Origin of the sequence: Paracoccus sp. FO-3, assembly GCF_006386455.1 — a bacterium.
In the GTDB taxonomy this organism is placed as follows: Bacteria; Pseudomonadota; Alphaproteobacteria; order Rhodobacterales; family Rhodobacteraceae; genus Paracoccus; species Paracoccus versutus.
The window spans coordinates 1-55166 of sequence record NZ_VCBQ01000014.1 but is presented as its reverse complement, the minus strand read 5'-3'; the positions used below and the strand labels follow the sequence as shown (position 1 = coordinate 55166).

Sequence of the window (55166 nt, the reverse complement as noted above, 5' to 3'; positions counted from 1 at the left end):
TGACCGGGCGTGACGCCTGACGATACGCTCTCGGTTGCCATCGCAACCTGCGCGGCCTGGCCCGATCCCGGGCCGGGCCTTCTGCCGTTGATCGAGGCCCTGACCGCAAGGGGTTTCGACGTGACCTGCCTGCCCTGGCAGAGCGTCGATGAGCAGGCCTTCCTGACCGCGCGGGTCATCCTGCCGCTTTGTGCCTGGGACTATGCCGCCGCCCCGCGGGCGTTCCGCGACTGGATCGCCCGGATCGCGGCAGGGGGTGGCCGCTTTGCCAACGCGCCGGACCTGATGTTGTGGAATATGGAGAAGTCCTACCTGCTGGACCTTGCCGCGCGCGGCGTTCCTGTGCCCCGGACCCATGTGATCGCCGATCCCTCTGCCGGGACGGTCGCGGCGCGGATGCGGGAAGAGGGCTGGGGCAGGGCGGTCCTGAAACCCGCCATCGGGCAGAGCGGGAACGGCGTCACGCTGCTTGAACTGGCCCGGATCGGGAACTGGCCGCAGATGCCGCCGGGCGCGCATGTCCTTCAGGAGTTTCAGGCCGATATCGGTGAGACGGGCGAGACCACGCTAACCTTTTTCGGCGGCGCATTCTCACATGCCGTTCTGCGCCGTCCCGCTGCAGGAGAGTGGCGGGCGAACTCGCAATATGGCGTTGCGCTGGAACGGATCCGGCCCGACAAGGCCGTCATCGAGGTGGCCCGCCGCGCGCTTGCGGCGCTGCCCACGCCCCCGGCCTATGTGCGGGTGGATGGCATCGCCCGGCCAGGGCGTGAATTTCTGGTGACCGAGATCGAGCTGATCGAACCCGCGCTGTTCCTGCATCTCTGCCCCGGAAAGGCGGAAAGGATCGTGGATCTCCTCTGCTGCGCCGCCTGACGTCGCGGATCGCGCTGATCCTGGTCGCTACTTGCCGCCATTCTTGTCGTCTCTCGGCCTGACGTAGATCTCCAGCCGGTGGCCAACGATTTCGAAACCGTGTTCGCGGGCGATCCTGTCCTGCAACTGCTCGATCTCGTCGCAGCGGAATTCGATCACCTCGTCCGTCTCGACATTGATGAAATGGTCGTGGTGTTCCGAGCCGCTGGTTTCGTAGCGCGCGCGCCCGTCGGCGAAGCTGTGGCGTTCGATCAGCCCGCAGCTTTCGAGCGTGCTGACCGTGCGATAGACCGTGGCGATCGATATCCCCGGCGCGATCTTGCTTACCCGCCGATGAAGTTCCTCGGCGTCGGGATGGTCGGCTGAATCGCTCAGAACCTGCAGGATCACCCGGCGCTGGCCGGTCAGGCGCATGCCCTTTTCCTTGCAGAGCTCGGCCAGCTTCTTTTCGAGATTCACGGTCATTCGCTCGATTTCGCCCTGTTGGTCCCCCGGCGGGTGAGCAGGCACGATAGCAGTTCGGCCTGCGGGGGTCATCACCCTATCCCGCCCGGCATCCGGGACCGTTTCGGCCGGCTTGGGTTGGGGGTGTTCGCACCTACCGCCGCTGGGCCGGATTACGAAGCACGACGCGGCATAGGGCGACTGCCGCCGCGAATCCGTCGCTGGCGGTAAAGGTTAGCCCGGCGCCTGCCTTCAGCCCTTGGAGGCGCCGATCCCATCTCGGCCGCGATCAGGCCGTCAGGTCATCCATCCGCCTGCCCGCGTCGGGTGAGCAAATCGTCTCTATGGACCAGAACGGCGCATTTCGGCGCCTTCATCCCGTTTCCGGCGAATGCCACGGCATTGTCGAAGGGGGCGTCCGCGCCGACGATCTGGGGCGTGCCGAGAAAGCGATAGTCGTCCAGCTTTTCGTGGTCGATCACCGCCACGGCGATCTTCGATCCGCTTTGCGTCGTCTTCGGCGTCTGGCCGCCGGTTTTTCGTCGAAGATCGGCGTGTCGTCATGGACCCACAGGCTGCGCTTGGGTCGATGGTCGGGATGCCGGTTTTCGTCACCGTCGCCTGGATCGGCGTCTGTTTCGCCAGCATGTCCTTCATCGCATCGGTCAGGGCCTTCATGCCCCTCGACCCTTCTGGCTTGGGTCAATGGTTCCCGGCCTGCATCCTGCGGGACGTGCCGTCCTGGTCCGGCAATCCCGATGCCGACCGGGCGGATCAGTTGAGCAGGCGGCAATGCCCGCAGGCCGATTGCGCGATGCGGCGCAGATGCTCGACGGCATGATGCACCGAAAGCGCGGCGGCTTTCGCGCGGGCGACATGGCTGTCGATTTCCGCCCCGGTCGCGCCTTGCTTGCCGATATGCGCCGCCAGTTCGGCCAGGGCATATTTCAGATGCTGCGTACAGCTGATCCGCAACGCTATCGGGGCGGAGCGCCGGCTCGCGGTCCCGGTCAGCAGGTCGAAGGCGCGGGCAAGGGGTTCCGTCGCCTCGGCGTCCTTGCCCTCATGGACCAGAAGTGCGGCCAGGTTGTGGCACGAGACATTGACGATCACCGGCAGGGGAACGGTCAGCGCCTCGGGTCGTTGCAGCGCGAAAAGCCGCTCCGCCTCGGTCAGGGCCCGCATGTAGAGCGTCCTGGCCGCAGCATGTTCTCCGGCTGAAAACGCCTTGTTGGCGATGGCTGTCAGTTCGAGCCAGAGGTGGTCGCGGCCGGCCGGCGTCGCGGCGGCGGCGTTCATGGCATCGAGGTCTGTAAAGGCATTCATCGTCTTCTCCTTGGGAATGACCATGCCGGCGGCGCGACATCGCTCGGGCGGCGGGCGCCCTTCGGATCGGAAGGGGCGTCACCGTGTCTGTGCGCCGCGGCTTGCGCCCGGTCCGGCTTCCGACGCGGTGCGGCGGATGCGGCACAGCACGTCGATACCCGCAAGCTCATAGCCCGGCGGGGCAGGGGGAAGCTCGGCGAGGTGGATTATCCCGGCCGGGATGTCGAGCAAGCGATCTTCTTCCTCGATATAGAAATGATGGTGATCTTCTCCCTTCATCTCATACCAGACCGTGTTGCCATAGGCCGGCACGCGCCGCACCAACCCGGTTTCGCAGAAGCGTTTCAGGCTGCCATAGACCCTGCTCAGGGATCCCGGTGCGCCGCGGCTCTGCAATGCGTCGAAAAGATCTTCCGCCGAGACATGGCGCGGTGGCTGCCCGGACAGGATATCCACGATGGCGAGCCGCTGGCGCGTCGCCCGCAGGCCCGCTTCGGCCAGGATGCTGCGGGCGCGGTGGGAACCGAATGGGCTGTCATCGCTGGCGGTCATTGGCGGCTCCGACATTGTTGCGAGCAAGTCGCAACAATGGATGGCGAAAGCGCCGTCATTCGTCAAGCACAGATGCAAGTGAATTGCACTTGCAATATCGTTTTGAATCGATATTCCTTACTGCGACTCGCTCGCAACTATGCTGCGGCTGGCCTTGCAGGCGGGCTTTCGACCATGGAAACAGGAAAGGAATTCCCATGTCTTCGACACTGGCGCGCCTGCTTGGTGCGGTGACGGCAACGGCGCTGATGGCGGGCGCCGCGACGGCCGAGGACAAGATGAAGGTGGTGACGACCTTCACCGTGATCGCCGACATGGCAAGGCAGGTGGCGGGGGATGCCGCCGAGGTGGTGTCGATCACCAAGCCGGGGGCCGAGATCCACGGCTATGAGCCGACGCCGCAGGACATCATTGCCGCGCAGGATGCCGACCTGATCCTCTGGAACGGCATGAACCTGGAACTCTGGTTCGAGAAGTTCCTGGTTAACCTGGGCGATGTCCCCTCGGCCACGCTGACCGAGGGCATCGACCCGATCCCGATCGCCGCCGGCGCCTATGAAGGCAAACCCAATCCCCATGCCTGGATGGGTCTCGACAACGCGCTGATCTACATCGACAACATCACCGAGGCTTTCAGCGAACATGACCCGCAGAACGCGGCAAGCTATGTCAGGAACGCCAACGCCTACAAGAAGCAGCTTCGCGCCACGCTCGAGCCGCTGAAGGCCGAGATCGCCCGCATCCCCGAGGACCGGCGCTGGCTGGTGACCTGCGAAGGCGCCTTCAGCTATCTGGCCCGCGATTTCGGGATGCAGGAACTGTATCTCTGGCCGATGAACTCGGACCAGATGGGCACGCCGCAGCAGGTGCGTGCGGTGATCGACGGAGTGAAGGAGCATCAGATCCCCACCGTCTTCTGTGAAAGCACGGTGAATACCGCGCCCGCCGAACAGGTCGCGCGCGAAACGGGGGCGCATTACGGCGGCGTTCTTTACGTGGACAGCCTGTCCGAGCCGGACGGGCCGGTGCCAACCTACCTGGACCTGTTGAAGGTCACGTCCGAGACCGTGGCGAAAGGGCTCGCGGCCGGCGCGAGCTAAGGCCTGGCTTGCAAAAAGGACTGCCCTGCCGCGGCGCCTTCCGCGCGGCGGGTTTCCCGTTCAAAGGGCGGCCGTCCCGTTCCGGCAGAAAGCGATGACCATGATGCGCGACGACAGAATGACCATGAGGGACAGCGATCCTGGGACGGACCCCGGCGGTGGCATCGTGGCGCGCGACGTGTCGGTAACCTACCGCAACGGCCTGACCGCGCTACGCAATGCCAGTTTCGCGATTCCCACGGGGACCGTCACCGCGCTGGTCGGCGTGAACGGTTCCGGGAAATCGACGCTTTTCAAGGCGATCATGGGTTTCGTGCCGGTGGCCAGGGGCGAGATCAGGCTGCTGGGCATGACGGTCCGCGAGGCGCTGCGCCGCAACCTGATCGCCTATGTGCCCCAGGCCGAGGAGGTGGACTGGTCCTTTCCGGTTCTGGTCGAGGACGTGGTGATGATGGGCCGCTACGGCCACATGGGTTTCCTGCGCCGCCCGTCGCAGGCGGATCGCGACGCGGTGGATCGGGCTCTGGCCCGCGTCAACGTGCAGGACTACCGCCATCGCCAGATCGGAGAGCTGTCCGGCGGCCAGAAGAAACGCGTCTTCCTGGCCCGCGCGCTGGCGCAGGACGGCCGCGTCATCCTGCTGGACGAGCCCTTCACCGGCGTCGACGTCAAGACCGAAGAGCAGATCGTGGCGCTGCTGCGCGAATTGAGGGACGAGGGGCGGGTGATGCTGGTCTCGACCCACAACCTGGGCTCGGTGCCGGAATTCTGCGACCGGGTGGTGCTGGTCAAGGGCACCGTGCTGGCCCATGGCCCGACCGAGACCACCTTCACCCGCGAAAACCTCGAGGCGGCCTTCGGCGGCGTGCTACGCCATTTCACCCTGGGCGGGCAGGTGCTGCATGACGACGAGGACAGCCGCCACGTCACCATCCTGACCGACGACGAACGCCCGCTGGTGCAATATGGCGACCGCACCCACACGCGCGAGGGCGTCCGATGAACCTGCTGCTTGAACCCTTCGGCTATCACTACATGACGAACGCCATGTGGGTCTCGGCGCTGGTCGGCGGGGTCTGCGCGTTCCTGTCGGCCTACCTCATGCTCAAGGGCTGGTCGCTGATCGGCGACGCGCTGTCCCATTCGGTCGTGCCGGGCGTGGCCGGCGCCTATATGCTGGGCCTGCCCTTCGCGCTTGGCGCCTTCATCTCGGGCGGGCTGGCGGCGGCGGCGATGCTGTTTCTGTCCGATCGCTCGGGGCTCAAGGTCGATGTGGTGATCGGCCTGATCTTCACCGCGTTCTTCGGGTTGGGGCTGTTCATGGTCTCGATCAACCCGATGGCGGTTTCCGTGCAGACCATCACCATGGGCAACATCCTAGCCATCACGCCCGAGGATACCTTGCAACTCGCCCTCATCGGCCTTGTTTCGCTGGCGGTGCTGGCGCTGAAATGGAAGGATCTGATGGTGGTCTTCTTCGACGAGGCCCATGCGCGTTCCATCGGATTGCGGCCGGGGCTGCTGAAGGGCGTGTTCTTCGTCCTGCTGTCGGCCTGCGTGGTGGCGGCGATGCAGACCGTGGGGGCGTTCCTGGTCATCGCCATGGTGGTGACGCCCGGCGCCACGGCCTATCTGCTCTGCGACCGCTTCCCGCGGCTGATCGCGCTTTCGGTCGCCATCGGCGCGGCCACCAGCTTCCTCGGCGCCTATCTCAGCTATTTCCTGGATGGCGCCACGGGCGGGATCATCGTCTTGCTGCAGACGCTGGTCTTTCTTAGCGCCTTCGTCTGGGCGCCCAAGCACGGGCTGCTGGCCGCCCGCGCCAAGGCCCGCGCGGAGCTTCTGGCAGAGGGAGGCGCGCAATGATCGACACGCTTCTGATGCCGTTCCAGTTCGGCTTCATGCAGAATGCCTTCCTGATCGCCGCCATCGTCTCGGTGCCGACGGCGCTGCTCTCGTGCTTCCTGGTGCTGAAGGGCTGGGCCCTGATGGGCGACGCCGTCAGCCATGCGGTGCTGCCCGGCGTGGTGCTGGCCTATATCTTCGGCTTTCCGCTGATCCTCGGGGCCTTCGGCGCCGGGATGGTGACGGCCCTGGCGACGGGCTATCTGTCGGCCAACAGCCGGGTCAAGCAGGACACGGTCATGGGCGTCGTCTTCTCGGGCATGTTCGGGCTGGGGATCGTCCTTTACACCTCGATCACCTCGGACGTGCATCTGGACCATATCCTGTTCGGCAACATGCTGGGGATCGTGCCGGCGGACCTGCGCACCGCGCTGTGGATTGCCGTGCCGGTTTCCGTCGTGCTGGCCCTGAAGTGGAAGGACCTGATGCTGCACGCTTTCGATCCGGTGCAGGCGCGGGCCTCTGGCCTGCCGGTCGGGCTGCTGCATTACGGGCTGCTGACCATCCTGTCGCTGGCCATCGTCGCCACGATGACCGCCACGGGACTGATCCTGGCGGTGGGCCTCTTGATCGCGCCGGGGGCCATCGCCTTCCTGCTGGTGCGCAGCTTCGGACGGATGCTGATCGTGGCTGTCGCGGTCTGCATGGGGGCGATGCTGGCCGGGGTCCACGCCAGCTTCTTCCTGGACAGCGCACCGGCGCCGACCATCGTCCTGATCCTGACCGCGGCCTTCGTCGCGGCCCTCGTCCGGCGGACCTGGCAGATCAGGCGCGCCACGGCATCATTTGAGCTCACTTGAGTGTATATAGGGAAACGGCGGCGCACGAGGCACCGCCGTCACGGGGGCTTTCGGCGCGAGGGGTGGGACCGCCCTGCCGCGTCAGAAGGTCGAGGTCAGCCCGATATAGAAGGCGCGCCCCGGTTCGTTGAAGGTGTTCGTTCCGTCGCTGGTATTGGTGCGCAGGATCCGTTTGTCGAAAAGGTTCGTCACCCCGGCCGACAGCCGCGCCGACTCGCTTACCGCCCAGTTAGCACCCAGGTTGACCAGCGTATAGCTGCCGCGGGTTTCGGGATCCTCGATCTCGTTGCCCATGCTGTTGCCGATCGTCGCCGGCTCGATCTTGCCGTAGTGGGTCGCACCCAGCGTCAGGGTCAGGTCAGGCGTGGCATACCAGTCGAGCGAGGCGTTGATCGTATAGTCCGGCACCAGGCTCAGCGGCTGGCCGTTCTCGTCCTCGGACTTGATCATCTTGGTGAAGTTCGTGTTGAAGGCGAAGCTTTCGCCCAGCGGGGTCGAGAAATTGCCCTCGATCCCCGAGATCACCGCGTTCTTCTGGTTTTCCCAGCGGAACAGACGGTTTGTCGTCGCATCCGGGTTGTGCTGGATCCGGCCCGAGGCGATGCGGTTGTCATAGTCGTTGTGGAACCAGGTCAGGCTGGCACTGATGTCGTTGTGACCGGCATAAGCGACGCCGATCTCCTTGTTCAGGCTGCGCTCGGCCTCCAGATCCGGGTTGCCCAGAACGTAGCAGGGACCGCTGAGGCGCACGCCGTCGACATAGGGGCAGCCATTGCCTCGGGTGACATAGACGTAGTTCGGGTTCAGCTGATACAGGTTCGGCGCCTTGAAGGCCCGCGCCACGCCCAGCTTCATCGTCCATTCGTCGTTGAAGGCATAGGTCGCGTTCAGGCTGGGCGACCATGCGCTGCCGAAATTGTCATTATAATCGAAGCGCAGGCCGGGGGTCAGGGTCAGCTTGTCGTTCCATTGGATGTTCGCCTCGGCGTAAAGGCCGATGGTCTGCTGGTCGGTCTTGGGATCGCGGTTCTCGCCGTCGGGATCGACGCCGGTATCGGGCACCAGCGACGGGTCGAGCCCGCCGCGGATCGACACGCCGTCCTCCATGAACTCGCCGCGATATTCGGCGCCGAAGGTCACGCGGCTGTCCCGGCCGGCAAGCTTCATCGGCAGGATCCATTCGCTCTTGGCGGTGATGTTGTCCAGCGTGATGGTGCTGAACGCCATCGCGTCGTTTTCCCCGTCGCCATCGGTATCGACGCAATTGGTGATGGCACCTTCGCCACCGCCGGCCGTGCCTTCGCAAAGCCGGGCATTGCGGGTGTTTTCCCATTGCAGATAGCTGAACGACTCGCCGAAATCATACTCGCCGCGATGGGTCAGGGACAGGGCGCGGCGATACATGCGGTTGGTCTCGGTGCCGATCAGGTTGACGCCGTCCTGATCCTCTTTCACGCTGCCGAACATCGTGTCGCCGGCATAGATGTTGCCCTGGCGCGAGAAATTCGCCTCGAAGTCGATGACATGACCGGGCGCGACCTGCCAGCTCAGCAAGCCGCCCAGATCCTTGTTCACCACGCCTTCGCGGCCCGCGAGGTTGAGATATTCCGGGTTGCCGTCGTCGTCCAGAACCGGACTTCCATCATCATCCAGCAAAGGAACGCGGTTGATGTCGGGGGCGTCGCCGTCGGTCTTGTTGTAGTTGCCGAACAGACGGAAGGTCAGGTTTTCACCCACGGGCCCAGCCAGCATGAAATTGCTGCGCACCGTGTCGCCTTCCTTGCGGCTTTCGGGCGAATTGTAATGCATCCCGACCTGGCCCGAGAAGGTCTCGGGGCGCTTAGTGATGATATTGACCACCCCGCCCGACGAGCCCGAGCCATAGCGCGCCGCCGCCGGACCGCGCAGCACCTCGATGCGCTCGATCATTTCGGCGGGCACCCAGTTCGAATCGCCGCGCGAGTCGCGTTCGCCATTGCGGCTCATACGGACCGAGTTGCGCGACATGACCGGCTTGCCGTCGATCAGGATCAGGGTGTTTTCCGGCCCCATGCCGCGAATGTCGATCTGGCGCTGGTTGCCGCGCTGGCCGCTGGCGGTGGCGCCGGTCAGGTTCACGCCGGGCATCTTGCGCACGACTTCGGAAATATCGTTGACCGGAGGGGCTTTCTCGATGTCCTCGGCTGTCACGGTCGAGGTGCCGAGCGCCTGCTTGGCCTGTTCCTCGGCGGTGATCACGACCGTTTCAAGGACGACCGTGTCCTCGGTGGTTGTCTCCTGTGCCAGGACGGAACCGGCGAAGACCGGCAGTGACATCAGCAGACAGAGTGCGGTGCCCGTGGTCGGGCGCGGGAAAGGCGTCGCCATCGCATGCTCCTGTTGGAAAGGGTCAGGGATGGCTGGCGTCTCGCGCGCTTGCCGGCTTCAACCATTTGTGAATTAAGTCTTCAACGCAAAGAATGCCGAGGCTGCGGCAATCGCGCCGCATCTGTGGCTGTTCTGCCACGGCCGAGCCTGCAAGAGCAGAGCTTTCGAAGTCTGGCCCCTGATTTTCGCAGCGTGGTGTCCGGCAGGAAATCGGTTTACAGGATTGGCGGCGAGGCAGGCAGCCTTGGACCGTTCGACCAAGGACAAGCCCTCCACCAGACGCAGCCCGGGCGTGCGGGCACTGCGGGTATTCTGGAAGCCTCGCCGTAACTGCGCGAATTGCGGCTTGAGGGCGATGAGGTCGCGTGGCGGAAATATGCAGGCGGCCACGACTATCTGGTCTGGCGTGGGGTGCCGGCGGATGGGCTGATCGCCCTCTTCGGCGCGGAGGGGGAGGTGGAGTTGCCCCGGCTGCCATCTGAGCAAGGCGGCCTGCGTTGTGCGAACTGCAGAGGTCAAGACCGACCGGATCGACCCGCCGTCGGCACGAATCTTTCGGCCGGCAATGCAGCCCCGCAGGGTTGCCAGGCGGGCCGCCCGCCGCCATCACGCGATTGACACAAGCGCCGAACAGTTGCAGTGCCATCGTAAGCGGGAGCGGCAGCGACAGGGGAGCACCCGTGCCGCCGATCCGGGTGCCGATGGTGGCCGTCGCCCCCGCAAGGACGCGCAATTCGCCGCCGCCCGCCTCTGTCTTCAGCATCCCGCCGCCGGCCAGGGCATAGCTGTCGGCGACGAATTGCAGGCCCTTGAAGGACAAATCGCCCTGGACCTCGACCAGCCCTCCGGTCCCGTTGAAGGCGCCGTGGCCGCCGGCCCAAGGCCATGGGGATGTCGCCGCCACGGTCCCGCCAGGCTAGGTTCGCCGCGCTCCAGACGCCGCTGCCGCCGCGCCAGATCTTCACCGCCGCATCGCCGCCGTGCCGACCACCAGGTCGACATGGCCGCCGCCGGTCACGATTTCATAGGTGCTTGTTCCCAGTGCCGGCGTCGTCGCGATCCCAAGGCCATGGTCGGTCAGCCCGCCATAGCTCAGCAGCCGGTAATAGCCCAGGCCCGCGCCGCCCGCATTGGAAAGCCTGAGCACGCCGTCCAGGGTCAGCTGCCCGCCGACGGCGACGTGATCGCTTGTGCCGCCGCCGCTGGCCGGGCCGGAGGCGCCCAGGTCAAAGCCGAGGACGGAGCCGGTGCCGAGTTCCAGGTCGTCCGCGATCATCAGGGTGCCGATGCTGCCGCTTCCCAGTTGAAGCACGCCGCCGGCCACCAGGATGTCGCCGCTGTGGGTGTTGGTGCCACTCAGGATCAAGGTGCCGCCGCCCTCTTTCACCAGCCCGCCCGTGCCCGAGATCGTGCCGCCGAAGCCCGTGTCGCTGCCGTCCCCGCCCGTGGTCAGCGTGCCCTGGCCAAGCGTGACGTCCCCGGCCCCGGAAAGCGAGCCGATGGTCTGGTCGAACCCGTCCAGGTCGAGCGAGGCCCCGGCATCGACGGCATGCGCGCCGAGGGTCGCAAAGCTGCCGGCAGCCCCCGCCCGCAGGCTGCCCCGAGAGGCATAGGCGCGGCCATGGCCGTTCGATCCGTCGCCCATGACGTTGACTCAGCCGGACTTGCCGGCCTCGCTGCCGATGACGCCGGACCCTGTGTCCAGCCGGCCGCCCGCTTGGATCGCCAGCGTTCCGCCGCCGCCGTCGATGTCGATTGCATCCTGGGCGTTCACGCCCACGCAAGGTTCCAGGCCGCAAGCGGGGGCGGCGGGATGCCGGGAAGCATGTCGCCGCTGGCGGCCACGGTCTGCGCCAAGGCGACGGGGCTGCCCATGACCCTGCCGAGGACGAGGGCCAGCGCGGTCGAATATAGCGGATCGTGGACGGCCGATGCCCTGCGCAGGCGGGCATTCGGGGCAACCCTCGCCAGCAGGGCCGTCGGAAGGGCATGTCGCGATGCCATCTGGCGGGCTTTCCCCCATCGTGTCGCCATTCATTGCGACCTTTCTGGCAAAGGAACGTTAAGAGAAGGTTAAGCGGCATGCCGAAGCCCCGAGGCATTTCCGAAGGATTTGATCGATTCCGCACCCGCAGGGGCTTGCCGGGCGAGCCTCAGCCCGGCCCGGCATGGCCGAGGGGGCGGGACAGTTCGTGGCCGCGCTCGGCCAGCCTTGCCGACAGAAAGCCGATCACCGCGCGCACCCATTGCATCACCCGCAGGTCGCGGTGGCAGGTCAGCCAATAGGTCCGGGTCAGGCGGACCCGTTCAGGCAGCACGATCTGCAATTCGGGATATTTCGCGGCGATATACCAGGGCAGCACGCCGATCCCCAGCCCGCCCCGCACCGCCGCAAGCTGGTTGAAGATGCTGGAGCTTTTCACCCCGGCCCGGATCGCGGGATGGATCTCGCCCAGGTAGTCGAGGCCGGGGGCGAAGATCATCTCCTCGATATAGCCGACGAAGCGCAGCCGGGGCAGATCCTCGGGGCTGGCGATCGGCGGCAGGCTGCGCAGATGCTCGCGCGTGGCGTAGAGGTGCAGCGTATAGTCCACCAGCCGCTCGGAGCGATAGGGGCCGCTCGTGACCGGGTCCAGCGTGATCGAGATGTCTGCCTCGCGCCGCGACAGCGACAACACCTGCGGCATGGTGATGAGTTCCAGCGAGATCAGCGGAAATTCCGCGGCAAAGGCCGGCAGCAGATGGGTCGAGAACAGGCTGCCGAAGCCCTCGGGCATGGCCAGCCGCAGCGGCCGCGCCTGGCCGGTGGCGGCGGATTGCTCCAGCGGGATCAGCCCGGCGGCCTGCTCCATCCGCTCGGCCGCCTCGATCAGGCGCTGGCCGGCGGGGGTCGGCTCGTAGCCGCGGGGATTGCGCTCGAACAGGCGGGTGTTCAGCGCCTGCTCCAGCCGGTCGATGCGGCGCGAGACGGTGACATGCGAGGTGCCCAGCTGTCGCGCCGCGCGCGAAAGCTGCCCTTCGCGCACAACCGCCAGAAAGAATTGCAGATCGTCCCAGCTGAGATTGGCCATCTGTTCGAAAACGCACACGCCCTGTAAGAAATTAAACCTCTCTGAACACTTGTGTCAAAGCCGAATTGCCTGCATCGTTCCATGCGGGAGGGGCAAGGCGAGAGTCGCCCCCTCGCGGGTAACAGGACAGTATTCCCACCCGGCAGGCAGAAGCGGCCGGTGGAAGGGATGCGCCTTTGGGAGGACATAATGCGAAAGATTCTGCTGTCGACCGCCGCGGTCGGCCTTATTGCCACGCCTGCCCTGGCCGAGGTTTCGGACGGGGTGGTCAAGATCGGCATCCTGAACGACCAGTCCGGGGTCTATGCCGATTTCGGCGGCAAGTATTCCTATGAGGCCGCGCGGATGGCGGTCGAGGATTTCGGCGGCAAGGTGCTGGACGCGCCGGTCGAGGTCGTCACCGCCGATCACCAGAACAAGCCCGACATCGCCTCGAACATCGCCCGGCAATGGTATGACACCGAGCAGGTCGATGCGATCATGGAACTGACCACCTCGTCGGTCGGCCTGGCGGTGCAGGCGCTGAGCCAGGAAAAGAAGAAGATCACCGTCAACACCGGCGCGGCCACGACCGAGCTGACCGGGCCGCAATGCACCCCCTATGGCTTCCACTGGGCCTATGACACCCATGCGCTGGCCGTGGGCACCGGCGGCGCGCTGGTGAAGGAGGGCGGCGACAGCTGGTTCTTCCTGACCGCCGACTATGCCTTCGGCTATTCGCTGGAAGAGCAGACCGGCAATTTCGTCAAGTCGCAGGGCGGCACGGTCGCGGGCGCGGTGCGCCACCCGCTGGCGACGACGGATTATTCCTCGTTCCTGCTGCAGGCCCAGGCTTCGGGGGCCAAGGTCATCGGCCTGGCCAATGCCGGCATGGACACGCAGAACGCCATCAAGCAGGCGGCCGAATTCGGCATCACCGCCGGCGGCCAGCGCCTGGCGGCGCTGCTCTTCACCCTGGCCGAGGTGCATGGCATCGGACTGGATGCCGCGCAGGGGCTGACGCTGACCGAAAGCTTCTACTGGAACCGCACGCCGGAATCGCGCGAGTTCGGCGAACGCTTCAAGGAACGCACCGGCGTCATGCCGAACATGGTCCATGCCGGCACCTATTCCGCCGTCACCCAATACCTCAAGGCGATCCAGGAGGCAGGGACCGACGAGACCGAGGCCGTCGCCGCCAAGATGCACGAGATGCCGGTGGACGACATCTTTGCCCAGGGCGGCAAGGTCGGGCCCAACGGCCGGCTGATCAAGGACGTCTACCTGATGGAGGTCAAGGCGCCCGGCGACGTGACCGAGGACTGGGATTATTACAACGTCCTGGCCACGATTCCGGGCGATCAGGCCTTCCTGAACCCGGCCGAAAGCGGCTGCCCGCTGGTCCAGTGATGGCGGCGACGCTTGCAACGCAGTCCCAGCCGCGGGTGGTCTTGTCCGCCCGCGGCCTCGGCCGGGACTTCGCGGGCTTCACCGCCGTCAACAACGTGGATCTGGACGTGGAGCATGCGCGCATCCACGCGCTGATCGGGCCCAATGGCGCCGGCAAGACCACGGTCTTCAACCTCTTGACCAAGTTCCTGCAGCCGACGCGGGGCCAGATCACGCTCCTGGGCCAGGACATCACCAACACCCGGCCCGACAAGGTGGCGCGGATGGGGCTGGTGCGGTCCTTCCAGATCTCGGCGGTGTTCCCGCACCTGACCGTGCGCGAGAACGTCAAGGTCGCGCTGCAACGCCCCAACGGGCTTTCGACGCAGTTCTGGCTGCCGCTGTCCGCGCTCGACCGGCTGGATGCGCGCGCCGACCAGCTGATCGAGCAGCTGGGCCTGGCGCAATACCGCGACCACCGCGCCGCCGACCTGTCCTATGGCCGCAAGCGCGTGCTGGAGATCGCGACCACCCTCGCGCTCGACCCCGAGGTGCTGCTTCTGGACGAGCCGATGGCCGGCATGGGGCAGGAGGACGTGGCCATGGTCGCGGGCATCATCCGCGACGTCGCCGCCGAACGCGCCGTGCTGATGGTCGAGCACAACCTCAGCGTCGTCGCCGACATCTGCCACCACGTCACCGTGCTGCAGCGCGGCGAGATCATCGCGCGGGGCGACTATGCCACCGTCTCGGCCGATCCGCGCGTGCGCACCGCCTATATGGGGTCCGAGGCATGAGCGCGCCGCTTCTGAACGTCCGCGACCTGCAGGCCTGGTATGGCGAAAGCCACGTCCTGCACGGCGTGAACCTGCATGTGAACGAAGGCGAGACCATCTGCATCCTCGGCCGCAACGGCATGGGCAAGACCACGACGCTGCGCAGCATCATGGGCATCCTGCGCAAGCGCACCGGCCGCATCCAGTTCGCCGGGCGCGACATGATGGCGCTGCCCCTGCACCAGACCGCCCGCGCCGGGCTGGGCTTCGTCCCCGAGGAACGCGGCATCTTCGCCAGCCTCTCGGTCGAGGAGAACCTGATGCTGCCGCCGAAGGTCGCCGAGGGCGGCATGTCGGTCGAGGAGATCTACGCGCTGTTCCCGAACCTCGAGGAGCGCCGCAATTCGCAGGGCACCAAGCTGTCGGGCGGCGAGCAACAGATGCTGGCCATGGCGCGCATCCTGCGCACCGGCGCGCGCTGCCTCTTGCTCGACGAGCCGACCGAGGGGCTGGCCCCGGTCATCATCCAGGCCATCGGCGAGGTGCTGCAGAAGCTGAAGGGCCGCGGCATGACCGTGGTGCTGGTCGAGCAGAACTTCCGCTTCGCCGCCAAGGTCGCCGACCGCTTCTACCTGATGGACCACGGCCGCATGACGGCGGAATTCCCGGTCGCCGAACTGCCGGCGCAGATGGACATGCTGCATCGGGAACTGGGGGTGTGAGATGACGATGATTTTCGGCGTGCCCCTCCAGGCCCTGATGGGGCAATTGCTGGTCGGGCTGATCAACGGCAGCTTCTATGCGCTCTTGTCGCTGGGCCTGGCGGTGATCTTCGGGCTGTTGCGCGTGATCAACTTCGCCCATGGCGCGCAATACATGCTGGGCGCCTTCGCGGCGCTGCTGCTCCTGACCGTGGGCGGCATCAACTACTGGCTGGCGCTGATCCTGGCGCCGGTGATCGTGGGGGTGTTCGCGGCGCTGGTGGAAAAGACCATGCTGTCGCGGCTCTACAAGCTCGATCCCCTTTACGGGCTTCTCTTCACCTTCGGCCTGGCGCTGGCGATCGAGGGCACCTTCCGCTATTTCTTCGGCGCCTCGGGCAAGCCCTATGCGCCGCCCCCGCAGCTGACCGGGGCGGTGAACCTGGGCTTCATGTTCCTGCCGATCTATCGCGGCTGGGTGGTCATCGCCTCGCTGGCGGTCTGCATCGGGGTCTGGCTGCTGATCGAAAAGACCAAGCTCGGCGCCTACCTGCGCGCGGCGACGGAAAACCCGGTGCTGGTGCAGGCCTTCGGCGTCAACGTGCCCTTGCTCTTGACGCTGACCTATGCGCTCGGCGCCGGGCTTGCGGGCTTTGCCGGCGTGCTGGCGGCGCCGGTCTACCAGGTCAGCCCGCTGATGGGCTCGAACCTGATCATCATCGTCTTCGCGGTGGTGGTCGTGGGCGGCATGGGCTCGATCCTGGGCGCCATCGTCACCGGCTACATGCTGGGCGTGGTCGAGGGGCTGACCAAGGTCTTCTACCCCGAGGCCTCGAACATCGTGATCTTCGTCATCATGGCGATCGTCTTGATCCTGCGGCCCGCGGGCCTTTTCGGAAAGGATGCCTGACATGGCCGCAAAATCCGAAACCGTCGCCTCGGAACATGTCGCGGCCCATCCGCGCGCGGGGCAGGTGCAGCTGGTGCTGGTCGCCATCGCCCTGGCCGGGCTGCTGGTGGCGCCGATGTTCCTCTACCCGATCTTCCTGATGAAGCTTCTGGCCTTCGCGCTGTTTGCCTCGGCCTTCAACCTGCTGCTGGGCTACACGGGGCTTCTGTCCTTCGGCCATGCCACCTTCTTCGGGGGCGCGGCCTATTTCACCGCCCATGCGGTGAAGGTCTGGGGCTGGTCGCCCGAGGCCGGCATCCTGCTGGGCGTCGCCGGCGCGGCCCTGCTGGGGCTGGTGATGGGCGCCATCGCCATCCGCCGCCAGGGCATCTATTTCGCCATGATCACGCTGGCGCTGTCGCAGATGTTCTTCTTCTTCTGCCTGCAGGCGCCCTTCACCCATGGCGAGGACGGCATCCAGTCGGTGCCGCGCGGGCACCTGTTCGGGCTGATCGACCTGAACCGGCCGATGAACATGTATTACTTCGTGCTGGCGGTGTTCGTGATCGGGCTCCTGATCATCCGGCGTTTCGTGAACTCGCCCTTCGGCATGATCCTGAAGTCGATCCGGGAAAACGAGCAGCGCGCGATCTCGCTGGGTTATTCGGTGCAGCGCTACAAACTGGGCGCCTTCGTGATGTCGGCGGCGCTGGCGGGGCTGGCGGGGGGCGTCAAGGCGCTGATCTTCCAGTTCGCGACGCTGACCGACGTGACCTGGCAGATGTCGGGCGAGGTGATCCTGATGACGCTGCTGGGCGGCATCGGCACGCTCCTGGGGCCCATCGTCGGCGCAGGCCTGGTGGTCACCTTGCAGAACTACCTGGCCACATCGGACTTCCCGGTGACGATCATCACCGGCCTCGTCTTCATGGTCTGCGTCCTGCTGTTCCGCCGCGGCCTCGTCGGCGAGTTCTTCGCAACCAGGCTGGGCAGAAAAATGGGGTTCCGTTCCGAATCGTGATGGTGCGGCCCCCGCGCCGGCGGGGGCCATCATGGAGTGTCCGATGGAAAGCTACGACTATATCGTGATCGGCGCGGGCAGCGCCGGCTGCGTTCTGGCCAACCGCCTCAGCGCCGATCCCGGCAACCGGGTGCTGCTGCTCGAGGCCGGGGGGCGCGACAATTACCACTGGATCCATATCCCGGTCGGCTATCTCTATTGCATCGGCAACCCGCGCACCGACTGGGGTTTTCGCACCCAACCCGAGCCGGGGCTGAACGGCCGCGCGCTGCTTTACCCGCGCGGCCGGGTGCTGGGCGGCTGTTCCTCGATCAACGGCATGATCTACATGCGCGGGCAGGCGGCGGATTACGACCATTGGCGCCAGCTCGGCTGCACCGGCTGGGGCTGGGACGACGTGCTGCCGCTGTTCAAGGCGCAAGAGGACCATTATCGCGGGGCCGACGACATGCATGGCGCCGGTGGCGAATTGCGGGTCGAGACGGCGCGGGTTCGCTGGGCCGTGCTCGACGCCTTCATGGAGGCGGCCGAGCAGGCCGGCATCCCACGGACCGAGGACTTCAACCGCGGCGACAACGAGGGCGGCGGCTATTTCGACGTGACCCAGCGCCGCGGCTGGCGCTGGAGCGCGGCGAAGGCCTTTCTGCGCCCGGTGCGCCACCGCCCGAACCTGCGCATCCTGACCGGGGCCGAGGTCGAGCGGCTGGTGATCGAGGCGGGCGAGGTCGCGGGCGTGGTCTTTCACCACCAGGGCCAGCGGCGCGAGGTCCGCGCCGCGCGCGAGACGGTGCTGGCCGCGGGCGCCATCGGCTCGGTGCAGATCCTCGAACATTCCGGCGTCGGCCGCGGCGAGGTGCTGCAGGCGGCCGGCATCGCGCCCCAGGTCGAGGTGCCGGGCCTGGGCGAGAACCTGCAGGACCACCTGCAATTGCGGCTGGTCTACAAGGTCCGCGGCGTGCCGACGCTGAACGAAAAGGCCTCGCGCCTGATGGGCAAGGCGTCGATCGGGCTGGAATACCTGCTGAAACGCTCGGGCCCGATGTCGATGGCGCCCAGCCAGCTTGGCATCTTCACCCGCTCGGGGCCGGACAAGGCGACGCCGGACCTGGAGTTCCACGTCCAGCCGGTCAGCCTCGACAAGTTCGGCGACCCGGTGCATCCCTTTCCGGCGATGACCGCCTCGGTCTGCAACCTGCGGCCGGAAAGCCGCGGCTCGGTCCATGTCGCCGGGCCGGATTTCCGCGCCCATCCCGCGATCCGGCCGAATTACCTGTCGACCCAGGCCGACCGTGACGTGGCCGCGCGTGCCATCCGCCTGACCCGCAGGATCGCCGCGCAGCCCGCCTTCAACCGCTTCGACCCCGAGGAGCATATCCCCGGCATCGCCTTCCAGAGCGACGAGGATCTGGTCCGCGCCGCCGGCGCCATCGGCACCACGATCTTCCACCCGGTCGGCACCTGCCGCATGGGCGCCGACGACGCGGCGGTGGTCGACCCGCGGCTGCGGATGCGCGCGCTTGGCCGGCTGCGCATCGCCGACGCCTCGGTCATGCCGACCATCACCAGCGGCAACACCAACGCCCCGGTGATGATGATCGCCGAAAAGGCCGCGCGGATGATGCTCGAGGACGCCAGGGCCTGAGCCCGGCTTTGACTTTTCGCGCCCCATGCCCATATCTTGGCACAGGGCTGGAAGCGCGGAGGCAAGCCATGCTCAGGACCATCTGCCTGTCCCTTTCCCTGGCGCTCGCCGCGCCTGCCGCCATGGCCGGGCCGGACGCATCGGCGGGGGGAAACGTCACCGTCACCTATGTCGCGCCCGAGAGCTTCCGCGACCGCGAGTTCCGCCGCGAACGCAGCCGGACCTCGGTGCTGGCCGAATTCGACCGCTGGTTTGCCGAGCTTGGCGCGCGCTACCTGCCCGCCGGGCAAAGCCTTGCCATCGAGGTGCTGGACATCGACCTTGCCGGCGAGTTCGAACCCTGGCGCAGCGGCTTCAACGACGTGCGCTTCCTGCGCGACACCACGCCGCCGCGCATCCACCTGCGCTATCGGCTGATGCAGGGCGACACCGTCATCCGCGCGGGCGAAGAACGGCTGACCGACATGAACTATCTCTCGGACCCGCGCGGGCATGGCGACAGCCGGCGCTTCGTCTATGACAAGCTGATGGTGCAGGACTGGTTCCGCAAGACCTTCGCCACGCCGCGGCAACCCGCCCGTCCCGATCTTTCCGGCTGACCGGCAAGCCCCCGGCAGGCCGCAAGCGGCCCGCCCTCAATCCTCGATCATGCGGCGGCTGCCGTCGATGTCCAGCCCGCCGGAAAACACCCGGCTCGCGCGAATGTCGCTTTCGGTGATGGTGGACAGCGCCCGCGCATCGACCGGCACCTCGCCGGAAAACAGCCGGTTCGCCTGCCGCAGCCGCGCCCGGTCCAGCGCATTGCGGATCGAGCGGGCATTGGCGAAATGCGGCTGATCGCGGCGCAGGCGGATATATTCCTCCATCGCCGCCCGCCCGGCCTCGTCGAAGACATAGCCCTGGTTCACCAGCATCGAGGCCGAGATCCGCCCCAGCTCCTCGTCGGTATAGTCGGGAAACTCGATGTGATGGGCGATGCGCGAGCGAAAGCCGGGATTGGCCGAGAAGAAGCGGTCCATCCGGTCGGCATAGCCGGCCATGATGACCACCAGGTCGTCGCGGTTGTTCTCCATCACCTGCAGCAGGATCTCGATCGCCTCCTGGCCATAGTCGCGCTCGTTGTCGGGCTTGTAGAGGTAATAGGCCTCGTCGATGAACAGGACGCCCCCCATGGCCTTCTTCAGGACTTCCTTGGTCTTGGGCGCGGTATGGCCGATATATTGCCCGACCAGGTCGTCGCGGGTCACGCTGACCAGGTGGCCCTTGCGCACATAGCCCAGCCGGTGCAGCAGCCCGGCCATCTTCAGCGCCACCGTGGTCTTGCCGGTGCCGGGATTGCCGGTAAAGCTCATGTGCAGCGTCGGCACCTCATGGGCCAGCCCCAGGTCGCGCCGCGCCCGGTCTACCAGCAGCAGCGCCGCCGTCTCGCGGATCCTCTGCTTCACCGGCGCCAGCCCGATCAACTCGCGGTCCAGTTCGTCCAGGATCTCGCGCACGCCCGAGGATTCATACTCGGCCTTCAGATCCACGGTCGCCAGCGTCTCGCCCATATCGCCGTCCATCAGCCCTTCTCCGTTGCGAAAATACCTTCGGGGGGTCCGGGGGGCAGACAGCCCCCCGGCAGCAGCAGTCCGCTTAGCCGACCATCTCGTGGGTATAGCGGATATGGCGGCCATCGGCCTCCATGCGCCAGGTCTTGAAGCTCGGCTCGTTTTCCGGGCGGTTGACGATGAAGGACATCATCACCGTCTCCCAGCCGCGCGTGCTGTCGAAGGCGTTGATGCGGATATACTTGTCGCCATGCGCCTTGCGGCAGTCGTCCAGCTCCATCATCACGCCCTTGGCGTCCTTGAGGTCGAACATCGGGTTGCCCCACATCTCCCAATAGGTGTTGCGGGGATGGGGCTCGGAGGTCCATTCGATCCCGACCGCCCAGTCGCGCGACAGGATGTATTCCACCTGGTCGCGGATCTGCTCGTCGGTCAGGTCGGGCAGGAAGGAAAAGCAGCCCTGAGTGATACGCATCTGATCTCTCCCTTAGCTGACGGACGCGGTCGGAACGAAGTCCGAGGTGTCGGTCGAGGTATAGTTGAAGGTGATGTTGCCCCAGGTATCCAGCGCCGCCTCCAGCGGCTTGCACCACTTGGCCGCCTTGCGCAGCACCTCGGGACCCTCATTGGCGATATCGACGCCCTCGTTGCGCGCCAGAACCATGGCCTCCAGCGCCACGCGGTTCGCGGTCGCGCCGGCCTGGATGCCCATCGGGTGGCCGATGGTGCCGCCGCCGAATTGCAGCACCACGTCGTCGCCGAACAGGTCCAGCAGCTGGTGCATCTGCCCGGCATGGATGCCGCCCGAGGCGACCGGCATCACCTTTTTCAGGTTGGCCCAGTCCTGCTCGAAGAAGATGCCGCGCGGCAGGTCCACCGCGTTCACCGTCTCGCGGCAGACGTTGTAATAGCCCTGCACGGTCATCGGGTCGCCTTCCAGCTTGCCGACGGCGGTGCCGGTATGCAGGTGATCGACTCCGGCCATGCGCAGCCACTTGGCGATGACGCGGAAGCTGATGCCGTGGTTCTTCTGCCGGGTATAGGTGCCGTGGCCGGCGCGGTGCATGTGCAGGATCATGTCGTTCTGCCGGCACCAGTTGCTGATCGACTGGATCGCGGTCCAGCCGACGATCAGGTCCACCATGACGATGACAGAGCCCAGCTCCTTGGCCAGTTCCGCGCGGCGATACATCTCTTCCATCGTGCCGGCGGTGATGTTGAGGTAATGGCCCTTGGTCTCGCCGGTGGCGGCGGTGGCCTTGTTCACCGCCTCCATGCAGTAGAGGAAGCGGTCGCGCCAATGCATGAAGGGCTGCGAGTTGATGTTCTCGTCGTCCTTCATGAAGTCGAGCCCGCCCTTGAGCCCCTCGTAGACCACGCGGCCGTAGTTCTTGCCCGACAGGCCCAGCTTGGGCTTGGTGGTGGCGCCCAGGAGCGGGCGGCCGAACTTGTCCAGGCGCTCGCGCTCGACCACGATGCCGGTGGGCGGGCCGGCGAAGGTCTTCATGTAGGCGACCGGAAAGCGCATGTCCTCGAGCCGCGCGGCCTTCAGCGGCTTGAAGCTGAAGACGTTGCCGATGATCGAGGCGGTGACGTTGGCGATCGAGCCTTCCTCGAACAGGATCAGGTCATAGGCGACATAGCAGAAATACTGCCCCGGCGTGCCCGGCACCGGCTCGACCTTATAGGCTTTCGCGCGATACTGGTCGCAGGCGGTCAGCCGGTCGGTCCAGACCACGGTCCAGGTCGCGGTCGAGCTTTCGCCGGCCACGGCCGCCGCCGCCTCGATCGGGTCCACGCCCTCTTGCGGGGTGATGCGGAACAGCGCCAGCACATCGGTGTCCTTGGGCTGGTAGTCGCCGTCCCAGTAACCCATCTGGGCGTATTTCAGCACGCCGGCGGCGTAGCGCTTTTTCTTGTCCGTGATTTCGGACTTGCTCATCTCGTTCATCGGGCTTCCTCCTCCTCAGGCGGCTTTCGCGCCAGTGATTGCCGGGTCCAGCGCCCCCGACGCATAGCGTTTGGCCATCTCGTCCATCGGGATGACCCTGATCTTGCTGGCGTGGCCCGCGGTGCCGAAACGCTCGAAGCGGTCGCGGCACAGCGCCGTCAGCTCCTTCATGGCCGGGATCATGAACTTGCGCGGATCGAACTCTTCGGGCTTGTCGCGGGCGATCTTGCGGAACTGCCCGGTCATCGCCATGCGGCAGTCGGTGTCGATGTTCACCTTGCGCACGCCGTGGCGGATGCCGCGCTCGATCTCCTCGACCGGGACGCCATAGGTCTGCGGCATCGCGCCGCCGGCATCGTTGATCAGATCCTGCAGGTATTGCGGCACCGAGCTGGAGCCGTGCATGACCAGATGCGTGCCGGGCAGGCGCTCGTGGATCGCCTCGATCACATGCATGGCCAGGATGTCGCCATCGGGCTTGCGGCTGAACTTGTAGGCGCCATGGCTGGTGCCGCAGGCGATGGCCAGCGCGTCGCAGCGGGTGCGCGAGACGAAGTCCACCGCCTGGTCCGGGTCGGTCAGCAGCTGGCTGTGATCCAGCTTGCCCTCGGCGCCCGAGCCGTCCTCGGCCGCGGCCTCGCCGGTCTCCAGGCTGCCCAGCACGCCCAGCTCGCCCTCGACCGAGGCGCCGACGGCATGGGCGGCCTCGGCCACCTTGGCCGTCACCGCGACGTTATAGTCGTAATCCGCGGGCGTCTTCATGTCCTCGTGCAGCGAGCCGTCCATCATCACGCTGGTGAATCCGTGGCGGATCGCCGACATGCAGGTGGCCAGGTTGTTGCCATGGTCCTGGTGCAGGCAGATCGGGATGGTCGGGTTCATCTCGGCCAGGGCCTCGACCATGCGGCGCAGCATGATGTCGCCGGCATAGGAGCGGGCGCCGCGGCTGGCTTGCAGGATCACCGGGGCATCGACCTCGGCCGCGGCCTTCACGATGGCCAGGCCCTGTTCCATGTTGTTGATGTTGAAGGCGGGCACGCCGTAGCCATGTTCGGCGGCGTGGTCCAGAAGCTGTCGCAGCGTGATGAGGGCCATCACTTTCCTCCCTGGATAAGCTGGTTGGCAAGGTCGGCGGCACGTTCGGCGGTGATGCCGAAATGCCGGTAAAGCGCGGGGGCGGGGGCCGAGGCGCCAAAGCCCGCCATGCCGATGAAGCCGTCGCCGGGGCGCAGGAACAGCCCGTCCCAGCCCTGGCGGATCAGCGCCTCGATGGCGATGCGCGGGGCGCGGCCCAGCACCGCCTCGCGCTCGGCCTCGGGACGCCGGGCGAACAGCTCGAAGCAGGGGGCCGAGACGACGGCGGCGCGCACGCCCTGTGCCGCCAGCAGGTCGGCGGCCTCCAGCGCGATCTCGATCTCGGAGCCGGTGGCGATCAGGGTCACGTCGCGCGCGCCCTCGGTCTCGCGCAGGACATAGGCGCCCTGGCGGCTCAGGTTCTCGTCATCGGCCTCCAGCCGCACGGCGGGCAGGTTCTGGCGCGACAGGCACAGGACCGAGGGCGTGGCGGGCGCGGTCAGCGCGATCTCCCAGGCCTCGGCGGTCTCGACCGCATCGGCGGGGCGAAAGACCATCAGGTTCGGGATCGCCCGCAGCGCCGCGACATGCTCGACCGGCTGGTGGGTCGGGCCGTCCTCGCCTAGGCCGATGCTGTCATGGGTCATGACATGGACCACCGGCACCCCCATCAGCGCGCCCAGCCGGATGGCCGGGCGGGAATAGTCGGAAAAGGCCAGGAAGGTGCCGCCATAGGGGATCAGCCCGCCATGCAGCGCGATGCCGTTCATGATCGCGGCCATGCCGTGTTCGCGGATGCCGTAATGGACATAGCGGCCCAGGCGCTCGGCCGGCGTCACCGAGACCATGCCCTTGCTGCGGGTGTTGTTCGAGCCGGTCAGGTCGGCCGAGCCGCCCACCGTGTTCGGCAGCGTGGCGTTCACCACCTCCAGCGCCATCTCGGACGCCTTGCGGGTCGCCACCTTGGGCCGGTCGGCGGCCAGTCTGGCGGTATAGTCGCGGATGGCGCTGCGTAGCGCCGCCGCATCGGGCGCGGCCAGCATGGCGTTGAAACGGCCCTGATCTGGGGACGTTTCCAGCCGCTTCTGCCATGCTGACCGCGCCTCGGCCCCTCGCGCGGAGACATTGCGCCAGGAGTCCAGGATGTCTTGGGGAATTTCGAAGGGCGGATGGCTCCAGCCCAGATGCGCGCGCGCCGCGGCGATCTCGTCGGCGCCCAGCGGCGCGCCATGCACGTCGTGGCTGCCCTGCTTGTTCGGCGCGCCATAGCCGATCACCGTCTTGCAGGCGATGAGCGAGGGGCGCTCGTCCGCGCGCGCGGCCTCGATGGCGGCGGCCACCGCCTCGCGGTCATGGCCGTCCACCGCCTGCACATGCCAGCCCGCGGCGGCAAAGCGCGCCAGTTGGTCGGTCGAGGTGGACAGGTCGGTATGGCCGTCGATGGTGATGCCGTTGTCGTCCCACAGCAGGATCAGCCGGCCCAGCCGCTGGTGGCCGGCAAAGTCGATGGCCTCGTGGCTGATGCCCTCCATCAGGCAGCCGTCGCCCGAGATGACATAGGTCCAGTGATCGACCAGCCCGTCGCCGAAGCGGGCGTTCATCATCCGCTCGGCCAGCGCCATGCCGACGGCGGTGGCGATGCCCTGGCCCAGCGGGCCGGTGGTGGTCTCGATCCCCTTGGCATGGCCGTATTCGGGATGGCCGGCGGTGCGTGTGCCCAGCTGGCGGAAATTCCGCAGCTGCTCCATGTCCATGTCGTCATAGCCCAGCATGTGGTTGATCGCATAGACCAGCATCGAGCCATGGCCGGCCGACATCACGAAACGGTCGCGGTCGGGCCATGCGGCATCCGCCGGGTCGATCTTCATGAAGCGGTTGAACAGCACCGCGGCCACGTCGGCCATGCCCATGGGCGCGCCGGGGTGGCCGGATTTCGCCGCCTCGACCGCATCCATCGCCAGCGCACGGATGGCATTGGCCATCTGCGCCTCCATGCCGGTGTCGATCCTTGCCATCTGGTTCATGTTCTTCCCTCCCTTCAGGCGCGCTTCGATTCGTTGACCAGACGCAGGATCATCGGCGTCAGGATCAGCTGCATGGCGAGGTCCAGCTTCGGCCCCGGAATGACGATGGAATTGGCGCGGCTCATCCACGAGCCCTGGATCATCGAGGTCAGATAGGGGAAATCGATGCCGCGCGGGTTCTTGAAGCGGATCACCACCAGGCTTTCGTCCGCGGTGGGGATCCAGCGCGCGATGAACGGGTCCGAGGTGTCCACCACCGGCACGCGCTGGAAGTTGATGTCGGTTTCGGTGAACTGCGGGCAGATCACATGCACATAGGCATGCATCCGGCGCAGGATCACGTCGGTCACGGCCTCGGTCGAATAGCCGCGGCTGGCCTTGTCGCGGTGGATCTTCTGGATCCACTCCAGGTTGATGACCGGCACCACGCCGATCTTCAGGTCGGCCTGGCCGGCGATGTCGATGCCGTCCGACCTGACCGCGCCATGCAGCCCCTCGTAGAACAGCAGGTCCGAGTCGGGGGCGAAATCCTCCCATGCGGTGAACTGGCCGGGGGGCGTGCCGTATTTCTCGGCCTCGCGGTCGTCGTGGACGTAATGCCGGGTCTGGCCGGTGCCGGTCTCGCCGTAGTGGCGGAACACCTGCTCAAGGCGCTCCAGCTCGTTGGCCTCGATGCTGAAATGGCTGAAGGTGTGGTCGCCCGTCTCGGTCCGGCGCGTCAGTTCCGCCTTCATCGCCGCGCGGTCGAAGCGGTGGAAGGCGTCGCCCTCGATGCTGACGGCGGTGATGCTTTCGCGGCGGAAGATCTGGTCGAAGGTGTTCTTGATCGTGGTGGTGCCTGCGCCCGACGAGCCGGTGACAGAGATGATCGGGTGTTTCTTGCTCATGGTGTCCCTTCTTTTTCCAGATCAGGCCCGGAACAGGCCGCGATGGCCGAACAGTGCCGAAACCTCGGTCTCGGGCAGTTCGTGATAGGCGGCGATGCGGGCGACCTTCTCGGCCGAGCCGAAGACGAAGGGCGTGCGCTGGTGCAGGCTCGCCGCGCCCTGGTCGAGGATCGGGACCAGCCCGTTGGTGGCGCGACCGCCGGCCTGTTCGACCAGAAAGGCGATGGGCGCGCATTCGTAGAGCATGCGCAGCCGGCCCGAGCCGTAGCCCTTGCGCGCGTCGCCCGGATACAGGAACACGCCGCCCCGGATCAGGATGCGATGGGTTTCCGCCACCAGCGAGGCGATCCAGCGCATGTTGAAGTTCTGTTCCCGCGGGCCGTCGCTGCCGGCCAGGCAATCGTCGATATAGGCCCGGATCGGCTGCGGCCAGTGCCGGTAGTTCGAGGCGTTGATGGCGAATTCCAGGGCGCTTTCGGGCATCTCCTGCCGGGCCGTGACCAGCCGGAAGCCGTCGCTGTCGGGGTCCAGCGCGTAATGCTGCACGCCGTCGCCGAACGTCACCATCATGGCGCAGCGCGGGCCGTAGATGATATAGCCGCCGGCGATCTGCTGGCGCGCCGGGCGCAGGAAGCTGGCCTCGGCCGTCGCCTCGGCGGGGTAGATCGAAAAGATCGTGCCGATCGAGACATTGGTGTCGATGTTCGAGGAACCGTCCAGCGGGTCGATGGCGACGGCCAGGCGCCCCGCGGGGTCCAGCGCCACGGCCTCGTCCTGTTCCTCAGAGGCGAGCCAGCGCACCCCCGCGCCGGCCAGCGCCTGGCGGAACAGGTCGTCCGCCATCACGTCCAGCGCCTTCTGCCCGTCGCCATCCGCATTGGTCCCGACCGGCGAGGCAAGGTCGCCGCCCCGGCGGATGATCGCGGCAAGCCGGGCGCCGGCCTCGGCCATCGCCTGCATCACGGGCCGAAGCTCCTCGGGAATGCGGTCGGTCTGGATTGTCTCGGCGGTCATCTGCCCCTCCTCTGGCGCGTCCCGTCTTCTTGTTGACATGTCCAGATTTTAAGGAACATTTAATAATGCAAAAAAGTATTTCGGAAATTCTGAATGAAGCGGATCAGTGCCATTACCCTGCGCCAGCTGCGCGTGCTGCGCGCGGTGATCGACAGCGGCTCTCTGACGGGCGCCGCGGGGCAGCTTAGCCTCAGCCCGCCCGCGATCCACAGCCAGCTGCGCGCGCTGGAAGACCTGATGGGCGCGCCCATGGTGATCCGCGGCGAGCATGGCGCCTTCCTTGCCACCGAGGAGGGGCGGACGGTGCTGGAGGCCGAGGCGCAGATCGCCATCGCCCTGGAAACCTGTGCGCGGCGGGTGGCGGCACTGCAAAGCGGCCATACCGGCAACGTCTCGCTGGGGGTGGTCTCGACCGGCAAGTATTTCGCGCCGCGCCTTGTCGCCGACCTGCGCCGCGCGCTGCCCGAGGTCGAGGTGACGCTGCGCATCGGCAACCGCGACACGGTGATCCAGTGGCTGACCTCGCGCGCGCTGGACCTGGCGATCATGGGCCGGCCGCCGCGCAACCCGGCGGTGGTGGCCGAGCCCATCGGCCCGCATCCCCATATCATCGTCGCGCCCCCCGATCACCGGCTGGCCACAGCCGATCCGGCGACGCCGCGGGATCTGCTGGCCGAAACCTATCTGGCGCGCGAGCCGGGCTCGGGCACGCGCATCCTGATGACGCGCTTCCTGGACCGGATCGGCGACGGCACGCCCTGGCGCATGGTCGAGATGGGCACGAACGAGACCATCAAGCAGGCGGTGATCGCCGGGCTGGGGATCGCGCTGATCTCGCAGCATACCGTGACCGAGGAATTGCGCGCCGGCCGGCTGGTGGCGCTGAAGGCCGAGGGGCTGCCGATCCAGCGCAACTGGTTCCTGATCCGGCGCGAGGACATGGCGCTGTCGCCGGCGGGGCGGCGGGTGCATGACCATATCCTGGGGCTGAAGGGCACCTTCCTGCCCGCGGTCGAATCCTAGGGGCCGGCCGCGGCGGATCGCCGGCGGCCGGCCCCCTGGGCCTTGCCTTTGACCTTGCGCGATCAGTCCTCCAGCGGCTTGCCGGCGGTCTCGCGCGCCATCAGCATGGCGACCAGCGCCAGCGCGGCGGCGCCGACCAGGTACCAGGCCGGCGCCAGCTTGCTGCCGGTCACGCTGATCAGCCAGGTCGCGACGAAGGGCGCGGTGCCGCCGAACAGCGCATTCGCCGCGTTGAAGCTGAAGGCGAAGCCGGAATAGCGCACGCGGGTCGGAAAGATCTCGGACAGGAAGCAGGGCAGGGTGCCGTCGTTGATGGTCAGCAGCGCGCCGAAGGCGATCTGGATCAGCACGATGGTGAGGAAGCTCGCGCCGTCGAGCATGCTGAACAGCGGCACGGTCAGCGCCATGAACAGCACCGAGGCGGTGATCAGCGCCGTCTTGCGCCCCAGCCGGTCCGACAGCATGCCCATCAGGAAGATCAGGAAGATGTAGCTGGCCAGCGAGATGCTGGTGGCCAGGAAGGCCTGCGCCTTGCCCATGCCCATCTCGGTCGAGAGATAGGTGGGCATGTAGCTGAGGATCAGGTAGAAGCCCACGGCGTTGAGGCAGGTGACGCCGAAGGCGATGGCGATCTGCCGGCGATGGTTGCGAAACAGCTCGCGCACCGGGGTGGCCTCGACGTGATGGGTCTTTTCCAGCTCGCGGAATTTCGGCGTATCCTCCAGCCGCAGCCGGATATAAAGGCCGATGAAGCCCAGCGGCAGCGCCAGCAGGAAGGGGATGCGCCAGCCGAAGCTTTGCATCTGCGCCTCGTCCAGGAAGGCGAAGAGCCCCGCCGACATCAGCGAGCCGGCCAGCAGCCCCGCGGCGGTCGAGGCCGGCACGATGCTGGTGTAAAGGCCGCGGCGGTGGGTCGGCGAATATTCGGCGATGAACGAGGTGGCGCCGGCATATTCGCCCGCGGCGGAAAAGCCCTGCACCATGCGCACCAGCAGCAGAAGCACCGGCGCCAGCAGGCCGATCTGGTGATAGGACGGCAGCAGCGCGATGACGGTGGTGGCGCCCGACATGATCAGGATCGACCAGGACAGCGCCGTGCGCCGCCCGACCCGGTCGCCGATCGCGCCCCAGATGATGCCGCCGACCGGGCGGATGATGAACGAGATGGCGAAGACCGCGAAGGTCGCCAGCAGCGCGCTGGTCGGCGCGATCTCGGGGAAGAAGGCATGGGCGATGACGGTGGCGAAATAGCCGTATGAGGCATAGTCGAACCATTCGACGAAATTGCCGACGAAGCTGGCGCCCAGCACCTTCCTGACGACATCGCGCGAGACCTCGGCGTCCGGCGCCGCATCCTGCGGCATGCCGGCCGCCGCGGCGAGCGTTGGATTGGACATTGATTACCCTCCCTTGGGTGTTCCTGCCGGCCTCCTCTGCCGGCAATGGCCTTTCGGCCCGGCCCGCGGGGGATGCGGGCCGGTGGCGGCGGTCGGAACCGCCGTTACGCGATCCGCCCGCCGGGTGGTCCGGCGGGCGGCGGGGGTCAGGCGGCCTTGGCCTTGCCCTTGACGATCAGATGCTCGGGTCCATAGGGGAAGCCGGTGATGTTGCGGTTCCCGCCTTCCTCGATCACCAGGATGTCATGCTCGCGATAGCCGCCGGCGCCGGGCATGCCCTCGGGGATGGTGATCATCGGCTCCATCGAGACGACCATGCCGGGCTCCAGCACCGTCTCGCAATCCTCGCGCAGTTCCAGCCCCGCCTCGCGGCCGTAATAGTGGCAGAGCACGCCGAAGCTGTGGCCATAGCCGAAGCTGCGGTATTGCAGCAGGTTCTGGGCCGCATACATCTCGTTCAGCTCGGCCGCGATCTCCGAGCATTTCTTGCCCGGCACCAGCAATTCCTTGCCGCGGTCGTGGACCTTGCAGTTGAACTCCCACAGCCGGATGTGTTCGTCGCTGGCCTCCTCGGCGAAGAGCGTGCGCTCCAGCGCGACGTAATAGCCCGCGACCATGGGGAAGCAGTTCAGCGACAGGATGTCGCCGCGCTGGATCTTGCGGCTCGTCACCGGGTTGTGGGCGCCGTCCGTGTTCACGCCGGACTGGAACCAGGTCCAGGTGTCCAGCAGCTCGGCATGCGGCCAGGTCTTGGCGATCTCGCGCACCATGGCGGCGGTGGAATGCAGCGCCACCTCGTGCTCGGGCACGCCGACGGCGGTCGCTTCGACGCAGGCCGCGCCGCCGACATCGGCGATGCGGGCCATCTCGGTGATATGGGCGATCTCCTCGGCCGACTTGATCATGCGCAGCCGCATGGCGGGGGCGGCGATGTCGACGAACGCGACGCCGGGAAATTCCGCCTTCAGCAGGTCGAGCAGGTCGATGTTCACATGGTCGAACTCGATGCCGATGCGCTTGGCGCTGCCGGCAAGCTGGCGCAGGGCATGAAAATAATTGTCCTTCTGCCAGTCGGTATAGGTGACGTTGCCACCGAAGCTTCGCCGCCAGGGCTGGCCGCCGTCGATGCCGGCGCTGATCGTCGTCGCCTTGTCATGGTCGATCACCAGCCCGTAGCGGCGGCCGAACTGGCAATAGAGGAAATCCGCGTAATAGTTGATGTTGTGATACGAGGTGAACAGCGCCGCATCGACGCCCGCCTGCGCCATATGCGCGCGGATCGCGTCCTGGCGGCGCTGCATTTCCGTGACCGAGAAGGTCGGGGCCGCCTTCTCGCCATTGCCGACGAAACTTTGAAGCCTGTCGCGTTGCATGGGATGTCCTCTTTGTTCTTTGGGGGTTCGGATGGCGTCAGGATCGGGCGTGCAAGGGGTCTTGTCAAAAGACCGTTTCTCATGCTTCGCTTGAGAAAATCTCAACTTCTGCGGATCGCTTCCCATGTCGCTTCTGCCGCTCAATGCCCTGCGTGCCTTCGAGGCCGTCGCCCGGCTGAAAAGCTTCAAGGAGGCAGCGAAGGCGCTGTTCGTCACCCAGTCGGCGGTCAGCCACCAGGTCCGCCATCTCGAGGAATTCCTGGGGGTTGCGCTGTTCGACCGCTCGGGGCCGCGGCCGCGCCTCCTGCCGCGCGGGCAGGAGCTGGCGCGCACGCTGAGCCTGTCGCTGGCCGAGATCGAGGCGGCCTGCAAGCGGGTGCGCATGGCCGGCGGCGCGCAGCCGCTGGTGATCGCCGCCATCCCCTCGGTCGCGATCTGCTGGCTGATCCCGCGGCTTTCGCGCTTTCGGCAGGCGCATCCCGACCTGGCGCTGCGCGTGGTCTATGCCATGCACGGGCAAGAGATCGACTTTCGCAGCACGCATTTCGCCTTCGTCTTCTCGGATGGCCCGCCGGTCATGCCGGGGGTGCGGGTGCTGGCCTTCCTGCCCGGCGAAAGCGCGCCGGTCTGCAACCCCTCGCTGCTGTCCGGCCTGGGCGAGGCGCCGCCCTCGGCCGCCGGGATCAGGGCCGCCGGGCTGCTGCACGACACCGACACATCCGCCTGGCGCGCCTGGCTGGCGCGGATGGGCGAGGGCATCGGCCCGGACGAGGCCGGGCCGGTCTTCGAGGATTTCAATCTGCTTCGCGCCGCCGCCCTGGCCGGGCAGGGGGTGGCGCTATGCCCGCTGGCGATGATCCGCGATGACCTGGACAGCGGCCGGCTGGTGCAGCTGTCCCCGGTCACGGTGCTGGAAAACTATGGCTATTACCTGCTGGCCAACGATCCGCAGCCCGCCGACCTGGCCGAGAACGCCCAGGCGTTCCAGGACTGGGCGTTCCGCGAAAGGGATGCCGGGCCGGACGGCTGATCCGGGTCAGGACCGTGCCGGTTCGCGCGCCGCGACCGGGTGCAGCAGATGCGAGAAATCCGGCCGCCGCGCCAGCACGTCGGCCAGGCTGTAGCCGTCCAGCACCGCCATGAACCCCGCCATCGCCTCGTCCAGCACCGAGGTCAGCCCGCAGGCCGGCGCGATGATGCAGGTGCCGCAGCCGACCAGGTCGAAATCGTCCTCGGTATGGCGGACCAGCGCGCCGACATTGATCTCGGCCGGCGGACGGGCCAGGCGGATGCCGCCGTTGCGCCCGCGCAGGCTGGCCAGGAAGCCGGCATGCACCAGGTCGTTGATGACCTTCATCAGGTGGTTTTGCGAAATGCCATAGGCCTGCGCGATCTCGCCGATCGAGCAGAGCCGCTCGGGCTCGCGGCCCAGATACAGCAGCACGCGCATGGCATAATCGGTATAGCGCGTCAGGCGCATCGCAGGCTCCGATAAAACATGTATCCTGATTGCATGTTTCTGGCGGCAAAGATACATGTATCCACAATACATGTTTTGAGTCGCGGCCGATCCCTTGCCGCGCCCCCTTGCAGGAGAAGCCGAATGCCGCAGCCGCTGAGCGCGCAGACCATCGCCCTGGTCAAAGCCACCGTCCCCGCGCTTGAGGCGCATGGCCTTGACATCATTCGCGAAATGTATGCGCGCATGTTCCAGAACCCGGACATCCGCGACCTGTTCAACCAGACGCACCAGGGCGGTTCGGAATCGCAGCCGCGCGCGCTGACCGGGGCGATCCTGGCCTATGCCAACAATATCGACAACGTGACGGCGCTGGTTCCCGCGGTCGAGCGCATCGCCCAGAAACATGTCGGCCTGCAGATCCTGCCCGAACATTACCCCCATGTCGCCGAGGCGCTTCTGGGCGCCATCCAGGCGGTTCTGGGCGATGCCGCCACCGACGAGGTGCTGGATGCCTGGGGCGAGGCCTATTGGTTCCTTGCCAATATCCTGATCGCGCGCGAGCGGCGGATCTATGACGAGCAGCTGGCGGTCGAGGGCGGCTGGAACGGCTGGCGCGACTTCCGCATCGACGAGGTGATCCGCGAAAGCAGCACCATCGCCTCGTTCATCCTGCGCCCGGTCGATGGCGGGCCGGTGATGGCGCACAAGCCGGGCCAATACCTGACCTTCTGGCTGGAGATCCCCGGCCATGCCCCGGCCAAGCGCAACTATTCGATCTCGGCCGCGGCGAACGGCCAGACCTATCGCATCTCGGTCAAGCGCGAGCCGCAGGGGCTGGTCTCGGGCTGGCTGCACCAGCAAAGGCCGGGCACGGTGCTGAAGGTGGCCGCGCCCGCGGGCGAGTTCTTCCTGCCCGACCGGCCCGAGCGGCCGGTGGTGCTGCTGTCGGGGGGCGTGGGGCTGACGCCCATGGTCGCCATGCTGGAGGCGCTGGTGCAATCGGATGCGCCGGTGCCGGTGCATTACATCCACGGCACCCACGACCGCGACACCCATGCGATGCGCGCCCATGTCCGCGCGCTGGCCAAGCGGCGGCCGCAGATCACCGTCACCGATTTCCACCAGACGCCGCTGGCGGACGAGGTCGCGGGCCGCGACTACGACCATGCCGGGCTGATCACCGAGGAATGGCTGCTGGCCAATACCCCCTCGGAGGCGGCGGATTACTATATCTGCGGCCCGCGCCCCTTCCTGCGCGCGGCGGTGGCGGCCTTGTCGCTGGCGGGCGTGCCCGCGGACCGCATCCATTACGAGTTCTTCGGCCCGGCCGACGAATTGCTGGCCGCCTGAGGCGGCCTTGGGCCGACGCTGCCCGGCCCCTTGCCAAGGGGCTTGGCAGCGCGCCGCGGCTTGTGGCAATGCGGAACGGACGCCCGGTCCCCCGGCCGGGTGCAGCATCCGGGAAACCATCGTGCCGCAATCTGTTGCTGACGACAGCGAACGCTATATCGCGCGGGGCATTGCCCATGTGAAGCTTGCGACGCCGGTCCGGGCGCCGATCACCGTGTCCTTCGTGCTGATGCCGCGCTTTACCATGCTGGCCTTCACCTCGGCGATCGAGCCCTTGCGGGTGGCCAACCAGCTGACCGAGCAGGTGCTGTTCAAATGGCGCATCCACAGCGAAAGCGGCGCGCCGATCACCTGCTCGAACGGGGTGCCGCTGCTGCCCGACGCGCCGCTGTCCGAGGCGCTGGCCTCGGATTACGTGCTGGTCTGCGGCGGGGTCGAGCCGGATGCGGGGTGCAGCGCCGAGCTGACCGACTGGCTGCGCAAGCAATGGCGCCATGGCGGCACCGTGGGCGGGCTTTGCACCGGCGCCTATGCGCTGGCCCGTGCCGGCATCCTCAACGGCCGCCGCTTTACCCTGCATTGGGAAAACATCCCGAACTTTACCGAGAAATATCCCGACCTGGTGCCCGAGCGGCGCATCTTCTGCATCGACGAACGCATCGTCACCTGCGCCGGCGGCGTCGCCTCGGCCGAACTGGCGCTGAAGCTGATCGAGGATTACTACGGCGCCGAGCTGGGCCAGGCGGTGATGAACATGTGCCTGCTGGGCCAGATCCGCCGCGGCGAGGACGAACAGCTGAGTTCGCTTTCCGTCCGCCTGGGCACGCGCAACGACCACCTGATCCGCGCCGTGGCCTATATCGAGGCCCATGTCGAGGACGAGATCGACCTGGCCGAATGCGCCCGCCACCTGGGCATCTCGCGCCGCCAGCTCGAGCGGCTGTTCCAGCGCTACCTGGACACGACGCCGCTGCAATACCTCAACAGGGTGCGGCTGCAGCATGCCCGCTCGCTGCTGACCGAGACCAATCTCAGCGTCATGCAGGTGGCGGTGGCCTGCGGCTTCGGCTCGTCCTCGTATTTCTCCAAGGTGTTCCGGGGGCAATACGGCATGTCGCCCTACAAGTTCTCGCTGACGCGCAAGCGGCCGGGTTAGGGCCTGGTCCGCGCCCTGCGCTATGATCGGCCGAATCGCCAGCGCAGGAGGACGGGGGATGGACAAGGGCAGGGCGGCGGCGGGACGCATCCGCATCGGCATCGGCGGCTGGACCTATGAGCCCTGGCGCGGCAGCTTCTATCCCGAGGGGCTGGCGCAGCGGCGCGAGCTGGAACATGCCAGCCGCCGGCTGACCTCGATCGAGGTCAACGGCACCTATTACGGCGCGCAAAAGCCCGAGAGCTTTCGCAAATGGCATGACGAGACGCCCGAGGATTTCGTCTTTTCGCTGAAGGCGCCGCGCTATGCCACCAACCGCAAGGTGCTGGCCGATGCGGGCGAAACCATCGCGCGCTTCCTGTCCGGCGGGGTCATGCTCTTGGGCGACAAGCTGGGGCCGATCAACTGGCAGTTCATGGCGACGAAGAAATTCGAGCCGGCGGATTTCGAGGCCTTCCTGAAGCTGCTGCCCGCCTCGGCCGAGGGCAGGGCGCTGCGCCATGTGGTCGAGGTCCGCCACGAGAGCTTCCGCACGCCCGCCTTTACCGAGATGCTGCGCGAGCATGGGGTGGCGGCCGTGGTCGCCGCGGACGGCAAGTATCTGCAGATCGCCGATCCGACCGCGCCCTTCGTCTATGCGCGCATCATGGGCACCAGCGCGGACGAGGCGCTGGGCTATTCGCCGGCCGCGCTGGATCTTTGGGCGGAAAGGGCGCGGATCTGGGCCGCGGGCGAGCTGCCCGAGGGGCTGGATCATGTCGGGCCGAACGCGGTCCCGGGGCCGCGCGACGTCTATCTTTACGTCATCGGCGGCCACAAGGCGCATAATCCGCAAGCCGCGATGGCGCTGATCGAGCGGCTGGGCTGAAGGCCGCGGAGGGTCCGGCCGCGGACCGGGGGTCTTGCCGGCAAGGTCCGGCCCTGCCAAGCTGCAAGGCAGGGAGAACGCGCATATGGACGGACAGCAGAACAGCCGCAAGTCGCTGGACACGGCGGAAATCGGCGCGCTTGCGCATCTTTACCGGGCCGAAATCTATCGCTCGACCATCTGGCGCACGCGGCTCGACACCACGACGAACTGGTCGGTGGTGACGCTGGGGGTGGCGCTGTCGATCACCTTTTCCTCGCCCCAGGCATCGCCGTTGCCGCTGGTTCTGGTCGGCATCCTCATCATCTTCTTCCTGATGCTGGAGGCCCGGCGCTATCGCTATTTCAACGTCTGGCGCGCGCGCTGCCGCTGGATGGAGCTGAACTTCATGGCGCCGATGCTGCGCGACGGCGATTTGCGGCTGGAAACCGGCTGGCAGGACCGGCTGGCCGAGGATTACCGCCGCCCCGCCTATCACGTCAGCCTGCGCACTGCCATCGGCCGGCGCATCCGGCGCAATTACTTCTGGATCCTGCTGATCCAGACCGCGGCCTATCTGGGCAAGCTGGGGGTGCATCCGACCCCGCTGCAATCGGCGGGCGAATTGCTGGAGCGCGCCGCCATCGGCCCGATTCCGGGTTGGCTGGTGCTGGCCTTGGGGCTGGCCTATTGCCTGTCCTGGGGCGCCATCGCCCTGTGGAGCCTGCGCGAGGACCGCCAGCGCGCCCGCTGGCGCCAGGATCCGCTGGGCATGGGGTGAGGGCCCGTCGGGCCGATGCAAGCGCGCGCTTTTCCTGACGCATTCCCCCGGCTGAATGCAGGATGTATGGCGGGGCGATCCAGGATCGAGGGTGTGGCCGGGGCGGCCGGTGTTTGTGTCCCGGCGGTGCGGCCGGGTGCCGGACGGCCGCGCCGGGATCGGCTGCGCCGCTGGCGTCGGGGGGCGTTGCCCCCCGCGTTTCCTCCACCCCTCGACGGGGTGGAGGAAACGTCCCCCCAGGATATTTGGGCACGAAAGAAGGGCAGGCGCCGCCGCCGGTGGTCGAGGCGGCCAGGCCTCGGCAGGCTGGAGCCGGCGCAATGCCACCCCATCGGCCCAAGGCGCCGAGGGATATGGCGCCGGCAGCCGCGCTGCACTAGGCTGGCGGGATGCTGGTCGATCCCAAACACCCGTTCTTCCGCCCGCTCTGGGTCCGCGTCCTCTGCGTCCTGCTGCCCCTGCTTTGGGCGGCGTTCGAGGCAGCGGGCGGCGCCTTCTTCTGGGCCATCCTGTTCGGTGCGGCAGGGATCTATCTTTTCGTGGCGCTTTTCCTGGGGCGTGGCGACGGCGGATGATGTCCCGCCGCCGGCGCGGACCTGCCCGCTGCGCCGATCCGCAGATGTCGGGCCGAGAATCATCCCGCCCAGGGCCGGAACCGGCGGCGCGGCAGCGTCTGAACGGTCCGGTTCTGTCTGTTTTTGCGGCGGGGGCCCTCCCATGGCTGCCCGGTGGAACGCCAAGATTCGCCCGATGATTCTGGCGTTTCGCAGCGTCATTGCGGCAAATCGACGATCAGACCCGGCAAAGCACTTGACCTGTCAGGCAGATTCGTTTGCATCGGGACAGGGAATATCTCTAGACATGGGAGGCATTATGTCACTCTTCTCCACCCGGATGCTTGCGGCATCGGCTTTCGCCTTGATGGCTGCGGCGCCGCTGCATGCCAAGACCTTCGTCTATTGCTCGGAGGGCTCGCCGGAAGGGTTCGACGCCGCGCCCTATACCGCGGGCACCACCTTCGACGCCTCGGGCCATGCGGTCTACAACCGTCTGGTGCAGTTCAAGCCGGGCACCACCGAGATCGAGCCGGCCCTGGCCGAAAGCTGGGACGTGTCGGAGGACGGGCTGGAATACACCTTCCATCTGCGCCAGGGCGTGAAGTTCCATTCCAACGACAAGTTCACGCCCTCGCGCGACTTCAACGCCGACGACGTGATCTTCACCTTCGAGCGCCAGGCCAGCGCCGACCATCCCTGGCACGAATACATCCCCGGCATCACCTATGAGTATTATTCCTCGATGGAGATGGACAAGCTGATCAAGTCCATCGAAAAGGTCGACGACCATACGGTGAAGTTCACCCTCAACCAGCCCGAGGCGCCGTTCCTGGCCAATGTGGCCATGCCCTTCGTCTCGATCGTGTCCAAGGAATATGCCGATGCGCTGGACGCCGCCGGCACCCGCGAAGACCTGAACAACGCCCCCATCGGCACCGGCCCCTTCAAGTTCGTCGCCTACCAGAAGGACGCGGTGATCCGCTATCAGAAGAACGCCGACTACTGGGGCGAGGCGCCCAAGATCGACGACCTGGTCTTTGCCATCACCCCCGACGCCTCGGTGCGGCTGCAAAAGCTCAAGGCCGGCGAATGCCACCTGATGCCCTATCCCGCGCCCGCCGACCTGGACGAGATCCGCGCCGATCCGAACCTCAAGCTGGACGAGCAGCCCGGCCTGAACGTGGGCTACCTGGCCTATAACACCACCGTCGCGCCTTTCGACAACCCGCAGGTCCGCAAGGCGCTGAACATGGCCATGGACAAGCCGGCGCTGATCGATGCCGTCTACCAGGGCAATGCCGAGGTCGCCAAGAACCCGATCCCGCCGACCATGTGGTCCTATAACGACGCCATCGAGGACGACAAATACGATCCCGAGGCGGCCAAGGCGATGCTGGAGGAAGCCGGCGTCAAGGACCTGACCATGGAAGTCTGGGCCATGCCGGTGCAGCGCCCCTACATGCCCAACGCCCGCCGCACCGCCGAGATGATCCAGAGCGACTTCGCCAAGGTCGGCGTCAAGGTCGAGATCGTCAGCTACGAATGGGGCGAATACCTGAAGAAGTCGATGGAAGAGGGCCGCAAGGGCGCCGTCATCCTGGGCTGGACCGGCGACAACGGCGATCCCGACAACTTCCTGTCGGTGCTTCTGTCCTGCGCCGCGGCCACGCCGGGCGGGGCGAACCGTGCCTTCTGGTGCAACCAGGAATTCTCGGACCTGCTGGCCAAGGCCAAGGCGACCTCGGACCATGACGAGCGGGTCAAGCTTTACGAAGAGGCGCAGGTCATCTTCAAGCGCGAGGCACCCTGGGCCACGCTGGCGCATTCGACCCAATACGTGCCGATGGCCAAGAACGTCACCGGCTTCGTGCAGTCGCCGTTGGGCGACTATGTCTTCGACACCGTGGACTTGACCGAATAAGGTCGCGCCCGGATTGAAACTCTCGCGGCCGTGCAGGGAAATTTCCTTGCACGGCCCTTAGGTTAGGGTTCGATGCTCAGATTCATCCTCAAGAAACTGCTTTACCTGGTCCCGACGATGATCGGGATCACGCTGGTGGCCTTCGGCTTCATCCGCCTGCTGCCGGGCGATCCGGTGCTGCTGATGGCCGGCGAGCGCGGCGTCTCGCCCGAGCGCTATGCCCAGATCGCGGCGCAGCTTGGCTATGACAAGCCGGTCTGGCAGCAATACCTGCATTATCTCGGCAACCTGCTGCAGGGCGACCTGGGCAATTCGCTGGTGACGAAGAAGCCGGTGCTGACCGAGTTCCTGGCGCTGTTCCCGGCCACGGTCGAGCTGGCGCTGGTGGCCATCATCATCGCCACGGTGATCGGCGTGCCGGTGGGCGTGATCGCGGCGATCAAGCGCGGCAGCTGGTTCGACCAGGTTTCGATGACCGCGGCGCTGGTCGGGTTTTCCATGCCGATCTTCTGGTGGGGGCTTCTGCTCATCATCCTGTTTTCCGGCGTGCTGGGCTGGACCCCGGTCTCGGGCCGCATCTCGCTGATGTATTTCTTTCCGCAGGTCACGGGCTTCATGCTGATCGACAGCCTGATTTCCGGGCAGAAGGGCGCCTTCGCCTCGGCGCTGAGCCACCTGATCCTGCCCTCGATCGTGCTGGCGACCATTCCGCTGGCGGTGATCGCGCGGCAGACCCGCTCGGCCATGCTGGAGGTGATGGGCGAGGATTACGTCCGCACCGCCAGGGCCAAGGGCCTGTCGACCCGCCGGGTGATCGGGGTCCATGCGCTGCGCAATGCCATGATCCCGGTCATCACCACCATCGGCCTGCAGGTCGGCGTTCTGATGGCGGGCGCCATCCTGACCGAGACGATCTTTTCCTGGCCCGGCATCGGCAAGTGGATGATCGATTCGATCTCGCGCCGCGACTATCCGGTGGTGCAGTCGGGCCTGCTGCTGATCGCCGCCATCGTGATGATCGTGAACCTGATCGTCGACCTGACCTATGGTCTCATCAACCCGAGGATCCGGCACAAATGACCGATACCACCGTCAAGATTTCGGACGCGGCCATCCGCCGCCGGATGCTGCGCGAGTTCTGGTTCTATTTCAGCCAGAACCGCGGCGCGGTGATCGGCCTCGTCGTCTTCGTCCTGCTGGTGCTGACCGCGATCTTCGCGTCGCTGATCGCGCCGCATGACCCGACGCAGCAATATCGCGACGCGCTGCTGGTGCCGCCGATCTGGCAAGAGGGCGGGCGCGCGGGCTTTCTGCTGGGCACCGATGCCGTGGGCCGGGACATGCTGTCGCGGCTGATCCATGGCGCGCAATATTCGCTGTTCATCGGCATCGTCGTCGTCGCCATCGCCCTGACCGGCGGCATCATCATCGGGCTGGTCGCCGGTTTCTTCGGCGGCTGGGTCGATACCGTCATCATGCGCGTCATGGACGTGGTGCTGGCCTTTCCCTCGCTCTTGCTGGCGCTGGTGCTGGTCGCCGTGCTGGGGCCGGGGCTGACCAATGCGATGATCGCCATCGCCATCGTCTACCAGCCGCATTTCGCACGCCTGACCCGCGCCGCGGTGATGGGCGAGAAGGCGCGCGAATATGTCACCGCCGCCAAGGTGGCGGGCGCCGGCAACCTGCGGCTGATGTTCAAGACCATCCTGCCCAATTGCCTGGCGCCCTTGATCGTGCAGGCGACGCTTTCCTTCAGTTCGGCGGTCCTCGACAGCGCCGCGCTGGGTTTCCTCGGCATGGGCGCGCAGCCGCCGGCGTCCGAATGGGGCACCATGCTGGCCGAGGCGCGCGAGTTCATCCTGCGCGCCTGGTGGGTCGTGACCTTCCCCGGCCTCGCCATCCTGGTCTCGGTGCTGGCGATCAACCTGATGGGCGACGGGCTGCGCGACGCGCTCGACCCGAAACTGAAGCGGAGCTGACCGATGGCGCTTCTGACAATCCGCAACCTGACCGTGCGCTTCGCCACCTCGACCGGCAGCTTCACCGCCGTGGACGGCATCGACGTGACCGTGGACAAGGGCGAGGTGCTGGCCATCGTGGGCGAGTCGGGCTCGGGCAAGTCGGTGTCGATGCTGGCGGCGATGGGGCTTTTGCCCGACACCGCCACCGTCACCGCCGACGAGATGACCTTCGACGGGCAGGATCTGCTGCGCATGACCCCGCGCCAGCGCCGCCGCATCATCGGGCGCGAGATCACCATGATCTTCCAGGAACCCATCGCGTCCCTGAACCCCAGCTTTACCACCGGCTACCAGATCGAGGAGGTGCTGCGCTTCAACGCGGGCCTGTCGAAACGCGCCGCCCGCGCCCGCGCGCTGGAGCTGTTCCGCCAGGTCGGCATCCCCGACCCCGAGGAAAAGCTGAAAAGCTATCCGCACCAGATGTCCGGCGGGCAATGCCAGCGGGTGATGATCGCCATGGCCATCGCCACCGGCCCGCGCCTCTTGATCGCGGACGAGCCGACGACGGCGCTGGACGTGACCATCCAGAAGCAGATCCTCGACCTGCTGATGAAACTGCAGGAACAGACCGGCATGGCGCTGATCCTGATCACCCACGACATGGGCGTGGTGGCCGAGACGGCGGACCGCGTGCAGGTGCAATACAAGGGCCGCAAGATGGAAGAGGCCGACGTGCTGACGCTGTTCGAGGCACCTTCGCATCCCTATACCCGCGCGCTGCTTTCGGCCCTGCCCGAGAACGCGACGGGCGACCGGCTGCCCACCGTCGGCAGCTTCCTTGAACCGGAGGTGCAGCCATGAGTGTCGTCGAAGGGCGCAACCTGATCCGCGACTATTACGTCCCCGGCTCGCTGACCCGCGCCGCCAAGATGGTGCGCGCGGTCAAGGGCATCAGCTTCTCGGTCGATCGCGGCAAGACGCTGGCCATCGTCGGCGAATCCGGCTCGGGCAAGTCGACGCTGGCGCGGATCATCGCGCTGATCGACCCGGCCTCGGGCGGCGAGCTGCTGATCGACGGCAAGCCCGTGGACATCGGCAAGGCGCGGCTGACGCGCGAGATGCGCTCCAAGGTGCAGATGGTGTTCCAGAACCCCTATGGCAGCCTGAACCCGCGCCAGAAGATCGGCGACGTGCTGATGGAGCCCCTGCTTCTGAACACCGACACGCCCGCCGCCGAGCGTCGCCGCCGCGCCGAGGAGATGCTGGCCAAGGTCGGCCTGCCGCCCGAGGTGTTCAACCGCTATCCGCACATGTTCTCGGGCGGGCAGCGCCAGCGCATCGCCATCGCCCGCGCGCTGATGCTGAACCCGACGCTGCTGGTGCTGGACGAGCCGGTCTCGGCGCTGGACCTTTCGGTCCAGGCGCAGGTGCTGAACCTGCTGGCCGACCTGCAGGACGAGTTCAACCTGGCCTATGTCTTCATCAGCCACGACCTGTCGGTGGTGCGCTATATCGCCGACGACGTGCTGGTGATGAACAAGGGCGAGGCGGTCGAGCAGGGCAGCCGCGAAGAGGTCTTCGCAGACCCCCGCCACCCCTATACGCGCGAGTTGTTCGCCGCGACCCCGGTGACGGACATCGAGGCGATCCGCGAGCGCGTGGCGCGCCGCAAGGCGCTGCGCGCGGCGATGGCCTGACGCGACGAGGATGCCGGGGCGCGCAGGTCACAGGCGTCCCGGCAATGCCTTGGCCCCTGGCAGGCTGCTGGAAAAGGATCTTGGGCCTTTTCTGTAAAGGAATTGGTCCCCGATCTGGCGCAACTGGTCCAGGAATTTGAGGTTTCCGGGTCATTTTGCGGCGAATTTCCCGGCGTCCAGAGCCGGATCTAGACACCCGGGCCGTTTTTCCGTAGCCCGCCTAGGTCGACAGGCTGGGGCCGGCGCAGCGCTTGGGGTGCATGTTGCGGAAGGTCTCCCATGCCTCGTTCAGCGCGCGGGTGCGCGCCTCAGCCAGGCGGATCGCCTCGGGCGGCAGGCCGCGGGCCAGGGCGCGGTCGGGATGGCTTTCGCGCACCAGTTCGCGCCAGCGCCGCCGCGCCTCGGGCAGCGGCGTGTCGGGCGTCACGCCCAGCACCTCGCAAGAGGGGCAGCCCTGCCGGCGGTCGTGGCGGGCGCGGATCGCCGCCACCTGCGCGGCGGGCAGGCCGAAGATGCGCGCCACCTCGTCGATGAAAATGATCTCGGCCTCGTGCAGGTCGCCATCGGCGACGGCGATGATGAACAGCCCCTCGACCACATCGGCCAGCACCGGGTCGCCCGCCGGGAACATGGCCGCGATGCGCCGCGCCCAGGCGTCGAAGCCCGCCACGTCCTGCCGCGCCAGGTCGAAGACGCGGGCGGCGTTCTTTTCCTCGGACCGCGGGATGATGAAGACGCGGCGAAAGGCCGCCACCTCGGACCGCGCCACGGCACCGTCGGCCTTGGCGAGCTTGGCCCCCAGCGCGATCACGGCGATGGTGAAGGCCACCGATTTCTCGGGCGGGGTGGCCGGGCGGCGCGCGCCGACGATCGCCGCCAGCCGGTCGGCAATGCGCTGCCAGAAGCTGCGGGGCTTCGGCAGTTCGGGGCAGGGCTGTTTCTGGTCCTTGATCGCGGCGTCCATGGCCTGCAGCCTAGGCGGGGTGGCGGGTCAAGTCCACTGACATTCCCGCCAGTTACGAGCCGTCATCTGCGGCTTTCCAACGCGGCCTTGACGACCAGCACCACCAGCGCGATCACGGTCAGCGTCGAGGCGGCGGCAAAGGCGCCGGTGGTGTTGAGGTCGTTGAACATCAGCTCGATTTGCAGGGGCAGGGTGTTGGTCTGCCCGCGGATCGAGCCCGAGACGACCGAGACGCCGCCGAACTCGCCCACCGCCCGCGCCGTGCAAAGCACCGCGCCGTAAAGCAGCGCCCAGCGGATATTGGGCAGGGTGACGCGGGAAAACACCTGCCAGCCGCGCGCGCCCAGCGTGACCGCCGCCTGCTCCTGTTCCGAGCCCTGCGCCTGCATCAGCGGCAGCACCTCGCGCACGACGAAGGGGGCGGTGACGAACATGGTCACAAGCACGATGCCGGGCAGGGCGAACATGACCTTCAGGTCATGCGCGGCCAGCCACGGGCCCAGCAGGCCCTGCCGGCCGTAAAGCAGCAGGTAGCAGATGCCGGCGATGATCGGCGAGATCGAGAAGGGGATCTCGATCAGCACCATCAAGAGCTTGCGCCCCGGAAAGCGAAAGCGGGCGATGGCCCAGGCGGCGGCGATGCCGAAGGCGATGTTGACCGGCACCACGATCACCGCGACCAGCGTCGTCAGCCAGATCGCATGCAGGACCAGCGGATCGGCGATGTTCTTCAGATAGACCGCCCAGCCCTCGGCAAAGGCGCGCCAGAAGATGAAGGCCAGGGGCGCCACCACGAAGATCGCGGTCAGCGCGAAGGCCAGCCCGATCAGCAGCCGCGGCACCGCGCGGCTTTGGCCGGGGGCGTGGGTCAGCGCGACGGTGCTCATCAGCGGGCCTCCAGGTGGCGGGCGGCGCGGAACTGGATCAGGTTCGAGACCACCAGCAGGATCAGCGCGAACAGCAGCAGCACCAGCGCGATGGCGGCGGCGCCCTGGTAGTCGTATTCCTCCAGCCGGATGAAGGCCAGCAGCGCCGCGATCTCGGTCTTGAAGGGCAGGTTGCCGGCGATGAACACCACCGCGCCGAACTCGCCCAGCGAGCGGGCGAAGGCCACGGTCGAACCCGCCAGCCAGGCCGGCAGGATCGCCGGCAGCACCACGCGGCGGAAGATGGCAAAGGGCCGGGCGCCCAGCGTCATCGCCGCCTGCTCCAGCGCCGGGTCCAGATCCTCCAGCACCGGCTGGATCGCGCGCACCACGAAGGGGATCGAGGTGAAGGTCATCGCCAGGATCACGCCGCCCAGCGTATAGACCAGCTCGATCCCGGCGCCGGCCAGCGGCGCGCCGAACCAGCCGTTCGCCGAATAAAGCGCGGTCAGCGAGATGCCGGCGACGGCGGTCGGCAGGGCGAAGGGAATGTCCATAAGCGCGTCCAGGATGCGCTTGCCGGGAAAGTCGTAGCGCGTCAGCACCCAGGCCATCAGCAGGCCGTAGAAGGCGTTGAAGACGGTGGCCGCGGCGGCGGCGGTCAGCGTCACCCGCAGCGCCGCCAGCGTGCGCGGCGCGGTGACGATGGCCCAGAACCGCGCCGGCCCGATCTCGGCCCCCTTCAGCACCAGCGCCGCCACCGGGATCAGGATCACCAGCCCGACGTAAAGCAACGTGGTGCCGAGGCTCAGCGAGAACCCCGGCAATACGCGTTTCGCGCGGATGGGCGCGGCGGCGGCGCTCATTGGTTGACGAAGACCTTGTCGAGGATGCCGCCCTCGGCCAGGTGCTCATCCTGCACCTTCTGCCAGCCGCCGAAGACCTCGTCCACGGTCAAGAGCTTCACCTCGGGGAACTCGGCGGCGTATTTCGCCGTCACCGCCTCGTCGGTGGTGCGATAGTGGTTCTCGGCTAGGGTGTCCTGCGCCTCGGGCGAGTAGAGCCAGTTGAGATATTCCGTCGAAACCTCGGTCGAGCCGTTCTTTTCGGCGTTCTCGGCCACCACGGCGACCGGGAAGGCGGCGAAAAGGCTAGTCGCGGGGGTCACGGCCTCGAAGCCCTGGGCCTCGTATTGCTTGGCGATGCCCTTGGTCTCGGCCTCGAAGGTGATCAGCACGTCGCCGATATTGCGCTCGGCGAAGGTCTGGGTGGCGGCGCGGCCGCCGGTGTCGAAGACCGGGACGTTGGCAAAGATCTTGCCGACGAATTCCTGCGCCGTCTCGGGCGTGCCGCCCGCTTGCGTCAGGGCATAGGCATAGGCGGCCAGATAGGTATAGCGGCCGTTGCCGCTGGTCTTGGGGTTGGGGAACACCGCCTGCACGTCGTCGCGCGCCAGGTCCGACCAGTCCTTGATCCCCTTGGGATTGCCCTTGCGCACCAGGAAGGCGGGCAGCGAGTAATAGGGCGAGGCGCCGTTCGGCAGGGCCTCGCGCCAGTTCTCGGCCACCAGGCCGTTCTGGGCCAGCACGTCCACGTCGGTTTCCTGGTTGAAGGTGACGACATCGGCCGGCAGCCCTTCGAGGATGGCGCGCGCCTGTTTCGACGAGCCGCCATGGCTTTGGTCGATGGTCACGTCGCGGCCGGTCTTTTCCTTCCAATGCGCCTGGAACTCGGGGTTCAGCGCCTCGAACAGCTCGCGGGCGATGTCATAGCTGACGTTCAGGATCTTGTCCTGGGCCAGCGCCGGGCTGCTGCCCAGCATCAGCGCCAGCGCGGCGACGTGAAGCTTGCGGATCGTCATAGGCTTTTCTCCTTGCGGGGGAATGCGGCGGTGGCGGCCTGCGAAGCCAGGGCGCGCGGGCCGGGAAAGATCGTGCCCGCCTCGGGGCGCAGGTTGACGCGGGCGCCGGGGACCAGCCCCTGCGCCTCGGGCGCGCGGCGGGGCAGGTCGATGCCGAACTGGCCGGTGCCGTCGGTCAGCTCCAGCCGCAGCAGGGCGCCGTTGCTGGTGCGATGGGCGACCTGCCAGCGCCCGGCGGGATCTGCCAGGGGCGTCACGTCGGCGGGGCGCAGGAACAGCGTGGCCGGCCCGTCGGGCAGGGCGCGGCGCGGCAGGCGGCTGGGGTCCAGCCCCTGCGCCTCGGCCCGGCCGGCCTGCAGCATCACCGGCAATTCGATGGTCGCGCCCATGAAGCGGGCGACGAAGGGGCTGGCGGGATGATCGTGGATCTGGTCGGCATTGCCGATCTGCTCGATCCGGCCCTCGCCCATCACTACGACGCGGTCGGCCAGCTCGAAGGCTTCCTCCTGGTCGTGGGTGACGAAGATCGTGGTCGATCCGGCCTCGTCATGCACCTGGCGCAGCCAGGCGCGCAGGTCGCGGCGCACGGCGGCGTCGAGCGCGCCGAAGGGCTCGTCCAGCAAGAGCACCGTGGGCTCGATGGCCAGCGCGCGCCCCAGCGCCACCCGCTGGCGCTGGCCGCCCGAAAGCTGAGCCGGGTAGCGGTCGCCCAGATGCGCGATCTGCAGGAACTCCAGCAGCTGGTCCACCTTGGCCGCGATCACCGCCTTGCCCGGCCGCTGGGCGCGCGGGCGCACGGTCAGGCCGAAGGCGATGTTGTCGCGCACGCTCATATGCGGGAACAGCGCGTAATGCTGAAAGACGAAGCCGATGCGGCGGTCCTGCGCCGCCAGGTGCAGCCAGTCGGCGCCATGCACCACCAGCCCGCCCGAGTCCGGCCATTCCAGCCCGGCGATGATCTTGAGAAGCGTGGTCTTGCCCGAGCCCGAGGGTCCGAGCAGCGCCACCAGCTCGCCCGATTCGATGGTCAGGTCGATGCCGCGCAGGACAGCGGTGCCGTCGAAGCTTTTGGTCATGTGCTCGATGACGATGGACATGGGCGCCTCCGTTTCCGCGCCAGAGGTAGCGGGCGGGTCGGGGCCGGGCAAGCCGGGCGGGCCCCGGCCGCCCCGGCGGGCGGCGAATGTTTTCCCAAGGCTGGCCGGGCGGCGGACCGCTGTTCCCCTGCCGCCGGCCCGGCGCGGAAAGCGTCCGGGCCGCAAGGGGCTGGCGCGCGCATTCTTCCTTATTTTTCATGCCGCCTGGCCGCGCGGGGCTTCGCAATCGCGCCGGCCGCTGCTAGGGTCCGGCGCGCAGCAGCAAAGGGACGGTGCGATGGGTGGCGGGGATCTGGTGATCGGGCGGGAAAGCCCCCTGGGCGAGGATCTGGCGCTGCTGTTTCGGCGCCATACCGCCGACATGCATGCCGACACGCCGCCGGAATCGATCCACATGCTGCCGCGCGCCGCGCTGGAGGGCCCCGAGATCGCCTTTTTCGTGCTGCGCGAGGGCGGCGTGCCGGTCGGCATGGGCGCGGTCAAGCGCATCGCCCCCGATCATGGCGAGATCAAGTCCATGCATGTGCTGGCCGAGGCGCGCGGGCGCGGCCATTCCCGCCGCATGCTCGGGGCGCTGGTCGCCCATGCGCGGGCCGAGGGCATGGCGCGGCTGAGCCTGGAAACCGGGGTGCAGCCGACCTTCATCGCCGCGCGCGGGCTTTATGCGCGGGCGGGTTTCGTCGAATGCCCGCCCTTTGGCGACTACCACCCCGATCCGAACAGCGTCTTCATGACGATTGCGCTGCGCGGTTCGGATTGAACGGTTGATTCAGCCGCCGTCCTGCGCCATGACTGCCGCCATGCGGCCCCGTAGCTCAACTGGATAGAGCAAGCGCCTTCTAAGCGCTAGGTTCCGGGTTCAAGTCCTGGCGGGGTCGCCATCCTATCAAGAAATGCTTTGAATATCAGGCGCTAGACGCCCGGTTTCCATTCTGGCTCTGATCGGTTCCCCGTTTCCATGCCTGATCCGCCGCGCAGGGGATGCGCTTGCGGCCCGCGCCTTGCTTTGCGTCGCCGGGCTTCGGGCGGGCCCGCCTGGCCGGCCGGGCCGCGATCCGATGCGCCTCAGCGCGGCGCAGCCTGCCAAGGCGGCAGCGGCGACTTGCGGATCATGTCCGCGGCCTTCTCGGCGATCATGATGGTCGGGGCGCTGGTGTTGCCGCGGGTGATGCGCGGCATGACCGAGGCGTCCGCCACGCGCAGCCGGCCGATGCCGTGAACGCGCAGCTGCGGATCGACCACCGCCATCTCGTCCCTGCCCATCTTGCAGGTGCTGGTCTGGTGCCAGCCCGTGCTGCCGGCCTGTTTCAGATGATCCAGCAGCTGGTCGTCTGTGACGGCATCGGGTCCGGGCGCCAGTTCGCTGACGATCCGCCGCGACAGCGGCTCGGTGGCGAGGATCCTGCGAAACAACCTCATGCCGATCAGGGTGCGGCGGATGTCGTCCTCGTCGCCCAGATAGTTCGGGTGAAAGGCCGGTGCCGCCAGCGGGTCCGCGGATTTCAGTGCCATATGGCCGGTCGATTTCGGGCCGACCAGCACCGTCGCCCCGCTCATCCCCGGCTCGGGGTCGACGACGACCTGGCCGCTGGGCAGGAAGTTCGAGGTCATTGGCCGGATCGCCAGTTGCAGGTCGGGCTGCGGCTGGTCGGGCGTGGACCGGACATAGGCGCTGACCGCCGAGGATCCCATCGCCAGGTAGCCGCGACGGGTCAGCAGGTAGCGCATCCCCTCGACATATTTGCGCCATCCGACGAGGTGGCCGTTATAGGAGCTGTCGGGCGTCACCCGCATCAGGAAGGGCGCGAACCAATGGTCCTGCAGGTTCTGCCCGACGCCGGGCAGGTGCCTTGCCGCCTGGATGCCGAACTTGCGAAGCTGCCCGGCATCGCCGATCCCCGAATGCATCAGCAGATGCGGCGAGGCCAGCGCGCCGGCGGACAGGATGACCTCGCGCGCGGCGTGGATGATCCGCCTGGCGCCGTCCTGGATCACCTCGACGCCGGTCGCCTCGCCGTTTCGGAGGACGATGCGCAGAACCTGGACCCCGGTCAGCACGGTCAGGTTGCGGCGATGCAGGACCGGCTTGACGAAGGCGGTATAGGCGGATTCCCGGCGGCCGCCGCGAATGGTGAATTGCTGATACGAGACGCCTTCGTAGGGCGGCGCGTTCAGGCCGCGGATCTCGGGGATGCCGTTCCTGACGGCGGCGGCGACGAAATCCTGGGTCGAGGGGTGGCGGATCACCGGGTCGCTGACCGCCAGCGGGCCGTCGCCGCCGAAAAACGCGTCTGCGCCCCGCTCGTTGCACTCGGATTTCCTGAAATAGGGCAGGACATCGCGGTAGCTCCAGCCCTCGTTGCCGAGGCTGGCCCAATGGTCGTAATCCATCGGATGGCCGCGCGAATAGACCATGCCGTTGACGGAACTCGATCCGCCCAGCGTCTTGCCGCGGGGCCAATAGACCGTGCGCCCGCCAAGGGTCGGAACGGTTTCGGTGGTAAAGGCCCAGTTGTAGCGCTTGTTGAGGAAAAGCGGGCCCATGCCGGCGGGGGTGTTGATCCAGAAATAATCCGCCGACGGTCCCGCCTCGATCAGCAGGACGCTTTTCCTGGAATCCTCGGACAGGCGGCTCGCCATGACGCAACCGGCGGAACCGGCGCCGACAACGAGATAATCGTATGGTTCCATATCAATCCCCTCCCGGAATGGCGGACGCATGGGGATGCGTCCGGGCTGTCCTGTTTCGTCCCGTCAGTTGGTTTCGCCGGCGGCGATATGGGGCTCGAGCCTCTGGCTGCCGGAGGCGGCCCTTGTCGTCCAGCCATCTGGCCCCGTCGATCTCGATCGACGCGATGCGCGCGTTCCGGCGCCCCTTCACGCCCGGCGGCGCGGTCGCGAACAGCGCATGCATGCCCAGCAGGCCGCCTTCCTGCGCCGGCGACCGCAGCCGGCCGAGCCTGTCGCAGGTGTCCCTGGTGATCCGCGGCCGGTCGAGGCCGCCGCTCGGCGGCATCCTGTCCGGGCTGGAGGGCGCGGGAGCCAGGGCGATGTCGGCCATGCCCGACGGCCGCACCGAAAGCTGGCCCTTGCCTAGCCGCCCGGTATGGAACCCGGCCCGGCCGCCGGTCGCTTCGGCCACGGTATCGACAAGAACCTGGCCGCATGGAGTTGCTTGCCGGCCACGGATCGGAGACCTTAAGCGCTTGCGCCGCCGCATTTCCGGCGGTCATGAGCGGCAAGAGGCCCAGGGCGGCAAGCTTCGCCGGTCTTTTCATCGCCTTTTCCTCCCGCTGGTTACAAATTCGCCGGGCCAGGACAAGCCGGCCCGCCAAGGGGTTGTCGCTGCGGCCGGATCGCCGGGTTCAGCCGGCCGGGCCCTGGGGCGCCCTGGGGTCGAGATAATCCGCCAGGCCCAGGCGGCGCCGGGCGAAATACTGCATCTCGATCATCAGGCAGCCGGACGCCGAGACCAGCGGCCCGTGCGGCGTTCCCGGCGGGCGGATGACATAGGCCGGGGCGCGCAAGGTGATGCCGCTTTCCTTCTGCGTCAGCGCGCCCTCGATCAGCAGCGCCTCTTCCCAATGCGGATGGGTGAAGGCCGCGAAGGTCTCGCCGCCCGGTTCGAAGCGGACATAGCGGGTGCGAAACCCCTCGGCTTCCGCCTCGTTCCAGGCGCCGCTGAGCGGCTTGACGAATATGCCGGCGGTGCCGGCGACCGGCTCCCAACCCGTGGCCAGATCGACTTCGAACATGCTGCGCCTTCCTTTTTCCCGGCGGTTCCGGGACGGGATGCCCGTCCCGGAGCGCATTCATTCAGCCTGCCGGAACGCCTCGAGGATCTCGGTGCCCGGCTTGCGGTTGTCGTTCATGCGCGCCGCCCAACCCTCGGCCACCGTCGCGGTTTTTTCGTTCCACAGCGCGATCTCCTCGTCGCTCAGGACCGCCGGCTGATAGCCGTATTTGTCGATCATGTCCTGGCGGACCCTGGCCTCTTCGCCCTCGGTCCATCGGCACAGGTTCTCCTGCGCCTCGGCGGCGGCGGCGGTGATCTCTTGCCGGATGTTTTCGGGCAGGGATTGCCATTTGCTTTCCGCCATGGCGAAGACGATGGTCGCGGAACCCAGGTTCGGCCCCTCGGCGCCGTATTTGAACAGCGATTCAAGTTCATAGGGCGGCGCGGCGTGATAGGGCCAGATCGCGCCGTCGATGGTGCCGCGGCGCAGGGAATCGTTGATCTCGCTGGCCGTCAGCTGGATCGGAACCGCACCCAGGGCACGGACCGTCTGCTCCATGGCGGCACCCGAGGCCCGGATCTTCAGGCCCTGAAGGTCGGCCAGCGACCGGACCGGCTTGGTGGTGGTGGGAACCTTGTAGCCGGGAAGGATAGTCACGAACAGCGCGCGCATGCCCTGGGGCTTGTATTCCGCTTCGGAAAGCACGCCGCCGGGCCTGGCGATTTCCCAAAGCTTGCGCGTCGCATCGCAGGCGTCCTCGTATTTCACCGGCAGTTCCGCCACGGTCGTCAGCGGCATCTTGTCGGATGCATAGGACGGGATCAGGACCACGATATCCGCCAGCTTGCTGTTGAGGACCGAGACATAGTCCTTGCCAAGCTGACCGGCGGGATAGACCTCATAGGACACCCTGCCGTCGCTGGCCTTGACCACGGCATCCGCCATGCGCCCCAGCCCCTCGACCCAGGCGTAATGGGTCGAGGAAAGCGGATGCGCAAAGCGCAGCTTCACCTCTTCCTGCGCCTGCAGCGGTTGCCCCAGCGCCAGGACGCCCGCCATCGCGACAGCGGCCATTTTCGTTGTCTTGTGCAGCATTTCTCCTCCAATCTGCTGGGATGAAGCCGTTTTCGCTCAACGGTCTGTCTGTTGCCCGCCGTCCCCAGGGGGCGGCGTCGCGGTCATTGCCGGCTGCGATACGAGGAAACGGCAGGCATTTCGCATCACGCCATGCGATGCCGTCTCACAAGGATGGCGCAGGCCGGTCCTGGTGCCGATCAGGCGCTTTTCCGAAGCTCGGCTTCGGTGGCGTCGCGGCGCGTGTTCAGGGCAGGGCGGCTGGACGCCGCCCGCATTCGCCGGGGCGCGCTTAGAACGAGGCGGCGCCGGCGGTGATCCCGCCATCGACGGGAACGACGGCCCCGGTCATGAAGCTGGCATCCTCCGACAGCAGGAAGGCGATGACCGAGGCGACTTCCTCGGGGCGCCCCTCGCGCCCGATCGGATGGGCGGCGCGCATCTTGCGGGCGCGTTCGGGGTCGGCGAACATCGCCTCGGTAAAGGGCGAGTTGATGATGCCGGGCGCGACGCAGTTCACCCGGATGCCGCGCGGCGCCAGGTCCATCGCCGCGGCCCGCGTCAGGCCGATGACCCCATGTTTCGAGGTCACATAGGGCAGGCGGGCGGGCAGCCCCTCGAGCCCGGCCTGGGACGAGATATTGACCACCGCGCCGCTGTCGCGCCCCTCGCTGGCCTGGGCATAGGCGCGGCAGGTATGGAAGGAGCCGTCCAGGTTCGCTGCCATGTTGCTGCGCCACAACTCGTCCGTGGTGTCCGAGGCGCTGCCCCAGCCCTTGATGCCGGCGGCATTGACCAGATAGTCCACCGCGCCGAAGCGCTGCCTTGCCGCCTCGAAGGCCGCGACCACCTGGCCGTCGTCCGAGACATCCACCGCCACCGCCAGCAGCCGGTCGCCGCCGCCCAGTTCCGCCACCACCCGGTTCGCGTTTTCCTGTTGCAGGTCGGCGACGACGACATTGGCGCCCTCGTCGAACAGCCTGCGGGCCGTGGCCGCGCCGATCCCGCTGCCGCCGCCGGTGATGAATACCGTCTTTCCTTCAAACCGTGCCATTCTCGTCTCCTCTCCGAGAGTTCTGGTCTTTCGCGATGCGTCGGGGAAAGCGGCCGGACCGAGTGCGCCGTCATCCCGCCGGCCGGAAGTCCCGCAGCGGAACCTCCAGCTTTCCGGCCAGCCCGGCGGGGATGCCCACCGACTTGACCTCGACATAGGAATCGAAGGCCTCCAGCCCCGCCTCGCGCCCGATGCCGGATTTCTTGAAGCCGCCCACCGGGCAGTAATATCCCGGCCCCACGCCGTTGATGTCCGTGGCCCCGGTCCTGATGCGGCGGGCGATGCGCAGGGCATGTTCGTCCTCGGCGGCGAAGATCGCGCCATGCAGCCCGTATTGGGTGCCGTTGGCGATCTCGACCGCCTCGTCCTCGCCGTCGAAGGGGATCACGGCGATGACGGGGCCGAAGATCTCTTCCTGCGCGATGGCCGCCCCCGGCGCCACGTCCGAAAAGATCGTCGGCTCGACGAACCAGCCGTGGTTCAGGCGGCCCGGCCGGCCGCCGCCCAGGACCAGGCGCGCGCCCTCGGCCTTGCCCTTGGCGATATAGCCCTCGACCCGGTCGCGCTGGCGGGCGCTGACCATGGGGCCGATCTCGGTCGCCGGATCCATCGGATCGCCCACCGGCATCGAGGCGACCATGGCGGAAAAGGCGTCCAGGAACTCGGCCTTGCGGTTGGCCGCGACCAGCACGCGGGTCTTGTTGCTGCAGATCTGGCCCGAATTGCGCAGCGAGGCGACGCGCAGCGATTCCACCGCCTTGGGAATGTCGGCGCCGTCCAGGACGATCGCCGCCGACTTGCCGCCCAGCTCCAGCGTGATGCGGCGGATCTCGGCGCCGCAAAGCCCGCCCAGGCGCTGCCCGGCCGCGGTTGAGCCGGTGAAGCTGACCTTGTCCACGCCCGGATGCAGGCACAGGTATTCGCTGGTCTCGCGGTCGGCGGGGACGACGTTCACCACCCCCTTGGGCAGGCCCGCCCGCTCGAACAGCTCGGCCAGCAGATAGGCGTCGACCGGGGTTTCCGGCGCCGGCTTGAAGACGGCGGTGTTCCCCGCCAGCAGCGCCGGCGCCAGCTTGAGCATCGCCACCACCAGCGGGCCGTTCCACGGCGCCACCGCCGCGACCACGCCCAGCGGCTCGCGCAGGACCAGCCCGTAGCCCGAGGGCGACTGGCGCAGTTCCTCGAACGGATAGCGGTCCACGACATCCAGCGCGATGTCCAGCATCGCCCGCGCCCCCGCCGACTGCATCCATCTCGACAGCGTGATCGGGCTGCCCATCTCTTCGGTCACGAGCTGGGCGATCAGGTCTTCCTGCGCCTTGAGCCCGTCGCTCAGGCGGCGCAGGATCTCGCGCCGCTCGGCCAGCGACATGCGCGGCCAGGGGCCCTGGTCAAAGGCGTTGCGCGCCGCCGCCACCGCCCTGTCGATATCGGCGCGATCGGCCGTGACGACGCTGGTCAGCCTTTCCTCGGTGAAGGGCGAGATCACATCGACGAATGCCGTCGAATGCGGCCGCACCCATTCCCCGCCGATGAAAAGCCGGTCGTGCCTTCCTTCCCAGATCATGATTTCCTCCTCCCATTCCTGCGGCGTCCCCGACCAGCCTGCCGGAAACGCTCATGTTCATTCTGCGCATCGGAAGACGGGCA

55 protein-coding genes and 1 tRNA gene (1 of these 56 running past the window's edge) are annotated in these 55166 nt (G+C 67.2%); 27 read left to right on the top strand and 29 right to left on the bottom strand.

Translation table 11 applies throughout. From position 1 onward, the window contains the following. Window positions 1-3, top strand: partial view of a hypothetical protein gene (locus FE811_RS27385; RefSeq protein WP_181180827.1) — the 3' portion only. It extends 357 nt beyond the left edge of the window; 3 of the gene's 360 nt are visible here — the last part of the coding sequence; its start codon lies off the left edge, out of view; the stop codon is at window positions 1-3. A gap of 6 nt (window positions 4-9) precedes the next feature. Then, window positions 10-876 carry a RimK family alpha-L-glutamate ligase gene (locus tag FE811_RS05940; RefSeq protein WP_116222610.1) on the top strand — a complete coding sequence of 289 codons (867 nt, stop codon included), beginning with the start codon at window positions 10-12 and terminating at the stop codon, window positions 874-876. Window positions 877-903: 27 nt separating this feature from the next. Here the strand turns inward: FE811_RS05940 and FE811_RS05935 are convergent, their stop codons facing one another. The 4 genes from FE811_RS05935 to FE811_RS05920 all read right to left on the bottom strand — a co-directional run bounded on the left by FE811_RS05935 (window position 904) and on the right by FE811_RS05920 (window position 3198). Further along, window positions 904-1341: a Fur family transcriptional regulator gene (locus tag FE811_RS05935; protein ID WP_181180826.1), complete on the bottom strand. Its 438-nt coding sequence runs from the start codon at window positions 1339-1341 to the stop codon at window positions 904-906. Between the two features lie 281 nt (window positions 1342-1622). Further along, the gene (locus tag FE811_RS27850) at window positions 1623-1808 is read right to left on the bottom strand and encodes a hypothetical protein (RefSeq protein WP_208861644.1); all 186 of its coding nucleotides are present in this window, start codon (window positions 1806-1808) and stop codon (window positions 1623-1625) included. A gap of 286 nt (window positions 1809-2094) precedes the next feature. After that, window positions 2095-2646, bottom strand: coding sequence for a hypothetical protein (locus FE811_RS05925; RefSeq protein ID WP_140846965.1), 552 nt, complete (start codon window positions 2644-2646; stop codon window positions 2095-2097). 78 nt (window positions 2647-2724) lie between these two features. Next, window positions 2725-3198: a Fur family transcriptional regulator gene (locus FE811_RS05920; protein ID WP_166435584.1), complete on the bottom strand. Its 474-nt coding sequence runs from the start codon at window positions 3196-3198 to the stop codon at window positions 2725-2727. Window positions 3199-3395: 197 nt separating this feature from the next. On the opposite strand from FE811_RS05920, the gene FE811_RS05915 reads away from it, so the two are divergent. From FE811_RS05915 to FE811_RS05900, 4 genes are all read left to right on the top strand, one after another. Continuing rightward, window positions 3396-4298, top strand: a complete 903-nt coding sequence (locus FE811_RS05915; RefSeq protein WP_116222613.1) for a metal ABC transporter substrate-binding protein — start codon at window positions 3396-3398, stop codon at window positions 4296-4298. 118 nt (window positions 4299-4416) lie between these two features. Then, window positions 4417-5301 carry a manganese/iron ABC transporter ATP-binding protein gene (locus FE811_RS05910; RefSeq protein ID WP_116222847.1) on the top strand — a complete coding sequence of 295 codons (885 nt, stop codon included), beginning with the start codon at window positions 4417-4419 and terminating at the stop codon, window positions 5299-5301. Further along, window positions 5298-6164, top strand: a complete 867-nt coding sequence (locus FE811_RS05905; protein WP_116222614.1) for a metal ABC transporter permease — start codon at window positions 5298-5300, stop codon at window positions 6162-6164. Before FE811_RS05910 ends, FE811_RS05905 begins: the two co-directional genes overlap by 4 nt. Next, a complete protein-coding gene (locus tag FE811_RS05900) occupies window positions 6161-7003 on the top strand; it encodes a metal ABC transporter permease (RefSeq protein WP_116222615.1) in 843 nt (280 codons plus the stop codon). The genes FE811_RS05905 and FE811_RS05900 overlap by 4 nt, the downstream gene beginning before the upstream one ends. A gap of 81 nt (window positions 7004-7084) precedes the next feature. On the opposite strand, the gene FE811_RS05895 is transcribed toward FE811_RS05900, so the two are convergent. From FE811_RS05895 to FE811_RS05885, 4 genes are all read right to left on the bottom strand, one after another. Continuing rightward, the gene (locus FE811_RS05895; protein ID WP_116222616.1) at window positions 7085-9370 is read right to left on the bottom strand and encodes a FepA family TonB-dependent siderophore receptor; all 2286 of its coding nucleotides are present in this window, start codon (window positions 9368-9370) and stop codon (window positions 7085-7087) included. A gap of 961 nt (window positions 9371-10331) precedes the next feature. Beyond that, window positions 10332-11015, bottom strand: a complete 684-nt coding sequence (locus FE811_RS05890) for an autotransporter-associated beta strand repeat-containing protein (RefSeq protein ID WP_116222618.1) — start codon at window positions 11013-11015, stop codon at window positions 10332-10334. Between the two features lie 9 nt (window positions 11016-11024). Further along, a complete protein-coding gene (locus tag FE811_RS28170) occupies window positions 11025-11150 on the bottom strand; it encodes a hypothetical protein (RefSeq protein ID WP_255469678.1) in 126 nt (41 codons plus the stop codon). A 373-nt stretch (window positions 11151-11523) separates the two neighbouring features. Further along, window positions 11524-12441: a LysR family transcriptional regulator gene (locus tag FE811_RS05885; protein WP_114537477.1), complete on the bottom strand. Its 918-nt coding sequence runs from the start codon at window positions 12439-12441 to the stop codon at window positions 11524-11526. 189 nt (window positions 12442-12630) lie between these two features. Here FE811_RS05885 and FE811_RS05880 point away from each other — a divergent pair, with 189 nt between their 5' ends. From FE811_RS05880 to FE811_RS05850, 7 genes are all read left to right on the top strand, one after another. Continuing rightward, entirely contained in the window at window positions 12631-13830 is a 1200-nt protein-coding gene (locus tag FE811_RS05880) for an ABC transporter substrate-binding protein (protein ID WP_116222848.1), read from the top strand. Further along, window positions 13830-14606 carry an ABC transporter ATP-binding protein gene (locus FE811_RS05875; RefSeq protein ID WP_036757688.1) on the top strand — a complete coding sequence of 259 codons (777 nt, stop codon included), beginning with the start codon at window positions 13830-13832 and terminating at the stop codon, window positions 14604-14606. The genes FE811_RS05880 and FE811_RS05875 overlap by 1 nt, the downstream gene beginning before the upstream one ends. Next, window positions 14603-15307, top strand: a complete 705-nt coding sequence (locus FE811_RS05870) for an ABC transporter ATP-binding protein (protein WP_036757657.1) — start codon at window positions 14603-14605, stop codon at window positions 15305-15307. The genes FE811_RS05875 and FE811_RS05870 overlap by 4 nt, the downstream gene beginning before the upstream one ends. A 1-nt stretch (window position 15308) precedes the next feature. Beyond that, a complete protein-coding gene (locus tag FE811_RS05865) occupies window positions 15309-16196 on the top strand; it encodes a branched-chain amino acid ABC transporter permease (RefSeq protein WP_116222620.1) in 888 nt (295 codons plus the stop codon). 1 nt (window position 16197) lies between these two features. Continuing rightward, window positions 16198-17196: a branched-chain amino acid ABC transporter permease gene (locus FE811_RS05860; RefSeq protein ID WP_116222621.1), complete on the top strand. Its 999-nt coding sequence runs from the start codon at window positions 16198-16200 to the stop codon at window positions 17194-17196. 43 nt (window positions 17197-17239) lie between these two features. Next, a complete protein-coding gene (locus FE811_RS05855; RefSeq protein WP_116222622.1) occupies window positions 17240-18838 on the top strand; it encodes a GMC family oxidoreductase in 1599 nt (532 codons plus the stop codon). Window positions 18839-18906: 68 nt separating this feature from the next. Then, window positions 18907-19437, top strand: a complete 531-nt coding sequence (locus tag FE811_RS05850) for a DUF3016 domain-containing protein (RefSeq protein WP_116222623.1) — start codon at window positions 18907-18909, stop codon at window positions 19435-19437. Window positions 19438-19473: 36 nt separating this feature from the next. Here the strand turns inward: FE811_RS05850 and cbbX are convergent, their stop codons facing one another. The 7 genes from cbbX to FE811_RS05815 form a co-directional block, all read right to left on the bottom strand. After that, on the bottom strand, window positions 19474-20400 hold the full coding sequence (cbbX, locus tag FE811_RS05845; RefSeq protein ID WP_166435585.1) for a CbbX protein: 927 nt from the start codon (window positions 20398-20400) through the stop codon (window positions 19474-19476). A 73-nt stretch (window positions 20401-20473) separates the two neighbouring features. After that, complete coding sequence (locus FE811_RS05840; RefSeq protein WP_072463156.1) at window positions 20474-20863, bottom strand: ribulose bisphosphate carboxylase small subunit; 390 nt, start codon at window positions 20861-20863, stop codon at window positions 20474-20476. A gap of 12 nt (window positions 20864-20875) precedes the next feature. After that, window positions 20876-22339, bottom strand: coding sequence for a form I ribulose bisphosphate carboxylase large subunit (locus FE811_RS05835; RefSeq protein WP_036757650.1), 1464 nt, complete (start codon window positions 22337-22339; stop codon window positions 20876-20878). 15 nt (window positions 22340-22354) lie between these two features. After that, window positions 22355-23434: a class II fructose-bisphosphate aldolase gene (gene fba / locus FE811_RS05830; protein WP_036757649.1), complete on the bottom strand. Its 1080-nt coding sequence runs from the start codon at window positions 23432-23434 to the stop codon at window positions 22355-22357. After that, window positions 23434-25437, bottom strand: a complete 2004-nt coding sequence (tkt, locus tag FE811_RS05825; protein WP_181180825.1) for a transketolase — start codon at window positions 25435-25437, stop codon at window positions 23434-23436. The genes fba and tkt overlap by 1 nt, the downstream gene beginning before the upstream one ends. 14 nt (window positions 25438-25451) lie before the next feature. Beyond that, window positions 25452-26324: a phosphoribulokinase gene (locus FE811_RS05820; RefSeq protein WP_036757648.1), complete on the bottom strand. Its 873-nt coding sequence runs from the start codon at window positions 26322-26324 to the stop codon at window positions 25452-25454. 21 nt (window positions 26325-26345) lie between these two features. Continuing rightward, on the bottom strand, window positions 26346-27338 hold the full coding sequence (locus FE811_RS05815; RefSeq protein ID WP_036757647.1) for a class 1 fructose-bisphosphatase: 993 nt from the start codon (window positions 27336-27338) through the stop codon (window positions 26346-26348). A 93-nt stretch (window positions 27339-27431) separates the two neighbouring features. On the opposite strand from FE811_RS05815, the gene cbbR reads away from it, so the two are divergent. Further along, window positions 27432-28361: a LysR family regulator CbbR gene (gene cbbR, locus FE811_RS05810; protein WP_116222624.1), complete on the top strand. Its 930-nt coding sequence runs from the start codon at window positions 27432-27434 to the stop codon at window positions 28359-28361. A 62-nt stretch (window positions 28362-28423) separates the two neighbouring features. Here cbbR and FE811_RS05805 read toward each other — a convergent pair whose 3' ends face one another. Further along, window positions 28424-29758, bottom strand: coding sequence for an MFS transporter (locus tag FE811_RS05805; protein WP_036757645.1), 1335 nt, complete (start codon window positions 29756-29758; stop codon window positions 28424-28426). A 146-nt stretch (window positions 29759-29904) separates the two neighbouring features. Continuing rightward, a complete protein-coding gene (locus FE811_RS05800) occupies window positions 29905-31131 on the bottom strand; it encodes an aminopeptidase P family protein (protein WP_116222625.1) in 1227 nt (408 codons plus the stop codon). Between the two features lie 124 nt (window positions 31132-31255). Here FE811_RS05800 and FE811_RS05795 point away from each other — a divergent pair, with 124 nt between their 5' ends. Next, window positions 31256-32161, top strand: a complete 906-nt coding sequence (locus FE811_RS05795; RefSeq protein WP_072463161.1) for a LysR substrate-binding domain-containing protein — start codon at window positions 31256-31258, stop codon at window positions 32159-32161. Window positions 32162-32167: 6 nt separating this feature from the next. Here FE811_RS05795 and FE811_RS05790 read toward each other — a convergent pair whose 3' ends face one another. Then, entirely contained in the window at window positions 32168-32611 is a 444-nt protein-coding gene (locus FE811_RS05790) for an Rrf2 family transcriptional regulator (RefSeq protein WP_114536208.1), read from the bottom strand. Window positions 32612-32734: 123 nt separating this feature from the next. On the opposite strand from FE811_RS05790, the gene hmpA reads away from it, so the two are divergent. The 10 genes from hmpA (at window position 32735) to FE811_RS05740 (ending at window position 42863) form a co-directional block, all read left to right on the top strand. Further along, window positions 32735-33943 carry an NO-inducible flavohemoprotein gene (hmpA, locus tag FE811_RS05785; protein WP_116222626.1) on the top strand — a complete coding sequence of 403 codons (1209 nt, stop codon included), beginning with the start codon at window positions 32735-32737 and terminating at the stop codon, window positions 33941-33943. 121 nt (window positions 33944-34064) lie between these two features. Then, window positions 34065-35099, top strand: coding sequence for a GlxA family transcriptional regulator (locus FE811_RS05780; RefSeq protein WP_140846958.1), 1035 nt, complete (start codon window positions 34065-34067; stop codon window positions 35097-35099). Window positions 35100-35157: 58 nt separating this feature from the next. Continuing rightward, the gene (locus FE811_RS05775) at window positions 35158-35967 is read left to right on the top strand and encodes a DUF72 domain-containing protein (RefSeq protein WP_116222627.1); all 810 of its coding nucleotides are present in this window, start codon (window positions 35158-35160) and stop codon (window positions 35965-35967) included. An 85-nt stretch (window positions 35968-36052) separates the two neighbouring features. Beyond that, entirely contained in the window at window positions 36053-36727 is a 675-nt protein-coding gene (locus FE811_RS05770; RefSeq protein ID WP_116222628.1) for a DUF2270 domain-containing protein, read from the top strand. Between the two features lie 389 nt (window positions 36728-37116). Then, a complete protein-coding gene (locus tag FE811_RS05765) occupies window positions 37117-37302 on the top strand; it encodes a hypothetical protein (RefSeq protein ID WP_114536211.1) in 186 nt (61 codons plus the stop codon). Between the two features lie 298 nt (window positions 37303-37600). Then, window positions 37601-39205, top strand: a complete 1605-nt coding sequence (locus FE811_RS05760) for an ABC transporter substrate-binding protein (RefSeq protein WP_072463165.1) — start codon at window positions 37601-37603, stop codon at window positions 39203-39205. Between the two features lie 72 nt (window positions 39206-39277). Continuing rightward, window positions 39278-40285: an ABC transporter permease subunit gene (locus FE811_RS05755; RefSeq protein WP_036757631.1), complete on the top strand. Its 1008-nt coding sequence runs from the start codon at window positions 39278-39280 to the stop codon at window positions 40283-40285. After that, on the top strand, window positions 40282-41184 hold the full coding sequence (locus tag FE811_RS05750) for an ABC transporter permease subunit (protein WP_036757630.1): 903 nt from the start codon (window positions 40282-40284) through the stop codon (window positions 41182-41184). The genes FE811_RS05755 and FE811_RS05750 overlap by 4 nt, the downstream gene beginning before the upstream one ends. 3 nt (window positions 41185-41187) lie before the next feature. Then, window positions 41188-42027 (top strand): ABC transporter ATP-binding protein, encoded by an 840-nt coding sequence (locus tag FE811_RS05745; RefSeq protein WP_052096078.1) that lies wholly within the window; start codon window positions 41188-41190, stop codon window positions 42025-42027. Beyond that, window positions 42024-42863 (top strand): ATP-binding cassette domain-containing protein, encoded by an 840-nt coding sequence (locus FE811_RS05740; RefSeq protein WP_036757629.1) that lies wholly within the window; start codon window positions 42024-42026, stop codon window positions 42861-42863. Before FE811_RS05745 ends, FE811_RS05740 begins: the two co-directional genes overlap by 4 nt. A 220-nt stretch (window positions 42864-43083) precedes the next feature. On the opposite strand, the gene FE811_RS05735 is transcribed toward FE811_RS05740, so the two are convergent. The 5 genes from FE811_RS05735 to FE811_RS05715 form a co-directional block, all read right to left on the bottom strand. Continuing rightward, on the bottom strand, window positions 43084-43827 hold the full coding sequence (locus FE811_RS05735; RefSeq protein WP_036757628.1) for a molecular chaperone DjiA: 744 nt from the start codon (window positions 43825-43827) through the stop codon (window positions 43084-43086). A 62-nt stretch (window positions 43828-43889) separates the two neighbouring features. After that, window positions 43890-44714, bottom strand: a complete 825-nt coding sequence (gene cysW / locus FE811_RS05730) for a sulfate ABC transporter permease subunit CysW (RefSeq protein WP_072463167.1) — start codon at window positions 44712-44714, stop codon at window positions 43890-43892. Further along, window positions 44714-45559 (bottom strand): sulfate ABC transporter permease subunit CysT, encoded by an 846-nt coding sequence (cysT, locus tag FE811_RS05725; protein WP_116222629.1) that lies wholly within the window; start codon window positions 45557-45559, stop codon window positions 44714-44716. Before cysT ends, cysW begins: the two co-directional genes overlap by 1 nt. Continuing rightward, window positions 45556-46554: a sulfate ABC transporter substrate-binding protein gene (locus FE811_RS05720; RefSeq protein WP_116222630.1), complete on the bottom strand. Its 999-nt coding sequence runs from the start codon at window positions 46552-46554 to the stop codon at window positions 45556-45558. Before FE811_RS05720 ends, cysT begins: the two co-directional genes overlap by 4 nt. After that, the gene (locus tag FE811_RS05715; RefSeq protein WP_116222631.1) at window positions 46551-47651 is read right to left on the bottom strand and encodes a sulfate/molybdate ABC transporter ATP-binding protein; all 1101 of its coding nucleotides are present in this window, start codon (window positions 47649-47651) and stop codon (window positions 46551-46553) included. Before FE811_RS05715 ends, FE811_RS05720 begins: the two co-directional genes overlap by 4 nt. A 277-nt stretch (window positions 47652-47928) precedes the next feature. Between FE811_RS05715 and FE811_RS05710 the strand changes: the two genes are divergently transcribed. Both FE811_RS05710 and FE811_RS05705 read left to right on the top strand, forming a co-directional pair. Next, on the top strand, window positions 47929-48411 hold the full coding sequence (locus tag FE811_RS05710; RefSeq protein WP_116222851.1) for a GNAT family N-acetyltransferase: 483 nt from the start codon (window positions 47929-47931) through the stop codon (window positions 48409-48411). A gap of 44 nt (window positions 48412-48455) precedes the next feature. After that, window positions 48456-48532: transfer RNA gene (locus tag FE811_RS05705), tRNA-Arg, on the top strand. 184 nt (window positions 48533-48716) lie between these two features. Here the strand turns inward: FE811_RS05705 and FE811_RS05700 are convergent. The 6 genes from FE811_RS05700 to FE811_RS05675 all read right to left on the bottom strand — a co-directional run bounded on the left by FE811_RS05700 (window position 48717) and on the right by FE811_RS05675 (window position 55083). Beyond that, window positions 48717-50342: a GMC family oxidoreductase gene (locus tag FE811_RS05700; protein WP_116222632.1), complete on the bottom strand. Its 1626-nt coding sequence runs from the start codon at window positions 50340-50342 to the stop codon at window positions 48717-48719. Window position 50343: 1 nt separating this feature from the next. Continuing rightward, window positions 50344-50793: a hypothetical protein gene (locus FE811_RS05695; protein ID WP_116222633.1), complete on the bottom strand. Its 450-nt coding sequence runs from the start codon at window positions 50791-50793 to the stop codon at window positions 50344-50346. A gap of 223 nt (window positions 50794-51016) precedes the next feature. Then, window positions 51017-51406: a cupin domain-containing protein gene (locus tag FE811_RS05690; protein WP_166435586.1), complete on the bottom strand. Its 390-nt coding sequence runs from the start codon at window positions 51404-51406 to the stop codon at window positions 51017-51019. A 57-nt stretch (window positions 51407-51463) separates the two neighbouring features. Next, a complete protein-coding gene (dctP, locus tag FE811_RS05685) occupies window positions 51464-52462 on the bottom strand; it encodes a TRAP transporter substrate-binding protein DctP (RefSeq protein ID WP_166435587.1) in 999 nt (332 codons plus the stop codon). Window positions 52463-52754: 292 nt separating this feature from the next. Beyond that, window positions 52755-53516 (bottom strand): SDR family NAD(P)-dependent oxidoreductase, encoded by a 762-nt coding sequence (locus FE811_RS05680; protein WP_116222636.1) that lies wholly within the window; start codon window positions 53514-53516, stop codon window positions 52755-52757. A 70-nt stretch (window positions 53517-53586) separates the two neighbouring features. Further along, window positions 53587-55083, bottom strand: coding sequence for an aldehyde dehydrogenase (locus FE811_RS05675; RefSeq protein ID WP_140846955.1), 1497 nt, complete (start codon window positions 55081-55083; stop codon window positions 53587-53589). Window positions 55084-55166 lie beyond the last annotated feature (83 nt).

What these genes read in the sequence shown, in the direction of transcription:
- FE811_RS05935 (WP_181180826.1), bottom strand. Translation starts at nt 1,341, where the DNA reads ATGACCGTGAATCTCGAAAAGAAGCTGGCCGAGCTCTGCAAGGAAAAG.
- FE811_RS05925 (WP_140846965.1), bottom strand. Translation starts at nt 2,646, where the DNA reads ATGAATGCCTTTACAGACCTCGATGCCATGAACGCCGCCGCCGCGACG.
- FE811_RS05920 (WP_166435584.1), bottom strand. Translation starts at nt 3,198, where the DNA reads ATGACCGCCAGCGATGACAGCCCATTCGGTTCCCACCGCGCCCGCAGC.
- FE811_RS05915 (WP_116222613.1), top strand. Translation starts at nt 3,396, where the DNA reads ATGTCTTCGACACTGGCGCGCCTGCTTGGTGCGGTGACGGCAACGGCG.
- FE811_RS05910 (WP_116222847.1), top strand. Translation starts at nt 4,417, where the DNA reads ATGACCATGAGGGACAGCGATCCTGGGACGGACCCCGGCGGTGGCATC.
- FE811_RS05905 (WP_116222614.1), top strand. Translation starts at nt 5,298, where the DNA reads ATGAACCTGCTGCTTGAACCCTTCGGCTATCACTACATGACGAACGCC.
- FE811_RS05900 (WP_116222615.1), top strand. Translation starts at nt 6,161, where the DNA reads ATGATCGACACGCTTCTGATGCCGTTCCAGTTCGGCTTCATGCAGAAT.
- FE811_RS05895 (WP_116222616.1), bottom strand. Translation starts at nt 9,370, where the DNA reads ATGGCGACGCCTTTCCCGCGCCCGACCACGGGCACCGCACTCTGTCTG.
- FE811_RS05890 (WP_116222618.1), bottom strand. Translation starts at nt 11,015, where the DNA reads ATGGGCGACGGATCGAACGGCCATGGCCGCGCCTATGCCTCTCGGGGC.
- FE811_RS05885 (WP_114537477.1), bottom strand. Translation starts at nt 12,441, where the DNA reads ATGGCCAATCTCAGCTGGGACGATCTGCAATTCTTTCTGGCGGTTGTG.
- FE811_RS05880 (WP_116222848.1), top strand. Translation starts at nt 12,631, where the DNA reads ATGCGAAAGATTCTGCTGTCGACCGCCGCGGTCGGCCTTATTGCCACG.
- FE811_RS05875 (WP_036757688.1), top strand. Translation starts at nt 13,830, where the DNA reads ATGGCGGCGACGCTTGCAACGCAGTCCCAGCCGCGGGTGGTCTTGTCC.
- FE811_RS05870 (WP_036757657.1), top strand. Translation starts at nt 14,603, where the DNA reads ATGAGCGCGCCGCTTCTGAACGTCCGCGACCTGCAGGCCTGGTATGGC.
- FE811_RS05865 (WP_116222620.1), top strand. Translation starts at nt 15,309, where the DNA reads ATGACGATGATTTTCGGCGTGCCCCTCCAGGCCCTGATGGGGCAATTG.
- FE811_RS05860 (WP_116222621.1), top strand. Translation starts at nt 16,198, where the DNA reads ATGGCCGCAAAATCCGAAACCGTCGCCTCGGAACATGTCGCGGCCCAT.
- FE811_RS05855 (WP_116222622.1), top strand. Translation starts at nt 17,240, where the DNA reads ATGGAAAGCTACGACTATATCGTGATCGGCGCGGGCAGCGCCGGCTGC.
- FE811_RS05850 (WP_116222623.1), top strand. Translation starts at nt 18,907, where the DNA reads ATGCTCAGGACCATCTGCCTGTCCCTTTCCCTGGCGCTCGCCGCGCCT.
- cbbX (WP_166435585.1), bottom strand. Translation starts at nt 20,400, where the DNA reads ATGGACGGCGATATGGGCGAGACGCTGGCGACCGTGGATCTGAAGGCC.
- FE811_RS05840 (WP_072463156.1), bottom strand. Translation starts at nt 20,863, where the DNA reads ATGCGTATCACTCAGGGCTGCTTTTCCTTCCTGCCCGACCTGACCGAC.
- FE811_RS05835 (WP_036757650.1), bottom strand. Translation starts at nt 22,339, where the DNA reads ATGAACGAGATGAGCAAGTCCGAAATCACGGACAAGAAAAAGCGCTAC.
- fba (WP_036757649.1), bottom strand. Translation starts at nt 23,434, where the DNA reads ATGGCCCTCATCACGCTGCGACAGCTTCTGGACCACGCCGCCGAACAT.
- tkt (WP_181180825.1), bottom strand. Translation starts at nt 25,437, where the DNA reads ATGAACCAGATGGCAAGGATCGACACCGGCATGGAGGCGCAGATGGCC.
- FE811_RS05820 (WP_036757648.1), bottom strand. Translation starts at nt 26,324, where the DNA reads ATGAGCAAGAAACACCCGATCATCTCTGTCACCGGCTCGTCGGGCGCA.
- FE811_RS05815 (WP_036757647.1), bottom strand. Translation starts at nt 27,338, where the DNA reads ATGACCGCCGAGACAATCCAGACCGACCGCATTCCCGAGGAGCTTCGG.
- cbbR (WP_116222624.1), top strand. Translation starts at nt 27,432, where the DNA reads ATGAAGCGGATCAGTGCCATTACCCTGCGCCAGCTGCGCGTGCTGCGC.
- FE811_RS05805 (WP_036757645.1), bottom strand. Translation starts at nt 29,758, where the DNA reads ATGTCCAATCCAACGCTCGCCGCGGCGGCCGGCATGCCGCAGGATGCG.
- FE811_RS05800 (WP_116222625.1), bottom strand. Translation starts at nt 31,131, where the DNA reads ATGCAACGCGACAGGCTTCAAAGTTTCGTCGGCAATGGCGAGAAGGCG.
- FE811_RS05795 (WP_072463161.1), top strand. Translation starts at nt 31,256, where the DNA reads ATGTCGCTTCTGCCGCTCAATGCCCTGCGTGCCTTCGAGGCCGTCGCC.
- FE811_RS05790 (WP_114536208.1), bottom strand. Translation starts at nt 32,611, where the DNA reads ATGCGCCTGACGCGCTATACCGATTATGCCATGCGCGTGCTGCTGTAT.
- hmpA (WP_116222626.1), top strand. Translation starts at nt 32,735, where the DNA reads ATGCCGCAGCCGCTGAGCGCGCAGACCATCGCCCTGGTCAAAGCCACC.
- FE811_RS05775 (WP_116222627.1), top strand. Translation starts at nt 35,158, where the DNA reads ATGGACAAGGGCAGGGCGGCGGCGGGACGCATCCGCATCGGCATCGGC.
- FE811_RS05770 (WP_116222628.1), top strand. Translation starts at nt 36,053, where the DNA reads ATGGACGGACAGCAGAACAGCCGCAAGTCGCTGGACACGGCGGAAATC.
- FE811_RS05765 (WP_114536211.1), top strand. Translation starts at nt 37,117, where the DNA reads ATGCTGGTCGATCCCAAACACCCGTTCTTCCGCCCGCTCTGGGTCCGC.
- FE811_RS05760 (WP_072463165.1), top strand. Translation starts at nt 37,601, where the DNA reads ATGTCACTCTTCTCCACCCGGATGCTTGCGGCATCGGCTTTCGCCTTG.
- FE811_RS05755 (WP_036757631.1), top strand. Translation starts at nt 39,278, where the DNA reads ATGCTCAGATTCATCCTCAAGAAACTGCTTTACCTGGTCCCGACGATG.
- FE811_RS05750 (WP_036757630.1), top strand. Translation starts at nt 40,282, where the DNA reads ATGACCGATACCACCGTCAAGATTTCGGACGCGGCCATCCGCCGCCGG.
- FE811_RS05745 (WP_052096078.1), top strand. Translation starts at nt 41,188, where the DNA reads ATGGCGCTTCTGACAATCCGCAACCTGACCGTGCGCTTCGCCACCTCG.
- FE811_RS05740 (WP_036757629.1), top strand. Translation starts at nt 42,024, where the DNA reads ATGAGTGTCGTCGAAGGGCGCAACCTGATCCGCGACTATTACGTCCCC.
- FE811_RS05735 (WP_036757628.1), bottom strand. Translation starts at nt 43,827, where the DNA reads ATGGACGCCGCGATCAAGGACCAGAAACAGCCCTGCCCCGAACTGCCG.
- cysW (WP_072463167.1), bottom strand. Translation starts at nt 44,714, where the DNA reads ATGAGCACCGTCGCGCTGACCCACGCCCCCGGCCAAAGCCGCGCGGTG.
- cysT (WP_116222629.1), bottom strand. Translation starts at nt 45,559, where the DNA reads ATGAGCGCCGCCGCCGCGCCCATCCGCGCGAAACGCGTATTGCCGGGG.
- FE811_RS05720 (WP_116222630.1), bottom strand. Translation starts at nt 46,554, where the DNA reads ATGACGATCCGCAAGCTTCACGTCGCCGCGCTGGCGCTGATGCTGGGC.
- FE811_RS05715 (WP_116222631.1), bottom strand. Translation starts at nt 47,651, where the DNA reads ATGTCCATCGTCATCGAGCACATGACCAAAAGCTTCGACGGCACCGCT.
- FE811_RS05710 (WP_116222851.1), top strand. Translation starts at nt 47,929, where the DNA reads ATGGGTGGCGGGGATCTGGTGATCGGGCGGGAAAGCCCCCTGGGCGAG.
- FE811_RS05700 (WP_116222632.1), bottom strand. Translation starts at nt 50,342, where the DNA reads ATGGAACCATACGATTATCTCGTTGTCGGCGCCGGTTCCGCCGGTTGC.
- FE811_RS05690 (WP_166435586.1), bottom strand. Translation starts at nt 51,406, where the DNA reads ATGTTCGAAGTCGATCTGGCCACGGGTTGGGAGCCGGTCGCCGGCACC.
- dctP (WP_166435587.1), bottom strand. Translation starts at nt 52,462, where the DNA reads ATGGCCGCTGTCGCGATGGCGGGCGTCCTGGCGCTGGGGCAACCGCTG.
- FE811_RS05680 (WP_116222636.1), bottom strand. Translation starts at nt 53,516, where the DNA reads ATGGCACGGTTTGAAGGAAAGACGGTATTCATCACCGGCGGCGGCAGC.
- FE811_RS05675 (WP_140846955.1), bottom strand. Translation starts at nt 55,083, where the DNA reads ATGATCTGGGAAGGAAGGCACGACCGGCTTTTCATCGGCGGGGAATGG.